The organism is Nesterenkonia sp. E16_10 (genome assembly GCF_017347085.1).
GTDB lineage: Bacteria > Actinomycetota > Actinomycetes > Actinomycetales > Micrococcaceae > Nesterenkonia.
On the sequence record NZ_JADPSA010000038.1, the window covers coordinates 1 to 55148 of the forward strand.

The 55148-nt window shown below is 67.3% G+C and carries 59 protein-coding genes and 1 tRNA gene (1 of these 60 running past the window's edge); 23 read left to right on the forward strand and 37 right to left on the reverse strand.

The genetic code is table 11. The features are described from left to right. From I2487_RS11880 to I2487_RS11895, 4 genes are all read right to left on the reverse strand, one after another. Positions 1 to 194, reverse strand: a 194-nt coding sequence (locus tag I2487_RS11880) for a hypothetical protein (RefSeq protein ID WP_207173056.1), incomplete at its 3' end; no start/stop codon positions are given. After that, positions 191 to 685 (reverse strand): RusA family crossover junction endodeoxyribonuclease, encoded by a 495-nt coding sequence (locus I2487_RS11885; protein ID WP_207169676.1) that lies wholly within the window; start codon positions 683 to 685, stop codon positions 191 to 193. The genes I2487_RS11880 and I2487_RS11885, both read right to left, overlap by 4 nt. Continuing rightward, complete coding sequence (locus tag I2487_RS11890; RefSeq protein WP_207169675.1) at positions 666 to 1172, reverse strand: hypothetical protein; 507 nt, start codon at positions 1170 to 1172, stop codon at positions 666 to 668. Before I2487_RS11890 ends, I2487_RS11885 begins: the two co-directional genes overlap by 20 nt. Positions 1173 to 1425: 253 nt before the next feature. Next, positions 1426 to 1620 (reverse strand): hypothetical protein, encoded by a 195-nt coding sequence (locus I2487_RS11895; RefSeq protein WP_207169674.1) that lies wholly within the window; start codon positions 1618 to 1620, stop codon positions 1426 to 1428. Positions 1621 to 1647: 27 nt separating this feature from the next. Here I2487_RS11895 and I2487_RS11900 point away from each other — a divergent pair, with 27 nt between their 5' ends. After that, positions 1648 to 2139, forward strand: coding sequence for a hypothetical protein (locus I2487_RS11900; protein WP_207169673.1), 492 nt, complete (start codon positions 1648 to 1650; stop codon positions 2137 to 2139). On the opposite strand, the gene I2487_RS11905 is transcribed toward I2487_RS11900, so the two are convergent. The 11 genes from I2487_RS11905 to I2487_RS15885 form a co-directional block, all read right to left on the reverse strand. Further along, on the reverse strand, positions 2116 to 2424 hold the full coding sequence (locus tag I2487_RS11905; protein ID WP_207169672.1) for a hypothetical protein: 309 nt from the start codon (positions 2422 to 2424) through the stop codon (positions 2116 to 2118). The two genes, I2487_RS11900 and I2487_RS11905, sit on opposite strands and share 24 nt — an antisense overlap. Further along, positions 2421 to 2723 (reverse strand): hypothetical protein, encoded by a 303-nt coding sequence (locus I2487_RS11910; protein WP_207169671.1) that lies wholly within the window; start codon positions 2721 to 2723, stop codon positions 2421 to 2423. Before I2487_RS11910 ends, I2487_RS11905 begins: the two co-directional genes overlap by 4 nt. Positions 2724 to 2753: 30 nt before the next feature. Further along, positions 2754 to 5360: a phage/plasmid primase, P4 family gene (locus tag I2487_RS11915; protein ID WP_207169670.1), complete on the reverse strand. Its 2607-nt coding sequence runs from the start codon at positions 5358 to 5360 to the stop codon at positions 2754 to 2756. 49 nt (positions 5361 to 5409) lie between these two features. Further along, positions 5410 to 5727: a hypothetical protein gene (locus tag I2487_RS11920; protein ID WP_207169669.1), complete on the reverse strand. Its 318-nt coding sequence runs from the start codon at positions 5725 to 5727 to the stop codon at positions 5410 to 5412. A 95-nt stretch (positions 5728 to 5822) separates the two neighbouring features. Beyond that, positions 5823 to 6521 (reverse strand): hypothetical protein, encoded by a 699-nt coding sequence (locus I2487_RS11925; protein ID WP_207169668.1) that lies wholly within the window; start codon positions 6519 to 6521, stop codon positions 5823 to 5825. A gap of 70 nt (positions 6522 to 6591) precedes the next feature. Further along, the gene (locus I2487_RS11930; RefSeq protein ID WP_207169667.1) at positions 6592 to 7419 is read right to left on the reverse strand and encodes a hypothetical protein; all 828 of its coding nucleotides are present in this window, start codon (positions 7417 to 7419) and stop codon (positions 6592 to 6594) included. Continuing rightward, positions 7416 to 7880: a hypothetical protein gene (locus tag I2487_RS11935; protein ID WP_207169666.1), complete on the reverse strand. Its 465-nt coding sequence runs from the start codon at positions 7878 to 7880 to the stop codon at positions 7416 to 7418. Before I2487_RS11935 ends, I2487_RS11930 begins: the two co-directional genes overlap by 4 nt. Further along, the gene (locus I2487_RS11940) at positions 7877 to 8071 is read right to left on the reverse strand and encodes a hypothetical protein (RefSeq protein WP_207169665.1); all 195 of its coding nucleotides are present in this window, start codon (positions 8069 to 8071) and stop codon (positions 7877 to 7879) included. The genes I2487_RS11935 and I2487_RS11940 overlap by 4 nt, the downstream gene beginning before the upstream one ends. Continuing rightward, positions 8068 to 8388 carry a hypothetical protein gene (locus I2487_RS11945; RefSeq protein ID WP_207169664.1) on the reverse strand — a complete coding sequence of 107 codons (321 nt, stop codon included), beginning with the start codon at positions 8386 to 8388 and terminating at the stop codon, positions 8068 to 8070. The genes I2487_RS11940 and I2487_RS11945 overlap by 4 nt, the downstream gene beginning before the upstream one ends. Before the next feature lie 325 nt (positions 8389 to 8713). Next, entirely contained in the window at positions 8714 to 8950 is a 237-nt protein-coding gene (locus I2487_RS15880) for a helix-turn-helix domain-containing protein (protein ID WP_036476681.1), read from the reverse strand. Further along, on the reverse strand, positions 8947 to 9204 hold the full coding sequence (locus I2487_RS15885) for a helix-turn-helix domain-containing protein (RefSeq protein ID WP_207169663.1): 258 nt from the start codon (positions 9202 to 9204) through the stop codon (positions 8947 to 8949). Before I2487_RS15885 ends, I2487_RS15880 begins: the two co-directional genes overlap by 4 nt. A 142-nt stretch (positions 9205 to 9346) precedes the next feature. Here I2487_RS15885 and I2487_RS11960 point away from each other — a divergent pair, with 142 nt between their 5' ends. Together I2487_RS11960 and I2487_RS11965 are read left to right on the forward strand one after the other, a co-directional pair. After that, positions 9347 to 9634 carry a helix-turn-helix domain-containing protein gene (locus I2487_RS11960; RefSeq protein ID WP_036476684.1) on the forward strand — a complete coding sequence of 96 codons (288 nt, stop codon included), beginning with the start codon at positions 9347 to 9349 and terminating at the stop codon, positions 9632 to 9634. Between the two features lie 17 nt (positions 9635 to 9651). After that, positions 9652 to 10998 carry a tyrosine-type recombinase/integrase gene (locus I2487_RS11965; protein ID WP_207169662.1) on the forward strand — a complete coding sequence of 449 codons (1347 nt, stop codon included), beginning with the start codon at positions 9652 to 9654 and terminating at the stop codon, positions 10996 to 10998. Positions 10999 to 11017: 19 nt separating this feature from the next. On the opposite strand, the gene I2487_RS11970 is transcribed toward I2487_RS11965, so the two are convergent. From I2487_RS11970 to tmk, 6 genes are all read right to left on the reverse strand, one after another. Next, positions 11018 to 11863, reverse strand: a complete 846-nt coding sequence (locus I2487_RS11970; protein ID WP_207169661.1) for a hypothetical protein — start codon at positions 11861 to 11863, stop codon at positions 11018 to 11020. A 176-nt stretch (positions 11864 to 12039) separates the two neighbouring features. Further along, positions 12040 to 12115 (reverse strand) — tRNA-Thr (locus I2487_RS11975). A 66-nt stretch (positions 12116 to 12181) separates the two neighbouring features. After that, a complete protein-coding gene (locus I2487_RS11980) occupies positions 12182 to 13216 on the reverse strand; it encodes a universal stress protein (protein ID WP_207169660.1) in 1035 nt (344 codons plus the stop codon). Between the two features lie 119 nt (positions 13217 to 13335). Further along, entirely contained in the window at positions 13336 to 14919 is a 1584-nt protein-coding gene (locus tag I2487_RS11985) for an alpha/beta fold hydrolase (RefSeq protein WP_207169659.1), read from the reverse strand. Further along, the gene (locus I2487_RS11990) at positions 14912 to 16069 is read right to left on the reverse strand and encodes a DNA polymerase III subunit delta' (protein ID WP_207169658.1); all 1158 of its coding nucleotides are present in this window, start codon (positions 16067 to 16069) and stop codon (positions 14912 to 14914) included. Before I2487_RS11990 ends, I2487_RS11985 begins: the two co-directional genes overlap by 8 nt. Then, positions 16066 to 16719: a dTMP kinase gene (tmk, locus tag I2487_RS11995; protein WP_207169657.1), complete on the reverse strand. Its 654-nt coding sequence runs from the start codon at positions 16717 to 16719 to the stop codon at positions 16066 to 16068. The genes I2487_RS11990 and tmk overlap by 4 nt, the downstream gene beginning before the upstream one ends. Positions 16720 to 16820: 101 nt before the next feature. On the opposite strand from tmk, the gene I2487_RS12000 reads away from it, so the two are divergent. The 3 genes from I2487_RS12000 (at position 16821) to I2487_RS12010 (ending at position 19367) form a co-directional block, all read left to right on the forward strand. Continuing rightward, positions 16821 to 18200, forward strand: a complete 1380-nt coding sequence (locus I2487_RS12000; protein WP_345941419.1) for a trans-sulfuration enzyme family protein — start codon at positions 16821 to 16823, stop codon at positions 18198 to 18200. Between the two features lie 9 nt (positions 18201 to 18209). Then, complete coding sequence (locus I2487_RS12005) at positions 18210 to 18521, forward strand: DUF2516 family protein (protein WP_051501343.1); 312 nt, start codon at positions 18210 to 18212, stop codon at positions 18519 to 18521. Positions 18522 to 18620: 99 nt separating this feature from the next. After that, positions 18621 to 19367 (forward strand): phosphoglyceromutase, encoded by a 747-nt coding sequence (locus tag I2487_RS12010; RefSeq protein WP_207169694.1) that lies wholly within the window; start codon positions 18621 to 18623, stop codon positions 19365 to 19367. An 87-nt stretch (positions 19368 to 19454) separates the two neighbouring features. Here the strand turns inward: I2487_RS12010 and phoU are convergent, their stop codons facing one another. After that, positions 19455 to 20108: a phosphate signaling complex protein PhoU gene (gene phoU, locus I2487_RS12015; RefSeq protein ID WP_207169656.1), complete on the reverse strand. Its 654-nt coding sequence runs from the start codon at positions 20106 to 20108 to the stop codon at positions 19455 to 19457. Positions 20109 to 20278: 170 nt separating this feature from the next. Between phoU and I2487_RS12020 the strand changes: the two genes are divergently transcribed. The 12 genes from I2487_RS12020 to I2487_RS12075 all read left to right on the forward strand — a co-directional run bounded on the left by I2487_RS12020 (position 20279) and on the right by I2487_RS12075 (position 34558). Continuing rightward, the gene (locus I2487_RS12020; RefSeq protein ID WP_207169655.1) at positions 20279 to 21544 is read left to right on the forward strand and encodes an ATP-binding protein; all 1266 of its coding nucleotides are present in this window, start codon (positions 20279 to 20281) and stop codon (positions 21542 to 21544) included. After that, on the forward strand, positions 21541 to 22221 hold the full coding sequence (locus I2487_RS12025) for a response regulator (RefSeq protein ID WP_207169654.1): 681 nt from the start codon (positions 21541 to 21543) through the stop codon (positions 22219 to 22221). The genes I2487_RS12020 and I2487_RS12025 overlap by 4 nt, the downstream gene beginning before the upstream one ends. Before the next feature lie 56 nt (positions 22222 to 22277). Further along, positions 22278 to 23972, forward strand: a complete 1695-nt coding sequence (gene purH / locus I2487_RS12030) for a bifunctional phosphoribosylaminoimidazolecarboxamide formyltransferase/IMP cyclohydrolase (RefSeq protein ID WP_207169653.1) — start codon at positions 22278 to 22280, stop codon at positions 23970 to 23972. A gap of 182 nt (positions 23973 to 24154) precedes the next feature. Beyond that, positions 24155 to 25489 (forward strand): magnesium transporter, encoded by a 1335-nt coding sequence (gene mgtE, locus I2487_RS12035; protein WP_207169652.1) that lies wholly within the window; start codon positions 24155 to 24157, stop codon positions 25487 to 25489. A 75-nt stretch (positions 25490 to 25564) separates the two neighbouring features. After that, the gene (locus I2487_RS12040) at positions 25565 to 27790 is read left to right on the forward strand and encodes an NADP-dependent isocitrate dehydrogenase (RefSeq protein WP_207169651.1); all 2226 of its coding nucleotides are present in this window, start codon (positions 25565 to 25567) and stop codon (positions 27788 to 27790) included. A gap of 1 nt (position 27791) precedes the next feature. Further along, positions 27792 to 28706: an NAD(P)-dependent oxidoreductase gene (locus I2487_RS12045; protein WP_207169650.1), complete on the forward strand. Its 915-nt coding sequence runs from the start codon at positions 27792 to 27794 to the stop codon at positions 28704 to 28706. A gap of 66 nt (positions 28707 to 28772) precedes the next feature. Next, positions 28773 to 29306: a gamma carbonic anhydrase family protein gene (locus I2487_RS12050; RefSeq protein ID WP_207169649.1), complete on the forward strand. Its 534-nt coding sequence runs from the start codon at positions 28773 to 28775 to the stop codon at positions 29304 to 29306. 139 nt (positions 29307 to 29445) lie between these two features. Further along, the gene (locus I2487_RS12055) at positions 29446 to 30411 is read left to right on the forward strand and encodes a TIGR03885 family FMN-dependent LLM class oxidoreductase (protein ID WP_207169648.1); all 966 of its coding nucleotides are present in this window, start codon (positions 29446 to 29448) and stop codon (positions 30409 to 30411) included. Continuing rightward, the gene (locus I2487_RS12060; protein ID WP_207169647.1) at positions 30411 to 32102 is read left to right on the forward strand and encodes an alpha-amylase family protein; all 1692 of its coding nucleotides are present in this window, start codon (positions 30411 to 30413) and stop codon (positions 32100 to 32102) included. Before I2487_RS12055 ends, I2487_RS12060 begins: the two co-directional genes overlap by 1 nt. A gap of 109 nt (positions 32103 to 32211) precedes the next feature. Beyond that, complete coding sequence (locus I2487_RS12065) at positions 32212 to 33057, forward strand: hypothetical protein (RefSeq protein ID WP_207169646.1); 846 nt, start codon at positions 32212 to 32214, stop codon at positions 33055 to 33057. A 93-nt stretch (positions 33058 to 33150) separates the two neighbouring features. Further along, positions 33151 to 34083, forward strand: a complete 933-nt coding sequence (locus I2487_RS12070) for a hypothetical protein (RefSeq protein WP_207169645.1) — start codon at positions 33151 to 33153, stop codon at positions 34081 to 34083. A gap of 271 nt (positions 34084 to 34354) precedes the next feature. Then, positions 34355 to 34558, forward strand: coding sequence for a hypothetical protein (locus tag I2487_RS12075; RefSeq protein WP_207169644.1), 204 nt, complete (start codon positions 34355 to 34357; stop codon positions 34556 to 34558). Positions 34559 to 34748: 190 nt separating this feature from the next. Here I2487_RS12075 and I2487_RS12080 read toward each other — a convergent pair whose 3' ends face one another. Next, entirely contained in the window at positions 34749 to 35213 is a 465-nt protein-coding gene (locus I2487_RS12080; RefSeq protein WP_207169643.1) for a Fur family transcriptional regulator, read from the reverse strand. A 185-nt stretch (positions 35214 to 35398) separates the two neighbouring features. Here I2487_RS12080 and glyA point away from each other — a divergent pair, with 185 nt between their 5' ends. From glyA to I2487_RS12095, 3 genes are all read left to right on the forward strand, one after another. After that, the gene (gene glyA, locus I2487_RS12085; RefSeq protein ID WP_207169642.1) at positions 35399 to 36676 is read left to right on the forward strand and encodes a serine hydroxymethyltransferase; all 1278 of its coding nucleotides are present in this window, start codon (positions 35399 to 35401) and stop codon (positions 36674 to 36676) included. A gap of 8 nt (positions 36677 to 36684) precedes the next feature. After that, complete coding sequence (locus I2487_RS12090) at positions 36685 to 37614, forward strand: bifunctional methylenetetrahydrofolate dehydrogenase/methenyltetrahydrofolate cyclohydrolase (RefSeq protein ID WP_207169641.1); 930 nt, start codon at positions 36685 to 36687, stop codon at positions 37612 to 37614. A 64-nt stretch (positions 37615 to 37678) separates the two neighbouring features. After that, positions 37679 to 38701 (forward strand): LLM class flavin-dependent oxidoreductase, encoded by a 1023-nt coding sequence (locus tag I2487_RS12095; protein WP_207169640.1) that lies wholly within the window; start codon positions 37679 to 37681, stop codon positions 38699 to 38701. A gap of 114 nt (positions 38702 to 38815) precedes the next feature. Here I2487_RS12095 and I2487_RS12100 read toward each other — a convergent pair whose 3' ends face one another. Further along, positions 38816 to 39856: a PDR/VanB family oxidoreductase gene (locus tag I2487_RS12100; protein ID WP_345941420.1), complete on the reverse strand. Its 1041-nt coding sequence runs from the start codon at positions 39854 to 39856 to the stop codon at positions 38816 to 38818. Between the two features lie 6 nt (positions 39857 to 39862). Continuing rightward, complete coding sequence (locus tag I2487_RS12105; RefSeq protein WP_207169639.1) at positions 39863 to 40981, reverse strand: aromatic ring-hydroxylating dioxygenase subunit alpha; 1119 nt, start codon at positions 40979 to 40981, stop codon at positions 39863 to 39865. A 157-nt stretch (positions 40982 to 41138) separates the two neighbouring features. Between I2487_RS12105 and I2487_RS12110 the strand changes: the two genes are divergently transcribed. Beyond that, positions 41139 to 41747, forward strand: coding sequence for a helix-turn-helix transcriptional regulator (locus tag I2487_RS12110; RefSeq protein WP_207169638.1), 609 nt, complete (start codon positions 41139 to 41141; stop codon positions 41745 to 41747). On the opposite strand, the gene I2487_RS12115 is transcribed toward I2487_RS12110, so the two are convergent. From I2487_RS12115 to I2487_RS12145, 7 genes are all read right to left on the reverse strand, one after another. Continuing rightward, positions 41744 to 43300 (reverse strand): acyl-CoA synthetase, encoded by a 1557-nt coding sequence (locus I2487_RS12115; protein ID WP_207169637.1) that lies wholly within the window; start codon positions 43298 to 43300, stop codon positions 41744 to 41746. The two genes, I2487_RS12110 and I2487_RS12115, sit on opposite strands and share 4 nt — an antisense overlap. Further along, the gene (locus tag I2487_RS12120; RefSeq protein ID WP_207169636.1) at positions 43297 to 44301 is read right to left on the reverse strand and encodes an ABC transporter substrate-binding protein; all 1005 of its coding nucleotides are present in this window, start codon (positions 44299 to 44301) and stop codon (positions 43297 to 43299) included. Before I2487_RS12120 ends, I2487_RS12115 begins: the two co-directional genes overlap by 4 nt. 111 nt (positions 44302 to 44412) lie before the next feature. After that, positions 44413 to 45420 carry an ABC transporter substrate-binding protein gene (locus I2487_RS12125; protein ID WP_207169635.1) on the reverse strand — a complete coding sequence of 336 codons (1008 nt, stop codon included), beginning with the start codon at positions 45418 to 45420 and terminating at the stop codon, positions 44413 to 44415. Between the two features lie 97 nt (positions 45421 to 45517). Then, positions 45518 to 45991 (reverse strand): MaoC family dehydratase, encoded by a 474-nt coding sequence (locus tag I2487_RS12130; protein ID WP_207169634.1) that lies wholly within the window; start codon positions 45989 to 45991, stop codon positions 45518 to 45520. Between the two features lie 138 nt (positions 45992 to 46129). Then, the gene (locus tag I2487_RS12135) at positions 46130 to 47341 is read right to left on the reverse strand and encodes an acyl-CoA dehydrogenase family protein (protein ID WP_255546325.1); all 1212 of its coding nucleotides are present in this window, start codon (positions 47339 to 47341) and stop codon (positions 46130 to 46132) included. After that, positions 47334 to 48236, reverse strand: a complete 903-nt coding sequence (locus I2487_RS12140) for an amidohydrolase family protein (RefSeq protein ID WP_207169633.1) — start codon at positions 48234 to 48236, stop codon at positions 47334 to 47336. The genes I2487_RS12135 and I2487_RS12140 overlap by 8 nt, the downstream gene beginning before the upstream one ends. 83 nt (positions 48237 to 48319) lie before the next feature. Next, on the reverse strand, positions 48320 to 49243 hold the full coding sequence (locus I2487_RS12145; RefSeq protein ID WP_207169632.1) for an SDR family NAD(P)-dependent oxidoreductase: 924 nt from the start codon (positions 49241 to 49243) through the stop codon (positions 48320 to 48322). Between the two features lie 132 nt (positions 49244 to 49375). Between I2487_RS12145 and I2487_RS12150 the strand changes: the two genes are divergently transcribed. Beyond that, entirely contained in the window at positions 49376 to 49870 is a 495-nt protein-coding gene (locus I2487_RS12150) for a MarR family winged helix-turn-helix transcriptional regulator (RefSeq protein WP_207169631.1), read from the forward strand. Between the two features lie 39 nt (positions 49871 to 49909). Here the strand turns inward: I2487_RS12150 and I2487_RS12155 are convergent, their stop codons facing one another. From I2487_RS12155 to I2487_RS12175, 5 genes are all read right to left on the reverse strand, one after another. After that, positions 49910 to 50725 (reverse strand): ABC transporter ATP-binding protein, encoded by an 816-nt coding sequence (locus tag I2487_RS12155; RefSeq protein ID WP_518523724.1) that lies wholly within the window; start codon positions 50723 to 50725, stop codon positions 49910 to 49912. A gap of 193 nt (positions 50726 to 50918) precedes the next feature. After that, on the reverse strand, positions 50919 to 51692 hold the full coding sequence (locus I2487_RS12160) for an ABC transporter permease (protein WP_207169629.1): 774 nt from the start codon (positions 51690 to 51692) through the stop codon (positions 50919 to 50921). Continuing rightward, complete coding sequence (locus I2487_RS12165) at positions 51689 to 52738, reverse strand: ABC transporter permease (protein ID WP_518523723.1); 1050 nt, start codon at positions 52736 to 52738, stop codon at positions 51689 to 51691. The genes I2487_RS12160 and I2487_RS12165 overlap by 4 nt, the downstream gene beginning before the upstream one ends. Before the next feature lie 246 nt (positions 52739 to 52984). After that, on the reverse strand, positions 52985 to 54823 hold the full coding sequence (locus I2487_RS12170; protein WP_255546328.1) for an ABC transporter permease: 1839 nt from the start codon (positions 54821 to 54823) through the stop codon (positions 52985 to 52987). After that, on the reverse strand, positions 54813 to 55148 hold the end of the coding sequence (locus tag I2487_RS12175; protein ID WP_207169628.1) for an ABC transporter ATP-binding protein. The gene runs 690 nt beyond the window's last position; the window shows 336 of its 1026 coding nt (coding positions 691-1026); its start codon lies beyond the right edge, outside the window; the stop codon is at positions 54813 to 54815. The genes I2487_RS12170 and I2487_RS12175 overlap by 11 nt, the downstream gene beginning before the upstream one ends.

A 55148-nucleotide genomic window follows, 5' to 3' on the forward strand; every position in this document is an offset into this window, starting at 1 on the left:
GTGGCGGGGAAGGACGCGAGGTTCGGGTCGGCCCGCTCGGCGAGGACCTCGGCGTCGGCCTGTGCTCGCTGCTCGGCGGTGAGGTCTGTCTGCTTCCAGGGGCGGGGGGTGCCCTTGTGGCGAAGCTCGGCGAGCGGGTCGTGTGCGTCGAGTAGCCAGGTGGCGGTGGTGGTGATCTGGGCGGTGGTGCTCATGCTGTGTGCTCCTGCAGGTCTCGGATGATGATGTGCGCTCCGGGGGTGCGGGTGTCTGCAAACTGCTTCCAGGTGGATCCTCCGACGATGTTGGAGTCGTCGATGATGACCCCTGAGCTGGTGAGCGCGTCATTGGTGGCGCGCTCGAGCTTGTCCTTGTCGGGTTTCGTGGTGTGAAAGGTGGGGGCTGCGTCTCTGAGCAGGTCGGCGTATCGGCCGGTGCGGTAGTGGCCTTTCGGTCGGGTGAGGTAGCAGATGATGTCGACCGCGATGGGGCCTCGGGGTGCTTGCCAGCCGGTCTCCTCGGCGGCGGCGATAGCTGCGTCTCTTACGTCTTGCCGCCAGCTCTTGACCTTGTCGCCGGCGGACTCGATCAGCGCGACCTTGCCGGTGTGCTTGCCGCCTTTCTTGATCGCGATGCCTTTCTTGGATCCCTGGGGGGCGGGGATGCCGCGGACCGTGATGTGGAGTTCAGAAGGGGATGTGCTCATTTGCTGGGTCCTCTCTGCGGGGTGGGGTGATGAAGCCGGGGAATCGTGCGCCGCACTGGTGGGCGGGGACTACCGGGTGCCGGCGGTCCATGTGCATCCGGTCGCGCGGGTCCAGGTTCGCCCGGCTCGGTGCAACGTTGGCGTCATAGGTGCGTCGGCCGGCGAGGAGCACCGCGGTCTCCTCTGCGGGGCTGAGCGGGGTCGGGTCGACTGTGGCGGTCATGGCTGCTCGGTCATCGTCGAGGCCGGTGAGGACTATCGCTCGGCACCGCTGGCAGTAGTGGAATTCGGCTTTCCTTTTATGCCTTTTCGTCGTCCCGTTTTCGTTGAGCTGAACCGTGATCCAGTCGGGCAGTTTTCCGCCGTCGGGGTGGTCGAAGCCGGGCTTGGACCTGTCGGCGGCTGCGGCGGGGACCTGAACACCGAGGTCAAGTTCGAGCTGCTCGCCGTCGGTCCCGGACCAGGGGTCGAGTGGCACAAGTGGCACAACTTTCCCTTTGTGCTCGTCTACTGTGCTTTTACCCTTCATCGGCCCTCATTCACCTCTCACTCTTATATGTCTACCTTTTTGAAAGTTGTGCCACTTGTGCCACCTAGGAACGAAGATCGTTGTTATGGCGGGGATGCAGCCGGTGGCACAAGGGGTGGCACAACTAGTGGCACAACTTTCGGTGAAGGAGTTGTGCCACCCAGGCCTCCGGGGGCGGGTGGCACAACTTGTGGCACAACTCTGCGGCGCCTCATCGTTGTGCCACCGCCCGCTGGAGCCTGCTCGCGGTCACATGCATGGTCGTGTAGATGCTCTTCGGCCGACCGGTGCGCACGATCGCGATCGTCCCGTTGTCCCGCATTTCTTCTATCTCCCACGGCCGCTTTTCCTTGTCCGTTTTCAGGTTCACGATGGTCCCGGTGTCGAGTCCCGCGGGGCTGCTCATGTGGGGCGCCTCCAATAGGGTGAGGTGATGGATTGGATGAAGGTTTACGAATTGGCGATCCCGTTGATTGCAGCGCTATTGGGCGCGACGGTTGGCTCTGTCGTGACGTGGCTGGTGCATAGGTCAGATCGCAAGAGGCAGGAACAGCAGTTCGCGCGGCAGGAAGCGAGGGCGTTCCGAGCTGCGGTCGTCCACCTGCAGTCCGCAGTGCTTGATATCGGTGGCTCTCAGGTGGTGAGTGCACTCCCCGGGAAGGCGAAAACGATCCAGGCGAGGGCTTACGGCGTCATGGCTGCGCTGCCCGAGAACGCTCCGGAGGGTCTTCGGGAAAACCTCGATTGGGTGGCGGCTGTCGCGCGAGCGATGGAAGCCCCGTCCTACCCAACAGACTGGCGGAAGCGATTCGTCGCAGGAGTGGCGAAGGCGCTGACGAGCGGATCTCCGGAATCGGTCGACACTGATCTCCATGAAGTGGTGGCTGATTTCCGTGCGCGGTCAGAGGAATCCAGAAGTGGATGATTGATGCTCGATTCGCTCCTGGTGGCTGAAGGTGGGGCGGAGGTCGGTGCGGCCCTGCTCGGCCGCGGGGCTGATATGGACCTCGGGGTTGGAGAACAGGTGCCGGCTGCTGCTGCGGTGGCGGAGGGCGACGCTGCTGCGGTGCTGGTCGGCAGTGTGGTGGCGGCAGGTGTGGCGGGTGGTGCAGATCCCGTGTGGGGTCCAGCAGCAGTTCCGCTGGCAGGGAGTGTCGGTGATCTCGGTCATGGGGTCCTGGTCCTCTCCTGTGGTGTGTGGGGTGGTCATGATGCGGCGATGTCCTGGTCGGGGGTCACCTGGTGCATGCTGTGGCCGGGTCGGGGTCCGTGCTGTGGGCAGTAGTGGCGCTGCCCGCGGCCTGACCAGAGGGTCCAGCCGGCGGCGTGGAAGTGGGCCCGCATCCTGGTGCGGGCGTCGCGCTCGGCCCGCCGGTTAGTGCCGTCGAAGTCCTCGGCCTCGATCCGGCTGCCGGCCTGGACGACGTCGCCGCTGAAACCCTCGGTGCATCCTCTGGCGTCGCAGGTGTAGGTGATCTGCAACAGCTTGTGTGTCTCGAAGTGCGCCATGGGGGGGGGTGCCTTTCGGGGTGGGGGGGGTCAGTCTTTGAAACGGTCGAGGGTGTCCTGCTGGCCCTCGGTGCTGCGCAGCAGGACGCCGCCGTAGAGCCGAGCGCCGCCTGCGCCTTTCGGGGCGTCGCGGCCGGTCTGGATTCCGTGCCGGGCGAGGTGTGTGGTGAGCCGGCGTCCGCCGAGGGCGTGCTCGCCGTTCTCCTGGCACCACCGTTCGTATGCGGCGCGGAAGTCGGAGACCCGGGTGGCCTGGTCGGTGTAGCTCTCGCCGGTGAAGCACTCCTCCGCGAGGAACTGGCCGACGGTGTCTGCGCTGGCCGCATATTTCTCGGTCTCCTGCTGGACCGCTGCGGGCTCCTGGCCCAGGCCCTCGGCGGCGTAGCGGACCGCGCCGTCGATGATCCACTGGAGGATCGCGGGGGTGTGCTCGGTGCGCAGCCGGATCGGCAGCTCCTCGTCGACCTCCTCCGCGGGGACCGTGTGCGTGAAGGGGATCAGCCGCAGCCGGCGCCAGAATGCTTCGCCCCCGGACTCGACGGCCGGCTTATCGTTGCCCATCAGCCACAGGTGGTGTGTGGGCTCGAATTCGAAGAAGTCCTGGTGCATGTGGCGGGCGGTGACGGTGTCGCCGCCGGTCAGCTCTTTGACCTTCTGCTCGTCGAACTTGTCTTTTTGGTTGACCTCGGAGGTGATCACGAACCGTCGGCCGGCGAGGTCGGCGATGCTGGTGGTGTGCTCCGGGTAGGGGGTGGACATGAGGAAGTTCGCGGGGGCCTTCCCGGCGTAGGTGCCGAGCGCGTGCTTGATCGTTTCGAGGAACACGCCTTTACCGTTGCCGCCTCCGCCGTGGGCGAAGGGCAGTATGTGCTCGCGCACCTCGCCGACCGCGCTGTAGCCGACGAGCCGCTGGATATAGTCGCGGACCTCCTGCTCGGGGAAGGTCTGCGCGAGGAATGTCAGCCAGGGGCCCTGGTCGGCGTCGGGGTCGGGTGCGCAGGTGGCGCTGCGGGTGTGGAGCCGTTCGGGGTCGCAGGGCCCGATGGTGCCGGTGCGCAGGTTCACGATTCCACCGGGGGTGTTCAGCTCCCAGGCGTGCTGGTCGAGGTCGTCGGTGGCGACGCTGATCTTCGGGTCGGTGCGGGTGGTGTTGAGCATCGCGGAGAGGCCTCGGTCGGAGAGGCTGTATCGCTTGTGCCGCAGCACCTTGTCTTTGTCCTCATTGCCTACCCGCTCCGGCAGCCGGCGGGCGGTGTCTTTCGCCAGCTCGCGGGCCCTGCCGCCGTGGGTCGGCTGGGACTCCCACTGGTGGCCGTTCCACACCATCCACTTGCTGCGGTCGGTGTGATATCGAATTCCCTGCCCGTGGCGGTCCATGAGCGCGTTGGCGTTGGAGTCGTCGGTCAGCGCGAGCCCGTAGCCAGCGACCGGCTCCAGGTCGGGTTGGTCCTCGGTGTCTCGCTTGGCCTGGTGCTCTGCGAGGTCGACCACCTTGCCGTCGGTGCCGGTCGCCGCGGACCCCGGGGGGGCTGCCGGGGCTCCTGGTGTCGTGGGCGCTGCGGTGGTCGGTGTCTCCGGTGGTGTCAGCTGCGGCCGTGCGGGCTCGCCGTATCCGTCTTTGCGGAGCTGCGCGGCTGCTGCGCTATGGTCCCCGCCGTGGTGGAGGACCGCGTAGGCGCCGAACTTTGTGATCGGCTCCTCGGTGGGGAACTCGGTACTGGTGGTGAACACGAAGAGCCGATCGCGGTCCTCGGCGTGGCCGGTGGTGGCGGAGAACCCGATGCTCTTGCCCGGCCGGCGCCAGTAGCTGGTGGTGCCGCGGGTAAATACGTGTGTCCAGCCGGCGGGGCCGAGGAGGTCCTGCCAGCTGGTCTGTTTCTCGAAGTGATCGCCCGGCGTGGACCCGTCGGCAGGGTTGGCTGCCGGTGCGGTGGTGTGCCCATCGGCTGCGGCGAGGATGCCGGTGAGCCCGCTGCCGCCGGCGGTGCTGCTGGTGGCCTCGGTGCGGCGCATGTCCATGATCCCGAACAGGGCGTGGAGTGCTTCGCGCTCCTCGGCGTCGATGGTGGCCATGGTGTCGGGCCCGCCGGTGATCGTGACCCAGGGGCGCCCGGTGTCGTGGGCGTCGCCGCCGGTGGGGGCTGCGACGAAGTAGCCGCCGGTGCCGCGGGTCTCGGCAATGGTGGGGTAGGTGCGCCGGCCGTTGACGAAGTGCGCCTCATCCTGGGCGAGTTTCGTGTTGCCGGGCACCTCCTGGCCGCGGACCCGGTATATCCAGTGCAGCCCGCCGGAGGGTGACTGCTGCAGCCAGCCGGCCGATACGCGGGCCCATACGTCAGCGAGCCCGGTCTCTGCTGCGCTGTTGGCGAGGTCGGGGGCCAGCTCGGCGTAGTCGCCTTCAATCTCGAGGAGTTCGATGTTGCCGCTGCGGGTGCCGGCGACGATGCCGAGCGCAGTGTGGCGGGGCCGGCCCGCGCTGTCGGTGGTGCCGAACCAGTGGTCGAGGTCGTCGAGGGTGGGGGTGGCGTCGGGCCAGGCGCTGATCGCTGGTCGTTTGGTTCCGTCGGCGTGGACGGGGATCACGTTGATGCCGTGGCGGTGTAGCTCGGTGGCCGCGGCGTGGAGGCTAGTACTCATGGTGTCCTGTCAGGTGCTCCTCGGTGGTCTGTGGTCGCGGGGCCCGGGGTTAGCGCAGCGGGGCTACGTCGAACATGACCTGATTGACGCTGGTGATCGTTTCTCCGCAGGGCCCGCACCTGAATGCGCCGTTGGTCTCTAGGAACTGCATCCATCCGGAGCGGGTGTAGAAGAGGTGCTTGCCGCACCAGATCGCGGGGGTTGGTTCGCTGGTGTCGCAGGTGTGGACGCGGAGGCTGTACTCGGCCGGCCGGGGGCAGGCCGGCTGCGTTCCCTGCCAGGGGCCGGGGTGGCCGACTTCGCACTGGGGGTTGATGCTGTCGAGGAGCTGCTGGGCGGTGTCAGCGGCTCCGGTGGCGTTGGTCATGGTGCGGCTCTCCTGGTGGCGCGGTGGTCTGGTGCGGGCCCGGTGCGCGGCTTGCACGCGCAGCCCAGCGTGGGTACTGGTCCGGGCCGTGGGGGTCAGGGAAGGTTGCGCAGGCTGGCGACGACCGTGGCGTCGATGCCGGTGGCGTTGGCGATCGTCATGTCGTCGAGCCCGAGGCCGACCATCTGCTTCGCCTTATCGACCGCGGCCGGGTCGACCTGCGGCTGCGCTGCGGGCTGGGCCTGCTGCTGGACCGCGGGCTGCTGCGCGACCTGCTGTGCCTGCTGCGCGGGCTGCTGCTGGCCGGTCACCTCACCGGTGGCGGTGTTGACCTGCTGCCCGCCGCCAAGGGCGAGGCCCGCGTCGGCGCTCGGCTGCCGGTAGTCATACGAGAAGAGCTTTTCGTCGTTGAGCCGGGGGTTATCCGAGGGCCGGTCGTGGGTGTGGGCAGCCTTGAACCAGCCGCCTTCCCGCACATCGGTGTCTCCCGCGGCGCGGACCGCTCCGATGAGGGCCTGCTTCTGCTCTCCCCACCACTTGACGTAGATCGCCCGCTCGGTGGTGCCTTTCCACTCCGGGTCCTGGTGGGGCTGCCCGGTGTCTACGACGATGCGCACCTGCTGCTTCGGGTTGCCGTCGTCCCAGGTCTCGAGCTTGTTCGGGTCCTCATAGTTGCGGCGCTGCTGGATATCGGCTGATACCACTCGGCCTTCCACGCTGGTGCCTGCCGGGGTTTCCTTCGTGAACGCGGAAGGGGTGCCGCCGGTCTGTGCGATAGCGTCTGCGAGGCTCATTCTGGGTGTTTCCTTTCGGGGTACTTATTGGGACCCCCGGCCGATGCCCGGGCCGGGTCGGGTGGTGTGTCTACGCGGTGGCGAAAAGCTCCGCGGTGGTGGAGGCCGGCGCCTGTTTCTCGAACCGGGTGCCGGTGTTGCACCAGTCGCAGAACCGGTAGTCGCAAGGGCTGTACAGCGCCAGCGCCGCCTCGATGCCGAGGCTGCGGCGCAGCTGCTCCAGCTGCTCGGTGCGCTGCAGCGTTTCCCACGCGACCCGCGGGTTATAGGGCTCCGACCAGAGGTAGGTGTCGGTGAGTTCCCCTTCCCGCGGGAGGAAGGCGATCATGACCATGTCGACCTGCCAGCCGTCCTCCGCCCAGCCCTTTCCGTAGAGGTGAGCCTGTTTGCGGTACTGCTCCGAGGGGCCGTGGGCCCGGTATTTCTTCATCGACGACTTTCCGATGATCTTGTGGTCGATCACCGCCTTCCCCCAGGTGTCGTAGAGGTCGGTGCTGCCGTCGATCTCCTGGAACCCGATCGTGCCTACGGTGACCCGCTCCTCGGTGAGGTAGCGGCCGGGCTGGGACCCGTCCTCGGCCGATACCGTGTTGAAGGTGCGTTCCAGGTAGTCGTGGACCGCGGTGCCGATCGTGGGCTTCCACGGAACGTCTGCCCGCTGCGGGGGCCGGTCTCCGTTGAGCCGGTGCAGGATCGCCCGGCGGCAGTCCTGGCCCATCTCGGAAGGCCCGATCCGTGTCTGCTGCGACCGGGGCTGGTTGACGATGCTGCCGATGATCACGTCGAGGTACGTCTCGCCGACCGCGGTAGCCTCATCGGCCATGCGGTGTGCTCCGCTGTTGGAGGAGTACAGGATCGGGTGATCGACCCCGGTGCTTGTCCTGGCGGTAACCGTCATGGGGTGCTCCGGGCCTCGTCGAGCGCGTTCCCGAAGGCGTGCAGCGCCTCGATGCGGTAGCCGTCGCCGGCGGTGTAGTCGCCGGGGTGCGGCAGGTTCGCTGCGGCGAGGAGGTTCCCTACTTTATGGAGCAGGTCGAGCGGGCGGCTGTAGTCCTCATCCTCGCCAAGGAGGACCGCTATCTCGACCGCCGCGTTGGCGAGATTGTCGAGGGCCCTGGTGGCCTGCTCCGGCTGTGTGGGGGAGGGCAGCTGGTCGTCCCGGGCCTCGGCCTCGGCTACGTCCTCCCGATACCAGCCGCGCAGGGTACTGATCACGTCCATAGGCTCGGCGCCGAGGTCCACGCTGCGGCGCGGTGCTGAGCCGGTGGCAGCTGCGCGACCTGTGGCCCGGGTGATATCTGCGTATCCCTCAATGGCGAACTGTGTGGGGCCCAGGATGGGGGTGGGGCGGTTGCTCATGCGTGCTGCTCCGTTCCTAGTGGGGTTTCGCGGGCGAGAGTGACGGTCGCGTAGATCGCTAGCCCTGCTGCGGCGAGCTGGGCGCCATTGATCGTGGGGGTGGCGAACCCGGCGACAATGAAGGCCGTGCTGGCCGCGAGGGCGAGGACCGCGAGCGCGGTGCGGCGCCGGTGCCTTACTGCCGGACTCACTTGATGCTCACTTTCTTGTCACCCTCGGTGGACAGGGCCTCGACCTCTTTGGGGGAGAGGTGGCGGCGAATCTCTTTGGTGTCGGGGGCGGTCTTGTAGAACTCCGGCCGCTGCGTCACCGGGTACTGCTCCGCGAAGCGCTTGGAGTCCAGCCGGCCGTTACGGCTGATCTGGACCTGCAGGCCGGCGAGGTCGTGTGTGCCGTAGTCCAGATCGCGCAGGACCTTCTTGATGTCGTCCATGCGGGCGAGGTCGGGCTCGACGTTGGCCTGGAGCGCGGCGTACTCGCGGACAAGCTCCTCATGTGTGCTGGTCATCGTGTGAGTCCTTTCCTGATGGGGTGTCGTGCTCCGGTGGTGGGCAGGAGGGGCTCGGCCTTCAACTCGGTGGCGAGCGTCTCCCAGACGCTCATGTCGTGCAGGACCGGCATCTGAACCAAACCGCCTGCCTGGTGAGCTGTATTTAGCTCACCTTGGTCAGGCGAAAGCCGCCGGGGGGTGCCGGTGCTTTCCTCCTGGACGGGTGCGGGTGTTTCTGGGAGCGCTGCGCTGGCGTTGCGCATGTACAGGCTGGCCATTCGCGGCTGCCCGGTGCGGAGGCAGTGCTGCGCTCGGTCGATCAGTTCCGCTGGCGTGCTGGGGATCATGCGGCAACCCTGCGGCTGCGGATGTAGGTGCTGAGGTCCTCTGGGAGGACTCTTGTCTTCGGTCGAAGGTTGCTGCCGATGTGAATGGCGGGGATGCTGCCGTCGGCGATCCGGGCGTACACAAAATCTTTGCCCGTGCCCAGCTGCTCGGCTACGTCTCGAACGGTGAGCAGTAGGCGGGGGGTGGGTGGGGTGGTGTCCCTGCTGAGTGGTGTTGCTGGTGCGGGGATCATGCGGGGGCTCCTTCCGGGGGTGCGTATAGGGCCTGCGGACTAAGTTCCAGGTACTCGCTGATGCGCTGAATTTCTGCGAGGGTGAAGTCGTGTTTTCCCGCAAGCCACCGATGCGCGGTCCGGGTGCTGATCTGTTGGCTACGCGCAAATTGGTAATGGTGGACGTTCTGCTCTGCCAGTGTTGCTCTAAGAAGCCCTGCTAGCCGTCGTGAACTTTCGGGGACCGTCTGGGGGGTTCGGTGTCTATCTGGCATATCTTTACGCTAAACCATATTTAGCTCAGCTCTCAACTTTATAGTTACACCCGTGTGTTTATAGCTCACAAGCTCGCCAAGCGGTCCTGTTTAGGACGCTATAAGGTTCACTGAGCTAAAAACTGGTGTTAGGATCACGCTCATGGTTAACGACAAAGAAATAGGGTCATTGGCCCGCGCCGCTGTGCGCGAGATCCGTGCCCACATGGCACGCCAGCAGCCCCCCATGACAGGACGTGACCTCGCCGACCGCACCGGTCTCAGCCAGAACTACGTCGCGCGCCGACTCCGCGAGGACATCAGTCTCACATTGAACGATATGGAAGTGATCTCGTCTGCCCTTGGCTTGGACCCTGGCCGACTGTTCGCCAACGCTGTCGAATCCGCTAAGGCCGACGAAGCCGACCGCATCAGGCGCACCGCCGAATAGATTGGGGGGAGCCCCGCATGGCTACTCGCAGGAATAACCGCGAGGGTACGAAGCCGTACAAGACCAAGGATGGCCGGTGGCGCGCGGACTTCACTATCGGCTACGACCCCACCACCGGGGCCCGGCAGCGGAAATCCGTATATGGCAAGACCCAGGCCCTCTGCTCCGCTCGGCTGCGCGAGGCGCTCCGGTTGGTAGAGGACGGTGTCGTCATCCCCGGTAAAGCACCGACCCTCTGGGAATGGCTGGAATTCTGGCTCTACAACATCGCAGAGGACAAAGTCCGGCACACCACGTTCCGCAGCTATGAGTCCATGCTGCGCAAATGGGTGCGCGATCGCCGCCTGGCTAGTATTCGCCTCGACAAGCTTCAGCCGGAGGACTTCGAGGTCCTCTATCGGCACATGCGCGATTGCGGGCTAAAGTCTGGTTCTATCGTGCGGCTGCACCGGGTCCTCGCCCGTGCATTGAAGGTCGCCGTGCAGCGTAAACGCCTCGGCCGGTCCCCGCTCGAGATGGTGGAATCCCCGAAGGGCAACGAGGACAAGCCCTTCGCCGCCGAGGTCCTCACTCCTGCCGAAGCGCGCGACCTCATTACCGCCGCAGGTGAGTTCGCCCTGGCCGACGGCGTGCGGTGGATGTACGGGCTGACCCATGGCCCTCGGCAGGGTGAAGCGCTGGCCCTCGGCTGGGACAAGGTCGACCTCGAAACAGGCCGCATCGAGACCGACCGCTCGCTCTACCGGCGCCGCTGGCAGCATGGCTGCTCCGACCCCGAGAACTGCCCAGGCCCGGGCGGCAAGGCCCGCTACTGCCCACAAGCCCACGGGGGTGGTCTGTACTTCGGCGTAGTGAAGTCCAGCGCCTCGACCCGGACGAACTATCTGCCGGCCCCGCTGTTGGAGAAGTTCCGTGCTCTGCATGCGCAGCATGTCGAGGCGGGCCGGCCCAGCTACACCGACCCCGCCGGGGCCTCCGTGGAGCTTGTGTTCCACCAGGGCGATGGTCGGCCGTGGACCTCCGAAGCCGACCTGGACCGGTGGCGTGCCTTCCTCGCCTCCGTAGGTGTCTCGCCTATGCGGGTCCACGATCAGCGGCATACGGCCGCGACGATGCTGCTGCTGCAGGGCGTGGACAAGCGGGTGGTCATGGAGATGATGGGCTGGTCGCAGATGTCAATGCTCAATCGCTACCAGCACGTCATGGAGGAGCTGCTGCGCGAGGCCAGCGGCAAGATGGGCGACGCGCTGTTCGGAGGCTCCTCGGCGCCCGAACCAGAGCCCACGCCGCCCCCTGAGCCCGAGCCCGAGACCGATTCCACGGTGGTCAGCTTCGCGGACTTCGCGGCCCGCCGTGCAGGCTAGCCCACTCCGCCATTGCCGCTTAGTCGGCCGAGGTGAGAGTCACGGTCTCGAGGCCGATGTCGTCCCCATACACTTCCAGAAATAGCTCTCCGCCTGGATCTGCGTTGGGGATGGACACCACGTAGTGGCTCATCGAATCTGGGGCGAGCGAGAAGCTGCCGATGTGACCGTCGGAGGACGACTGCCGCCCCTCGGCCCCCCTGTAGCTCGCCAGTGGCATCTCTAGCTCTCGGTCGCCACTGCGCATTTCGTATCCGACCAGGAGGTGGCTGTCGTTCGCGTTTCTGTATGCGGCCACGAGTTTGAATGTCGAACCCCCTGGTCCCTCCACTTCCTCGCCAGTTCCCATCTTCAAGCGGTCCGCTAGATTTCTGTCCTGAATCTGGAAGTTGGTGATTCGGCCCTCGTCACCCTCGAAGTCCGTGTACGTCGAGCATCGCTCCTCGCCGTCGGCCGTTGCGCACATCTCGAAGCCTCCATCGATGTCGTCGACTCTGTTGACATCGGCTGCGGGGAGTCCGCCGTCAATTGCAGCTTCTTCGGAGTGACGGAAGTAGGTCAGATAGTTGGCCGCAGGGGAGTCCTCGACGACTAGGTCGCGCGCATTCTCCAAGTCGGAAATTGTGGAGCTTGCTATGGCGCTGACGAACGACTCGATGTCGTCGTCGGAGGGGAGGTCTGGATCCGTAGGGGGCTCTGACTGCTCCGGGGTATCGCTGGCGGCGTCCTCGGTGGGAGGCTCTGTCTGAGTGTCGGGCGAGCCGCTCGCAGTCTCCTCCGGTGCGGGAGAGGCGAGTTGGTCGTCAGAACACGAAACCGCGAGAAGGGCTACGCCAATGAGGATTGCGGGCGCGGAACGTTTCATGGGCCTCTCCGAACTGTCGAGTGATTGCTCCCAATCTACTTGACCAGCGGGTTTGTGGATCTAGAACTTTTGGGTGCGAAACCAATAAAGGCCGTCAGAAAGGCCGTCAGGACGAAAAGGGCCCCTCTGGGAATCTTCCCGGAGGGGCCTACTTCGTTGATTTGGCGGGGTTTTTGTGGAGCCGCCTGCCGGAATCGAACCGGCGACCTATTCATTACGAGTGAATCGCTCTACCGACTGAGCTAAGGCGGCGTGGCGCCGCGGTGGGGCGCACGAGGATCTACTGTACTGTGGCACCCCACCGCGGTCAAAGCTCGCTCAGTCGTGGGCGGGGACCACCATCACGGGGGCCGTCGCGTGGTGCAGCAGCTCTCGGGAGACCGAGCCCAGCAGCGCGCTGCGCATGCCTCCGTAGCCGCGGGTGCCGACCACGGTCAGCTGTGCCCGGCCGCTCATCTCCTGGAGCACGTTGACCGGGAAGCCCTCCTCCACGGTCCCGATGACCGAGAGCTCAGGGAACTGTGCCTGGACCCAGCCGACCTCCACGTCGAGCTCCTTGTTCAGATCATCCACCCGGGTCTGGACCATCGCCCGCTCGCGTCCTGCAAGCTCCGGGTACCACATCGCGGCCGTGGTCAGTGGCGGCAAGGCCATCACCAGGTGCAGCCGGGTGCCGTGGCCGATGGCGGTCCGGGCGCCCTCCACCGCGGCTCGCCGGGAGTGCGGTGAGGCGTCGATGCCGACCACCACAGGCCGGGTGTCGGCGGTGCTGATCGCCTCGGCACCCTCGCCCACGCTGGCCTCATCGGTGTGCGGGACCACCACCGTGGGGGAGTGGGCATGGCCTGGCAGGGCCGCGGCCACCGATCCCAGGATCCGCCCGGTGAACCCGCCGCGGCCGCGGCTTCCGACCACGCACAGCTCCGCAGAGCCTGAGAGGTGGACCATCACACCGGCTGCGTCGCCGTGCTCCAGCCGGTAGGTGACCTGTCCGGGATGCCCGGCCAGTCGTTCCTTCGCCACGTTCAGGGTCTTCTCGGTCGCCTGCCGCGCCAGAGTCTGGCCTCCGGCATCCGGGAAGCTCTCAAGGTACCCGCTCACCGCCGGGGGGATGGTGAAGGAGCTCACCACGGTCAGAGGGAGGCCGCGGAAGTGTGCCTCTCGTGCCGCCCAGCGCAGTGCCGAGGTGGCGTTGGGTGAACCGTCGAACCCGACCAGGACCCCGAGCGGGCGTGGGGCTCGAGTCTGTTCATCGGCCGCCGTCGGCTCCGGCGCGAGGGTGGTGCGAGCATCGTGCGTTGGGGTGGAGTCGGGTGAGGTCGCTTCGGGAGTGACTGGAGCTTCTGAGTTCATGGCAGCGTCCTAACGCAGATCAGCTGAATAGGGCCGATGATTCAGAACTGCCGTATGGACGTCATCGTCACCGGTACTGAAGAGTCTACAAGGCCATTTCTACAAGCGGTAGAAAAAGTTCAGCAGTCGGTCCGGCCTTCGTCCAGCTCCCCGCCGATCAGGTAGCCGTCCACTGCCTCATCCACACAGCCGTTGCCCGCACGGTAGGCGAGGTGTCCCTCGCCCTCGCGGATGATCAACGAGGACTGCGGCACCTGCTCATGCATGTTCTCCGCCCATTCCACCGGGGTGGCCGGGTCACCGGTGGTGCCGATCATCAGCAGTTCGTCCACCTCGCCGAGCTCAGGGTCCCAGGGCTCGGACACGTTCTCCGAGGGCCATTCTCCGCAGATCACCGCGCGGTGCCCGAGGTAAGGCCCGAAGGTGGGCGCCTGCTCGGAGACCTCCTCGAACTCGGCGTCGATCTGGTCCTGGTCCTGCGGCATCGGGTAGTCCAGGCACATCACGGCATTGAAGGCGAAGCTGTTGATCCACTCGTAGCTGCCGTCGGGGCTGCGCCCGGCCTGCAGGTCCGCGAAGTACTGGAACATGGTGAAGTCCTCCTGGCCCAGGGCCGCGGACATCGCCTCAGAGAGCACCGGCCAGGCCTCGCGGCTGTACATCGGGGTGATGAATCCGCTCACCAGGGTGGAGACATTGATGGTGCGCCCGTCCGCTCCCTGCTCCGGGGTCTCGGCGACTCCAGCGAAGAGCTCCTGCACACCCTCGATGACCTCCTCCACGGTCTCACCCGCGGGACAGGTCTCCTGCTCGATGCACCACTGCGCGTAGTTCTCCAGCGCCACCTCGAAACCGAGGGCCTGGCCCCTGTTCAGCTCGTGGGCATCGATCGAGACATCGAGCATCCCATCCAGCACGAAGCGTCCGACCCGGTCGCCGTAGTGCTCGGCGTAGGTCATCCCCAGCTTGGTGCCGTAGGAGAAGCCCAGATAGTTCATCTCATCCTGATCCAGCACGGCCCGGATCACGTCCATGTCCCGGACCGCCGAGAGCGTGTCCACGTGCCCGAGCAGGGCGCCGCTCTCGGACTCGCACTGGGCGGCCAGCTCGGCGGCCGCCTCGCGGGCCTCGGAATAGGAGGAGGCGTCGTCGAGCTGCTCCTCGGTGACCTGCTCGCGGTATTCATCCATCTCGGCGTCGTCCAGGCAGGTCACCGGGGCTGACCGGTGCACCCCGCGCGGGTCGAAGCCGATGATGTTGTAGTGCTCGATGAGCTCCTCGCTGAAGGCCACCGAGAGTGAGTCTGCCACCGCGTCATAGCCGGAGGAGCCGGGTCCGCCGGGATTGGTGAGCAGATGCTCGGCGTCGTCCCCGCCGGTCTGGGAGCTGATGATCCGGATCTCGAGATCCTCCTGCGCCCCCGGCTCGTCCCAGTCCATCGGCACCGTGACATCTGCGCACATCATGGTCTCCTCGCAGGAGGTCCACTCGATGTCCTGGTCGTAGTACGCGGTGTAGTCCTCGGCCGCGCCGGGGGGCTCATCTGCGGGCACCGAGGTGGCGGTGACCGGCTGGTCCTGCTCCTGCGCCGCACCGGAGTCAGACTCCTCGCCGGAGTTCACGCAGCCCGAGAGCAGCAGCGCGGCGGCCGCGGTGAGGCCGACCAGCCGCAGCCTGCGGGGAAAGAGCACATTTTCAGGCACGGGACCTCCCGGGTAGGAACTGCATCATCAGGGCCTCCATGGCCAGGAGCGGGGGGACATTCTGGGTGATCCGGACCCGGGCGGCGTTGATCGCGTCGAGTCCGGCGAGGGTCTGCTCGGCGCTGAGCGACTCCGCATAGCGTTGCAGCTCCTCACGCAGGTGTTCATTGATCAGCTCCGCGCCGGTGCCCAGCTTCAGGCTCAGCACATCCCGGAAGACCGCGGTGAGATCGATCAGCGCGCGATCCAGGGAGTCCGCGACGGCGCGCTTGGCCCGCCGGGTGTTCTCCTCCTCCAGCTTCTTGAACTGGCTGCGCAGCTTGGGCGGGATCTTCTCCTCGGCGTCGAGCCCCAGCGACCGGCGCAGCGAGGCCTGCTCGGCCTCCAGCCGCGCCGCCGCGGTGCTGGCGGCATCCGCCTGGGTCATCTCCACCAGCGAACCCGCAGCCTTGATCGCAGCCGAGGACGAGGTCAGCCGCAGCGGCAGCGTGACCACCTGCTCACGACGACGACGCGCCTCCGGGTCCCGTGCCAGCCGGCGCGCCACCCCGATGTGGTTCTGCGAAACCCGGGCGGCGAAATGCGCCTGCTCCTCGTTCAGGCCGTCCCGGGTGGTCAGCAGCTGGGCCACCGCAGCGGTGGGCGGGATCCTCAGGCTCACCAGCCGGCAGCGCGAACGGATGGTCACCAGCACATCGGCCGGGCTCGGCGCGCAGAGCACCCAGAGGGTATGCGGCGGCGGCTCCTCGATGGCCTTGAGCAGCACATTGGTGGCGCGTTCGGTCATCCGGTCCGCGTCCTCGACCACGATCACCCGCCAGCGCGCGCCCTGCGGCTTCTCCTGCGCAGTGGTGATCAGCGCACGCACATCCTCGATCTTGTAGGTCACGTTCTCGGTGGAGACCAGCTTGACCGAGGGGTGGCTCTCCGCGGCGACCAGCCGGCAGGACCGGCACTCGCCGCAGCCCCGGGCCGCCGGTTCTTCCTGCTCACAGTTCAGCGCCGCCGCGAAGGCGCGCGCGGCGTTGGAGCGCCCCGAGCCCGGGGGACCGGTGAACAGCCAGGCGTGGGCCGGGGTGCCGGATCCGGCCGCGCGACGCAGCTGTTCGACGACGGCGTCCTGCCCGACCAGCTCGGTGTAGACGCTCATGAGTTCAGCAGCTCCTGACTCAGCAGCTCCTGGACCCGAGTGCGGATCGTGGCCTGCAACTGCTGCGCGGGTCCGGAGGCATCGAGCACCAGATAGCGGCCGGGGGCGTCCTCGGCGCGGGTGAGGAAGGCGTGGCGGAGCCGGTCATGAAAGGCGTCCTCGGCGGATTCGATCCGATCCGAGCGCCCCGCGCGGCCCTCACGGCGGGCCCGGGCGGCGGCCGGGTCCAGGTCCAGCAGCACGGTCAGGTCTGGCTGCAGCCCGCCGGTGGCGAAGCTGTTGATCGCCGCCACCGCCTCGGTTCCGAGCTCGCGGCCCTCACCTTGGTAGGCGACCGAGGAGTCCACGTAGCGGTCGCAGAGCACGAAGCGCCCGGCCTGCAGCGCGGGCTCGATCCGCTGGACCACGTGGGCGGCGCGTGAGGCGGCGAAGAGCAGCGCCTCGGTGCGTGGATCGATCTCGCCCTGATCGTGCTCCAGCACCAGCGAGCGGATGCGCTCGCCGATCGCGGTGCCGCCGGGCTCGCGGGTCCGCTCATAGGGCACCGCCTGCTCCTGGAACCAGGACTCGAGCAGGTCCAGTTGGGTGGTCTTGCCGGCGCCGTCGCCGCCTTCGAAGGCGACGAAGGCTCCGCGTCTGAGATGGGTCACGCGTCCAGCCTACCCAGCCCCAGGGACACAGAGAGGACACGCAGTTCTCTCGCGCAGTCCGCACACCCGGACCGTCACCGGCGCTGGGGTACCGTAACGGTGTGAACCAGCATGAACGCACCTTCGTGGTCAACGCGGGCCGCGGCCCTCATGGACCGAACCAGCCCGTCAACGTTCCCGTGGACTTCACCTCCACGTACTCCTACCGGCCCGGTGTGCATGCCGCGAAGGACTACGCCCGGGAGGGGATGCCCTCCTGGGAGCCGCTGGAGGAGCTGCTGGCCCAGCTCGAGGCCGGCACCCGCACGACCTCGCAGTCCCAGGGTCTGATCACCACCGCCGAGGAGCACCCGGTCCAGGTGCTGCCCGGCCTGCTGTTCTCCTCCGGGATGGCCGCCATCTCCGCCGTGGTGCACCTGCTTCCCCTCGGAAGCCACCTGATCATGCCGCGACACAGCTATATGGGCTTCTCCGCGCTGGCCCAGCAGATGGCGGACCAGGGTCTGCTCACGCTGCACCGGGTGGACATCGCCGACACCGAGCAGGTCACCAGCACGCTGCACGACGTCTCCACCCTGGCCAGCGCCCAGGACGCGTCGGTGATGCTCTGGGTCGAATCCCCGACCAACCCGATGCTGGAGATCGCGGATCTCCCCGCGGTGCTCTCAGCCGCGAAGAAGCGCGGGGTGCTCACCGCGGTGGACAACACCTTCGCGACTCCGCTGCGCCAGCGCCCACTCCTGCATGGAGCCGATGTGGTGGTCCACTCGGTCACCAAGTTCCTCTCCGGACACTCGGACCTGATCATGGGCGTCGCGATCACCGGCGACCCGGAGATCCACGCCCGGCTGCACCAGCACCGCACCCTGCATGGCGCGATCCCCGGCCCCATGGAGGTCTTCCTCGCGCTGCGCGGCGTGCGCACCCTCGCGGTGCGCCTCGACGCCTCAGAGTCCAGCGCCGGCGAGCTGGCCCGCCGGCTGGATGAGCTCAGCCAGGACGCCGGACTGCCGCTGCGCAAGGTCAACTACCCGGGGCTCGCGGCACACCCGCAGCACCAGCGCGCCGCCGAGCAGCTCGGCGGTTTCGGCGCGATCCTGACCATCGAGCTCGACGCCGACCAGCCAGATCCCGCCAATCCCGCCGGTCCCGCCGAGGCCTCCAGGCCCGCCGAGCAGCCCGATCCCGCCGGAGACCTCCGCGCTGCCGGCGCACCGGAGACCGGGCGGCGGATCTCCAACCAGCGCAGCGAGGCCGAGGTTGCCGACGCCGTGCTCAGCGCGCTCACGCTCTGGACCCCGGCCACCAGCCTGGGCGGCGTGGAGTCCCTGGCCGAGCGCCGTCGTCGTCATCCCGGTGAACCCGCCTCGGTCCCCGACGGGCTGATCCGCCTCTCGGTGGGCATCGAAGATGTGGAGGATCTCTTCGCCGATCTGCTCAACGCGTTGCGCACCGCCGCAACCGGGGAGCCCATCCGATAACATCGGGGTATGCAGTCTCCCCTCTCTGATATCTGGATCTTCGTCCTGCAGACCGAAGCCTGGATGCATCTGGCCTTCGCCCTGGTCTGCCTCGGGCTTGCCATCGTCGCGCTGGTCAAGTGCATCCCGAAGAACGCGCAGCGCTTCGACATCGCCTTCAAGCGGACCAAGGGGTTCTGGCTGGGCATGACCGGCGGTGCCGTGGTCCTCGCGCTGCTCGGCGCGGCCGGAGCCGGTCCCTTCGGTCTGATCTTCCCGGTGGCCGCGGCCTGCATGGCGATGGTCTACCTGACCGACGTCAACCCCGAAGTCTCCGACTGAGCTTTTCCGTGCGGCCTGTTCCGATCGTCCTGAACCGGGGCCGCTGACCGCACCCCTGTGCCGATTTCCATGTTCGACTCCGAAAGGGAGACCACTCCTATGGCCTATGACCTGATCCTGCTCCGCCACGGGCAGAGCGACTGGAACGAGAAGAACCTGTTCACCGGTTGGGTGGATGTGCCGCTGACCGCGCTGGGCCGTGAAGAGGCCGCGCGCGGCGGAGAGCTGCTCAAGGAGCACCAGCTGCTGCCCGACGTGGTGCACACCTCGCTGCTGCAGCGCGCCATCACCACCTCGCACCTGGCGCTGGAGACCGCGGACCGGCTCTGGATCCCGGTCAAGCGCGACTGGCGGCTCAACGAGCGCCACTACGGCGCGCTCCAGGGCAAGGACAAGGCCGAGACGCTGGCGCAGTACGGCGAGGAGCAGTTCATGATGTGGCGCCGCTCCTACGACACCCCGCCGCCGGAGATCGCGGCCGACGACGAGTTCTCCCAGCTGGGGGATCCGCGCTACGCCGATCTGGGTGACGCCGCGCCGCGCACCGAGTGCCTCAAGGACGTCGTGGACCGGATGCTGCCCTACTGGGAGTCCGCCGTGATCCCCGATCTGCGCGAGAACAAGACCGTGCTGCTCGCAGCCCACGGCAACTCGCTGCGCGCGCTGGTGAAGTACCTCGACGGCATCTCCGACGAAGACATCGCCGGGCTGAACATCCCCACCGGGATCCCGCTGCACTACCGGCTGGACGAGGACCTGAAGCCGCTGAACCCCGGCGGCACCTACCTCGACCCGGAGGCCGCCAAGGACGCGATCCAGGCCGTGGCCAACCAGGGCAAGAAGTAAGGGCAAGAATCAGCGGGCATAGAAGCAGCCTGTAGAGCAGAAAATCCCCTCAGACATCGGATGATGTCTGAGGGGATTTTTCGTGGGTCACCGCTCGCGGGAGTCCCAGGCGCCGGTGACCAGGTAGTCCACCTTGTTCGCCACCGAGACCCCGTGGTCTCCGAAGCGTTCGAAGAACCGGCTCACCAGGGTGGAGTCCACGCTGGTGGCCGCGCTTTCCTGCCAGTCCTGGGCGGCCACGGTGGTGAACACCGAGGCGTGGAGGTCATTGAGCTGTTCGTTGAGTGCATGGATCTCCGCGACCAGGTGCAGGTCGCGGGTCTCCAGCAGCGTGATCAGCCGCGAGGAGATCTGCGTGGTGAGCTTTGCCATCTTCTCGAAGACCGGGTGCAGCGCGTCCGGGGCCACCCGGTCGGGATAGCGCATCCGGGCGAGCTGGGCGATGTGCCGCGCGAGATCGCCCATGCGCTCCAGCGAGGTGCTCATCCGCAGCGCACCGACGATCATCCGCAGGTCCGAGGCCACCGGGCCCTGCAGCGCAAGCAGCTCGATGGCCTTCTCGTCGAGCTCCACCTGCAGCCGGTCGATCTGCGCGTCGGCGGCGATGACCTCCTCCGCCAGCTGGAGATCGGTGGTGTCGAAGGCGGTATAGGCCTTCTCCATCGCGGTGTGGACCAATGTTGTGATCTGGATCAGCTGCTCACCAAGGTTGATGAGGTCTGCCTGAAAGAGCTTTCGCACGTGTTTGCGTTCCTTTCCCGCCGTGGAGTATCCCGACATTGAATCCTTGCCGGTGCAGATGAACACCAACGAAGTCAGCAGTCGACGCGCAGGTGAACGCTGGTTGAACCCTGGGAGCCGTTGTCGCCATTTGGCTCCGCCCACCCGGCGTCGGGCCTAAGCTGTAGGACGTGGATCCCCTGCTCATCGCCGCACTGTCCGGCGTCGTCGGCCTGGCACTGGGCGTCGTCGGCATGTATGCCTTCCGTGTCAGCGAGAAGCAGCGCGGCGCGGGCATCGACGTGGACGAACCCTTGATGCCCGCCGGCGCCACCGAGGTGCTCGCCTCGCTGGGCCTGGCCTACATCGTCGTGGACACCGTGGACGGGGTGGTGCGCGCGAATCCCGCCGCCTACGCCTTCGGGCTGGTGCGCGGGCATACCGTGGTCCACCAGCAGCTGCTCAACCTCACCGCCCGGGTCCGCGGCGACGGGGTGATCATCGACCAGGAGCATGAGCTGGCGCGCGGACTGCAGGGGGAGACCTCCCTGGTGGTGCACCTGCGCGTGGCCCCGCTGGGCGATGAGTACATCCTGGTCCTCGCCGATGACCGCACCGAGTTCTCCCGGATCGAGGCGGTGCGCAACGACTTCGTCGCCAACGTCTCCCACGAGCTGAAGACCCCGGTCGGGGCGATCTCGCTGCTGGCCGAGACCATCGAGGACGCCGCCGACGACGACGTCGCGGTCCGTCGATTCACCCAGCGGCTGCACAAGGAGTCCCGCAGGCTCGCGGCGCTGGTCCAGGACATCATCGAGCTCTCCCGGGTCCAGGGCAAGAACGTGGTCCACGCCGGACGGCCGGTGGACCTCGAAGACGTCATCGCCGACGCCGCGGACCGTTCCCGGCTGCCGGCGGAGTCCAAGAACATCGAGCTCAAGATCGGCGGCACGCTGCCGCACCGGGTCCACGGCGACGCCGATCAGCTCGCGATGGCCTTCCGGAACCTGATCGACAACGCGGTGCGCTATTCCCCGGAGTCCACCCGGGTCGGCATCGGGCTCTCCAGCCGCGACGGGATCGCCCAGGTCACCGTCACCGATCAGGGGATCGGCATCGCGAAGGAGGACCAGGAGCGGATCTTCGAGCGCTTCTACCGGGTCGACGCCGCCCGTTCCCGGCAGACCGGGGGCACCGGGCTGGGCCTGAGCATCGTCAAGCACGTGATCACCAACCACGGCGGCGAGGTGGCACTGTGGTCCCAGCAGGGGAAGGGCTCCACGTTCACCGTGCGCCTGCCCGAGCTGGACGAAAGCCTCGACACCTTAGAAGGGCTCGTCCGCGGCGCGTCCGGGCTCGCCGAGACATCCGATCGCACCGCCCCACATGGTCCTGCATCGCGTCACAGTGCAGCGAATCCGGCCCCCACACGGGCCGGCGAAGGAGGAAACGCGTGACCAGAATTCTGCTCGTCGAGGATGAGCCCTCATTCTCGGAAGCCCTGTCCTACACCCTGGAGAAGGAGGGCTACGACGTCGTCGTCGCCGAGAACGGCCTCGACGCGGTCGAGATCTTCACCCGCGAGGGGGCAGACCTGGTCCTGCTGGACCTGATGCTGCCCGGCCAGTCCGGCACCGAGGTGTGCCGTCAGATCCGGCTGCAGTCCAATGTTCCGGTGATCATGCTCACCGCGAAGGACTCCGAGATCGACAAGGTCGTGGGCCTGGAGCTCGGAGCCGACGACTACGTCACCAAGCCCTATTCCTCCCGCGAGCTGCTCGCCCGGGTCCGTGCGGTGCTGCGCCGGAGGGTCGAGACCGAGATCGACGACGGCTCGATGGTCACCGCAGGACCGGTCAGCATGGACATCGAACGCCACACCGTGGAGGTCGCGGGCGCCCCGCTGAGCCTGCCGCTGAAGGAGTTCGAGCTGCTCGAGATGCTGCTGCGCAACGCCGGACGGGTGCTCACCCGCGGCCAGCTCATCGACCGGGTCTGGGGCTCGGACTACGTCGGAGACACCAAGACCCTCGACGTCCACGTCAAGCGGCTCCGGGCCAAGATCGAACCCGACCCGTCCCGCCCTGAGTTCCTGATCACAGTGCGCGGGCTGGGCTACAAGTTTGAGTCCTGAACCGGGTCGGTAGACTGGCCCAGGTCCCCAAGCGTCGTCCCCTCACAGGAGTGTGCATGAGCATCGTCAGCGATCCCGCAGCGCAGAACACCACCGCGGCTGCACCCTCTGCCACCTCCGGAGGCCCGTCGCGCCAGCCGATCCGACGCGCCCTGATCTCGGTCTATGACAAGACCGGGCTCGAGGACCTCGCCGCGGGACTGCATGCCGCCGGCGTCGAGATCGTCTCCACCGGCTCCACCGCCAAGCGCATCGCCGCCTCCGGCGTCCCGGTCATCGAGGTCTCCGAGGTCACCGGCTTCGCCGAATGCCTCGACGGCCGGGTCAAGACCCTGCACCCGAGGGTGCACGCCGGAATCCTGGCCGACCGCCGCCGCGAAGACCACCGCGCGCAGCTTCAGGAGCTTCAGATCGAGCCCTTCGACCTGGTCGTGGTGAACCTCTACCCCTTCGCCGACACCGTCGCCTCCGGCGCCGCCGAGGACCAGATCGTCGAGCAGATCGACATCGGCGGCCCCTCCATGGTCCGCGCCGCCGCCAAGAACCACGCCTCCGTCGCGGTGGTGGTGGACCCGCTGCGCTACCACGACGTCGTCACCGCAGCCGGCGCCGGCGGCTTCAGCCTCGCCGCCCGGCAGCGTCTGGCGGCCCTGGCCTTCGCGCACACCGCCGCCTACGACACCGCCGTGGCGCGCTGGACCTCCCAGCAGTTCGACGACGACTTCGACGCCGCCTCGGTGCCCGCCTCGCCGCTGAGCCGCACCGAGAAGAAGAAGCTGAACTTCCCGCCCTACGCCGGGCTCGCGCTGCAGCGCCTGGACACGCTGCGATACGGCGAGAACGCCCACCAGCCCGCGGCGCTCTATGCCGACTCCAGCGCCGGACCGGGCCTGGCGCAGGCCCAGACCCTGCACGGGAAGGCGATGAGCTACAACAACTATGTCGACGCCGACGCGGCGGTGCGCACGGCCTTCGACTTCGCCCAGCCGGCCGTGGCGATCATCAAGCACGCCAACCCCTGCGGGGTGGCCGTGGGCGCCACCGTGGCCGAGGCCCACCGGAGCGCGCATGCCTGCGACCCGCTCTCGGCCTTCGGCGGCGTGATCGCCGCCAACCGCACCATCACCGCGGAGATGGCCAAGACCGTCTCGGAGATCTTCACCGAGGTCGTCGTCGCCCCGGCCTTCGAGGAGGAGGCGCTGGCGATCCTGACCAAGAAGAAGAACATCCGGCTGCTGCGCCTGCCCGAGGGGCACCGGCGCGACCGGGTGGAATATAAGCAGATCTCCGGAGGCATGCTGCTGCAGGCCTCGGACGCCGTCGACGCCGAGGGTGACACCACCTCCGGCTGGAAGCTGGTCTCGGGCGAGGCCGCCGAGCCGGAGATGCTCGCCGACCTCGACTTCGCCTGGCGTGCGATCCGCTCGGTGAAGTCCAATGCGATCCTGCTGGCGAAGAACCAGGCCACCGTCGGGATCGGCATGGGCCAGGTCAACCGGCTGGACTCCTGCCGGCTGGCCGTGCAGCGGGCGAACACGCTCGCCGGTGACGGTGTGGAGCGCGCCCGCGGATCCGTCGCGGCCTCCGACGCGTTCTTCCCGTTCGCCGACGGGCTGCAGAGCCTGATCACCGCGGGCGTGCGCGCCGTCGTGCAGCCCGGCGGGTCCCAGCGTGACGAGGAGGTCATCTCGGCAGCCCGCGACGCCGGCCTGACCATGTACCTCACCGGGACCCGACACTTCTTCCACTGACCCTCTGATCCGCTGATCCTCTGACCTGCGGATCCACTGACCCGCGGATCCACTGATCCACGGGTCGACCACCATTGATCCACCACCACCGCTGATCTGATCCGCGGCCGCGGAGCACCCCGCCCTCGGCACCGGACCTGATCGCCCTATGCCTGCTCGGCACCCTCGAAAGGGTGGAACCTGTGAACGAAACGCTCGACGAGCTGGAAGACATGATTCGCGACGAGCGCCTCACGGAGCTGCGTCGCGCCCTGGACGAGCTCAACGTCGGCGACGTCGTCGACTTCCTGGAACGCCTGGGCGTGAAGGACCGTGCGGTGGTCTTCCGGCTGCTCTCCAAGGGTGTCGCGGTGGAGGCCTTCGACCTGCTGGACCAGTCGCTGCAGGGCGAGATCATCGAAGGCCTCAAGGACGCCGAGGTCGCGCACTACTTCGAGTCGCTGGACCCCGATGACCGGGTCCGGCTGATGGATGAGATGCCGGCCTCGGTGGCCCGCCGAATGATGCGGCATCTGGATCCGCGAGAGCGCAGCCTGACCAACATCGTGCTCGGCTACCCCAGCGGCACGATCGGGCGCCAGATGAGCCCGGAGTTCGTCGCAATCCCGGAGCACTGGACCGTCGCAGAGGCGATGGAGAAGGTCAGCAAGGCCGGGGAGGACGCCGAGACGCTCTATACCCTGCCCGTGGTGGACGCAGGACGGCTGCTCAAGGGCGTGGTCTCGCTGCGGGACCTGGTCAGCAGCAGCAGCGAGGTGCTCGTGGTGGACCTGATGCGCGAGGCGGATTCGGTGGACGCCGACCACGACGCCGAGGACGCCGCCCGCATGTGCGCCGACCGCAAACACCTGGCCGTGCCGGTCACCGACTCCGAGCACCGGGTGGTCGGGATCTTCACGGTCGACGACGCGCTGGACATCCTCGAGCGCGCGGAATCCGAGGACGCCGCCCGCCACGGCGGTGCCGAGCCGCTGAACCGGCCCTATCTCTCGACGCCGGTGCTGCAGATCATGCGCTCACGCGTGGTGTGGCTGCTGGTGCTGGCCCTGGGTGCCGCGCTGACCGTGCAGGTGCTCGACGTCTTCGAGGGGACCATCGAGGCGATGGTGGTGCTCAGCCTGTTCGTGCCGCTGCTGATCGGCACCGGAGGCAATACCGGAAACCAGGCCGCGACCACGGTCGTGCGCGCGCTGGCGCTGGGCGACGTGGGCACCCGCGACGTGTTCAAGGTGCTCTGGCGCGAGGTCCGCGTGGGCATGACGCTCGGCGCCACCATCGGCGTGCTGGGCTTTCTGGTCGCCGGCCTGTTCTACGGCTGGGACATCGGCACCGTGATCGGACTGACCCTGTTCGCGATCTGCACCCTCGCCGCATCGGCGGGCGGACTGATGCCGCTGCTGGGCAAGAAGCTCGGCGCAGACCCGGCGGTCTTCGCCAATCCGTTCATCTCCACCTTCGTGGACGCCACCGGGCTCATCGTGTACTTCATGATCGCCCGAGCCGTGCTGGGAATCTGAGCGCCCAGGCCGGAAGGGCCATCTGGGGTAGATTTGTGACCAGGGAAACACATAAAACCGAACTTGAGGAGATCCATGCCGCAGGCAAAGATCATCTATACCAACACTGACGAAGCGCCGATGCTGGCCACCTTCTCGCTGAAGCCCATCGTGGAGGGCTTCGCGGCCCCCGCCGGGGTGGAGGTCGAGACCCGCGACATCTCCCTCGCCGGACGCATCATCTCAGCCTTCCCGGAGTACCTGCGCGAGGACCAGCGCGAGAGCGACGCCCTCGCCGAGCTCGGCGCCCTGGCGAAGACGCCCGAGGCCAACATCGTGAAGCTGCCGAACATCTCCGCCTCCGGTCCGCAGCTGAAGGCCGCCATCGCCGAGCTGCAGTCCGCCGGCTACGCGCTGCCCGACTACCCCGAGTCGCCCTCCACCGAGGAGGAGCGCGAGGTGCGTGCCCGCTACGGCAAGGTCCAGGGCTCCGCCGTGAACCCGGTGCTGCGCGAGGGCAACTCGGACCGCCGCGCCCCCGCCTCGGTGAAGAACTACGTGCGCGCCAACCCGCACTCCATGGGTGACTGGAGCGCCGAGTCCAAGACCAACGTGGCCACCATGGACTCCGGCGACTTCGCCGCGAACGAGCAGTCGGTGGTGCTGGACTCCGAAGACACGCTGACCATCACCCATGTCTCCAGCGACGGCTCCACCACCGTGCTGAAGGAATCCCTGCCCGTCAAGGCCGGAGAGGTCGTCGACGCCACCGTGATGCGCGCCGCAGAGCTCGACGCGTTCCTCGCCGCCCAGGTGACCCGCGCCAAGCAGGAGAACGTGCTCTTCTCGGCCCACCTGAAGGCCACCATGATGAAGGTCTCGGACCCGATCATCTTCGGACACATCGTGCGCGCCTTCTTCCCGAACCTCTTCGAGAAGCACGGCACGACCCTCGCCGAGGCGGGGCTCTCCGCCAACGACGGACTGGCCTCCATCCTGGCCGGCGCCGAAAAGCTCGGCGAGGCCGGTGAGGCCATCAAGGCCGAGATCACCCAGGGCCTGGCCGACGGTCCGCGGATGTCGATGGTCGATGACTCCAAGGGCATCACCAACCTGCACGTGCCCTCCGACGTGATCGTGGACGCCTCCATGCCCGCGATGATCCGCAACGGCGGCAAGGCCTGGGGCCCCACCGGAGAGACCGACGACACCCTCGCGGTCATCCCCGACTCCTCCTACGCCGGGGTCTACCAGGCGGTCATCGAGGACTGCCGCGCCCACGGCGCCTACGACCCCACCACCATCGGCACCGTGCCCAACATCGGGCTGATGGCGCAGAAGGCCGAGGAGTACGGCTCCCACGACAAGACCTTCGAGATCGAGGCCGCCGGCACGGTGCAGGTCACCAACGCCGCCGGTGACGTGCTCCTGGAGCATGAGGTCTCCGCCGGGGACATCTGGCGCGCCTGCCAGACCAAGGACGCCCCCATCCAGGACTGGGTGAAGCTGGCCGTGACCCGCGCCCGCGAGTTCGACACCCCCGCGGTGTTCTGGCTCGACGAGAAGCGCTCCCACGACCGCACCATGATCGAGAAGGTCGACCACGCCCTGGCCGAGCTGGACACCGACGGGCTCGAGATCAAGATCCTCGACCCGGTGGCAGCCACGAAGTACACCGTGGAGCGTCTGCGCCGCGGCGAGGACACCATCTCGGTGACCGGCAACGTGCTGCGCGACTACCTCACCGACCTGTTCCCGATCCTGGAGCTGGGCACCTCGGCGAAGATGCTCTCCATCGTGCCGCTGATGGCCGGCGGCGGACTCTTCGAGACCGGAGCCGGAGGCTCCGCACCCAAGCACGTCCAGCAGCTGGCCGAGCAGAACTACCTGCGTTGGGACTCCCTCGGTGAGTTCTTCGCCCTGGTTCCCTCGCTGGAGAAGTACGCCGAGCAGGCACAGGCCCCCAAGGCCAAGGTGCTGGCCTCCGCGCTGGACCGCGCCACCGCCACCTTCCTGATGGAGAACCGCTCCCCAGGACGCAAGATCGGCACCATCGACAACCGCGGCTCGCACTTCTACCTGGCGATGTACTGGGCCCAGGAGCTGGCTGCGCAGACCGAGGACGCCGAGCTGGGGCAGCGCTTCGCCTCGGTGGCCGAGGCCCTGACCTCGAACGAGGAGCAGATCCTGAGCGAGCTCAACGGGGTCCAGGGTGAACCGGTGGATCTGGGCGGCTACTACCGTCCCGACGAGGCCAAGGCCTTCGCCGCGATGCGCCCCTCGGCGACGCTGAACTCCATCATCGACGGCCTCAAGGCCTGAGATGACCCGGCTCCACGTCAGGCCCGAGGCCGATGCCGCGCTCCGCGAGGGACTGCGAGAGCAGGGCGCCGAGCTGGTCGGGGAGGATGAACAGCCCGAGGGCATCATCGTCACCGGCATGTTCAAGACGCTGAACCTGGCCGAGGTGCTCGAGGCCAACCCACAGGTGCGCTGGGTGCAGCTGCCCAGCGCCGGCATCGAGCTCTACGCGGAGGTCCTCGCCCAGTTCCCCGAACTGACCTGGACCTCCGCGAAGGGCTCCTACGCCAAGCCGGTGGGGGAGCACGCGCTGGCGCTGACCCTTGCGGCGCTGCGCGGGCTCAAGGCCCGGGCCCTGGCCAGCAGCTGGGGCACCGAGGGCGGCATCTCGCTGAACGGGCTGCGCTGCGTCGTCGTCGGCGGCGGCGGGGTCGCGGCCGAGATCGTCCGGCTCTACAAGGCCTTCGACACCCACGTCACCGTGGTCCGGCGCACCGCCGAGCCGGTGGAGCATGCCGATGTCACCGTGGCCTTCGAGGGTCTCGATGAGGCGCTGAAGGGCGCAGAGGTGGTGGCGCTTGCCGCTGCCGCCACCCCGAGCACCCGGCACCTGCTCAACGCCGAGCGGCTGGCGCTGCTGGCCGAGGGTGCGGTGGTCGCCAATGTGGGCCGCGGCAGCCTGCTGGACCAGTCGGCGCTCGTCGAGGCGCTGAGCACCGGCACGCTGCGCGGCGCCGGTCTGGATGTCACCGATCCGGAGCCGCTTCCCGAGACCGATCCGCTCTGGTCCCTGCAGAACTGCCTGATCACCCCGCACACGGCGGATACCACCGAGATGGTGGTGCCGCTGCTGCGCGAGCGGATCCTGGCGAACCACCGACGCTTCCATGCCGGGGAGCCGATGCTGGGCCTGGTGGACCCCGCGCAGGGATACTGACCTCAGCACCAGCAGGACCAGAATCACCGCACGCCCCGACCCGGACCGGATCGAAGGAGTCAGCCCATGGCACATGTGCTCACCGTCAACGGACACGCGCCCCAGATCGGTGAGCGCGTGTTCCTGGCCCCGACCGCGGCGATCACCGGGCAGGTCACCATGGCCCGAGACTCCTCCGCCTTCTACGGCGTCTCGGTCCGCGGCGACTCCGCGCCGATCAGCGTGGGGGAGGGCGCCAACCTGCAGGACAATGCGGTGCTCCACGCCGACCCCGGTCACCCCTGCACGCTGGGTGCCGGGATCTCGGTGGGACACTCGGCCGTGGTGCATGGCTGCACGGTGGGCGACGGCTCGCTCGTCGGGATGAGCGCGACCATCATGAACGGCGCGGTGATCGGCGAGCAGAGTCTCATCGCCGCCGGGGCCGTGGTGCTGGAGGGCATGCAGGTTCCGCCGCGATCGCTGGTGGCCGGGGTGCCCGCGAAGGTCCGGCGCGAGCTGACCGAGGAGGAGATCCTCGGGCTGCGCAGCAACGCCGAGGTCTACCTGGGGCATAAGGACGCGCACATCGCCGCCCAGGAGACCGACGCCGCCTCCTAGCAGCGCCGCAGGCCAGCCCCGCCGGGTCAGCCCCGCCGGTCTGCCCCGCCCCGAGGTAACACTTCGCCCGCGTCCAGGTGAGCACCAGGGCACTCTCAGTAGCCTTTGGTCAGGGACACGAGACGAGAGGCAGTCACACATGACCATCTATGGCTTCCATGCATCACAGGAACAGATCGCCCCCTCCCAGCTGCTGCGCGATGTCCAGCACGCCGAGACGGTCGGCTTCCAGGCTGCGATGAGCTCGGACCACTTCATGCCCTGGTCGCACCGGCAGGGCCATTCAGGGTTCACCCTCTCCTGGCTCGGCGCCGCGCTCGCCACCACCTCCTTCCCCATCGGCTCGGTGATCGCGCCCGGCCAGCGCTACCACCCCGCCATCGTCGCCCAGGCCACCGCCACGCTCGGGGAGATGTTCCCCGGCCGCTACTGGGCCGCTCTGGGCGCGGGTCAGGCGATGAACGAACATGTCACCGGCGAGCTCTGGATGGACAAGGAGACCCGACGACGGCGGCTTCTCGAGTGCGCCGACATCATCTCCCGGCTGCACCGTGGGGAACGGATCATCAGCCACCGCGGATTCGTCAGCGTGGACGACGCCTACCTCTATGACCGTCCCGAGCAGCCGATACCGCTCTACGCGACCTGCATCACCCCCGAGGCCGCGCGGCTCGCGGCCACCTGGGCGCAGGGGATGATCACCCTGAACCAGCCCGAGGACGCACAGAACGAGGTGCTCACCGCCTACCGCGAGGCAGGAGGTGAAGGACCCGCCATGCTCCAGGTCCACCTCAGCTGGGCCCAGACCCGGGAAGAGGCCGAGGCGATCGCCCACGACCAATGGCGGACCAACGTCTTCGGCGCACCGCTGGACCAGGACCTGCCCACCCCGGAGCACTTCGACTCTGCCGCCGCCGAGGTCAGCCTCGAGACCGTGGCGAAGGCCGTCTGGATCTCCGAGGAGCCCGGCCAGCTCACCGAATGGCTGGGCGCAGCCGCCGAGCCAGGATTCGACCAGATCTACCTGCACCACGTGGGCCAGGAACAGCGACCCTGGCTCGACCTCGCCGGTGAGGCGATCCTTCCCGACCTGAAAGGTGCCTGATGCGCATCGCCGACACCGCCGACCTCTGGTACAAGAACGCCGTCATCTATTGCGTGGACCTCGAGACCTACCTGGACTCCAACGGCGACGGGATCGGTGACCTGCCGGGGCTCACCCAGCGCATCGACTACCTGGCCGACGTCGGCGTCAGCTGCCTGTGGCTGATGCCCTTCTACCCCTCGCCCCGCCGGGACAACGGCTACGACATCTCGGACATGTTCGGCGTCGATCCGCGCTATGGGGACCACGGGGACTTCGTCGAGCTGGTCCGGGTGGCCCATGACCGCGGGATCCGGGTCATCGTGGACCTGGTGATCAACCACACCTCGGATCAGCACCCCTGGTTCCGCAAGGCTCGCGCGTCCAAGGACAGCCCCTACCGGGACTTCTACGTCTGGCGCAGCGACACTCCGCCCGACACCTCCGAGGAGGCGATGTTCCCCGGCGCGGAGAACGGGATCTGGACCTACGAGGAGAAGACCGAGGAGTGGTACCTGCATCACTTCCTGCACACCCAGCCGGACCTGAACACCGGCAACCCACAGGTCCGCGATGCGATCGCGAAGACCATGGGCTTCTGGCTCCAGCTCGGCGTGGACGGATTCCGGGTGGACGCGGTTCCCTTCGCGATCAACCAGACCACGCTGCGCGGCACCTCAGAGGACGACTTCATGGCGCCGCATGACTACCTGCGCACGCTGCGGGCCTTCCTGCAGCGCCGCTCCAGCGGCACCAGCTCAGCGATGGTGCTGGGAGAGGTGAACCTGCCGCATCAGGAGCAGCTGGCGTTCTTCGGCGGCGCGGACGGCGATCAGCTCACCATGCAGTTCGACTTCACGGTGAACCAGAAGACCTTTCTCTCCTTCGCCCGTGAGGACGCCCGACCGCTCGCCGAGGCCCTCGCCGGGCGCCCGAAGAACCTCTCCGCCGAGACCCAGTACGCGAACTTCCTGCGCAACCACGACGAGCTCACCCTGGATCTGCTCTCCGCCCAGGAGCGTGAGGAGGTGCTCGACACCTTCGCCCCGGATGAGGACATGCGCTTCGCCGGACGGGGGCTGCGCCGCCGACTGCCCTCGATGTTCGACGGTGACCCGCGCCGGATCAAGATGGCCTACTCGCTGCTGTTCTCGCTGCCCGGCACCCCGGTGCTCTTCTACGGCGAGGAGATCGGCATGGGGGAGAACCTCGAGGTGCCAGGACGCGAGGCCGTGCGCACGCCCATGCAGTGGAGCCAGGACAAGAACGGCGGATTCTCCTCCGCCCGCCCCTCGAAGCTCGCCCGCAAGGTCGTGGAGGGACCGTTCGGCCCGGAGCACGTCAACGCGGCGCAGGCGCGCCGGGATGACGATTCGCTGTTGCACCACGTCAGCCGCCTCGCCCGGCGTTATCGTGACTGTCCTGAGCTGGGCTGGGGGGAGCTGGAGATCCTGGACCAGCCGCATCATGAGGTGCTGGCCCATCGAATGTCCAGCGGCGCAGAATCCATGATCCTGGTGCACAACCTCTCGCCGAAGTCCCTGGTGGTGCCGCTGACGCTGGAGGACGAGGATCGCGAGACGGAGCTGATCGACCTGCTCCAGGACGGAGTCTGCGCCATCGACGCGCAGCATCGCACAGAAGTGATGCTGGAGGGATACGGCTACCGATGGCTGCGAGTGAAGCGCCCCGGTGACCCGCGCCTGCTCTGACCATGAGGGTGCCGGTGGGCCGCGAGGCGCTACGCTGAGGAGTCTCACCAGCACCGCGGTCCCCGCGGTGCCTCTGCCCTGCACTCTGCCCGTCCTTCGAGGAGGCCCTATGAAGCGTCCGGCTCTGGCCGGCAGCGGTCTTGCCGCCGTCGTCCTGCTCACCGGCTGTGGCGGAAATCCCTTCCAGGGCGATGCCCAGGACGCGGAGCCGCAGGTCCCGAGCTTCGGGCAGATCCAGGACCGGATGTGGGACGCGATGTTGACTGCCGACACCGTGAGCATCGACGGTGAGATCGAAGCCGCCGAGGCCGACGTCGATCAGATGTTCGAAGACATCGACGAAGAGGACACCGGAGACCTGCTGATCACCGGCGCCGTGGACGGCGACGCCTCCGAGATGACCTTCACCGCCGGGGATGTCAGCTTCACCCAGCGCGCGATCGACGGGGTGGAGTACTTCCGCGGCGAGGACTTCGCCGCGCTGCTGATGAGCGAGATGGATCAGGAGATGACCGACCTGATCGAGGAGGACTTCATCGTCTCGGTGGTCGCCGAGCAGTGGGTCCAGTTCAGCACCGACGGCGCCGGCGCGGTCTTCTCCGCCCAGGACTTCATCAGCACCTGGCAGCGCGAGCTCGATGACGAGGAGCTCGCCGCCCTGGAGGGTGCGGCGGAGACCCGCGACGGCGCGGAGGTCTACGTCTACGCCACCGAGGACGGATCCACCGAGCTCGTGGTCGCCGCGACCGGGGCGCCCTACCTGCTCCAGATGCGCGATGAGGACTCCCGCTACGACTTCAGCGACTGGAACCAGACCCAGCGCCCCGAGGCTCCGGAGAACGTGATGACCCTGGACGAGATCTTCGAGGCCATCGCCGTCGAGCACGGCTGGTCCACCGGCGACGACGAGCAGGCGTCGGACGACGAGGCGGGGGAGCCCGAGGACGAGGCCTGAGCAGCACCAAGACCAGCACAACGGGGGGTTGTGGGGAACGGGACGCCTGGAGCTGAGTTCAGGGTCTCTGGAACAGATCTGAAGGGAAACACCATGAACAACGCAACGAAGAGGTCTCCGAGGGCGGTCACCCGGGCAGTACGCATGACGGGGGTGCTGGGCATCGCGGCACTGACGCTGGCGAGCTGCGGCGACGCGGACGAGGACCCGCGGGTGGACGAGAACCCCCAGGAGGAGATCGATCCCTCGGGCGCAGAGGACCAGGGCGTGACCTCGGATGAGATCGCCGAGAGCGAGGATGACCAGCAGGCCGCGGACCTCGCAGAGATCGAAGACGACGTCTGGGAGTCTTCCCTCGACCAGGAGAGCGCCACCATCACCATGACGGCCGGGCTCGCACGCGGCCAGGCGCTCTTCGGATATGCACCCGAGTTCTTCGAAGGCGAGGGTGAGAGCTTCGAGCTCTCGGTCACGGGCGAACTCGAGGGGGACTCCGCCACCGAGTTGAACTACACCCCCGATTTCCAGGTGCTGACCTTCGGCGAGGACACCTATCAGTCGGTGGAGGCATTCGCCTTCGACTACCAGGCACAGGTCCCGCCCGAGGTGGAACCCGAGGTCGACGGCGAAGAGCTGGGCGCGGCGCTGAGCGCCGAGGGCGAGTGGGTCGATGTCAGCGACGCTGAACCTTCTGTGCCGCGCACCCCTGCGGCCGTGCTGGAGATGCTCCGCGCGGAGGTCACAGAGACCCTGGACGTGGACTCGTTGGCCGAGCTTGAACTGGATTCTGCAGTGGACACTCGAGACGGACAGAACGTCTGGGTCTATTCCAACGAGGAGGTCGAGCTCGCGGTGCTCGCCGATGGCGGCTCCCCGCAGCTGATGGGTCTGCGCCTGCCCGGGGAGGAGGCAGACCTCGAGGTCACGGTCTCGGGATGGGACGAGGCAGATACACCTGAAGAGCCCGAGGACGAGACGATCATCGAGGACGAGCAGCTCCAGGGGATCCTCAACGAGCTGGTCTGATGCCTCCGTCGATGCCGATTCAGGACTATGGCCCCCGGGTTTCTCCCAGCTGACATGCAGGAAACGGACGTCAGAGCAACACCGGCTCCATATCTGGTGGGAGCTCTCCCTGAATCGGCTGAGAACGGCCGAATCGGCTTCCGCTGATGCTCTTCGTCGGTGCAGAATGAATGCAGGTCGTCACGGTGATCTCACACGGTCGCTCAATGATGACGGACCGCGGAAAGACCGCGCAGCATCCAAAGATGCAAATGACGGAGGTAAACGAATTATGGCTACCACCGAAACAAGCAAGCTTCGCACTCTGGCCGGCGTCGTCGGCATCGGCTCACTGGCACTCTTCGGTGCCACCGCCTGCGACGATGGCGGGGCCGAGACCGAAGATCCGGCAGTCGAGGATCCGGCGACCGAGGAAGAGCCCATGGAGGAAGACACCATGGAGGAAGACACCATGGAGGAAGACGAAGACATGTGATCAGTGTCTTTCTCTCAAAGATCCCCTGCGGGGAGCTCCGGCTCCCTGTGGGGGATCTTTGCGTCTGCAGGCTTCCGCCGGAGATGGGACGTCACCAGACTGCCCGGTGAACTCACCGGCGCAGTCGCCGTGAGAGTCACCGCCGAGTCGCCGGCCGAGTCACCGACCGAGTCGCCGCCGAGGAGGGCGGTCAGGCTTCGGTGGAGCCGGAACCGACCAGCTCATCGGAGCCTTCCTCGGTGTCCGCACAGGTGCGGCAGATGCCGCGGAAGACGACGTCGGCGATCTGGATCTGCATCTGCAGGCTGGGTGGCGCCTGCAGGCAGGGTGCCTCTCCGTGGACGCATTCCACATCTTCGATCCGACCGCAGCGGGTGCAGATCGCATGATGATGGTTGTCATGGGTGCGGGTCTCATAGCAGGCGGGCGACCCCGGAGGGTCGAACCTGCGCAGCAGCTCGCGTGCCGTGAGGTCATGCAACACCGTGTAGACCGACTGCACCGTGATCTCTGGCAGCTGCGCGCGGACCGCGGCATGCACCGCCTCGGCTGGCCTGTGCGGCGCGGCGGAGACCGCCTCCAGCACCGCCAGGCGCTGGCGCGTCACGCGGAGTCCGCGTTCGCGCAGCCGGGCAGGCCAATCGGTGGAGGTCATCCCCCCAGTGTGCCGTACATATGAGTCATTCACAATAAAGCCTGGCGTGTGTCACAGCCCGGCGTGACCGGCCCCGGCCCGCCCCGTGGTGCGCGAAGCCACGGACACGCGGCGTGGGAAGACAGGGCTGAGCGATAGACTGGCTCACGCTGCCCCGTATTCATCCGCAAGGAGAGCTTCAGAGCATGAGCACATCGGATATCAACAACGCCCCACTGGCCGAGGTCGATCCAGAGATCGCTCAGGCGATCTCGGACGAGCTTGGACGCCAGCGCGACACCCTCGAGATGATCGCCAGCGAGAACTTCGTCCCGCGCGCCGTCCTCGAGGCCCAGGGATCGGTGCTGACCAACAAGTATGCCGAGGGATACCCGGGGCGGCGCTACTACGGCGGCTGCGAATTCGTCGACGTCGCGGAGAACCTCGCCATCGAGCGCGCCAAGGCGCTCTTCGGCGCCGATCACGCCAATGTCCAGCCGCATGCCGGCGCGCAGGCCAACGTCGCGGTGATGACCGCCTTCCTGAAGCCCGGGGACAAGCTGATGGGGCTCTCGCTGGCCCACGGCGGGCACCTCACTCACGGCATGAAGCTGAACTTCTCCGGCAAGTTCTATGAGATCGCCGCCTATGAGGTCGACACCGAGACCGGCATCATCGACATGGACAAGGTCCGCGAGCAGGCCATCGCCGAACAGCCCGACATGATCGTCGCCGGCTGGTCCGCCTACCCGCGCCAGCTCGACTTCGCCCGGTTCCGCGAGATCGCCGACGAGGTCGGCGCGATCCTCTGGGTGGATATGGCCCACTTCGCCGGCCTGGTGGCCGCCGGGCTGCACCCGAACCCGGTGCCCTACGCCGACGTCGTGACCACCACGGTGCACAAGACCCTCGCCGGACCGCGCTCGGGCATCATCCTGACCAAGGAAGAGCACAAGAAGAAGATCAACTCCGCGGTCTTCCCCGGCCAGCAGGGCGGCCCGCTGATGCACGCGATCGCGGCCAAGGCCATCGCGTTCAAGATCGCCGGCTCCGAGGAGTTCGCCGAACGCCAGAAGCGCACCATCGAAGGCGCCCAGATCCTGGCCAAGCGGCTGATCGCACCAGATGTGACCGAACACGGCGTCTCGGTGCTCACCGGCGGCACCGATGTGCACATGGTCCTGGTGGACCTGCGCGGCTCCGAGCTCGACGGCAAACAGGCCGAGGACCGGCTCCACGAGGTCGGCATCACGGTCAACCGCAACGCCGTGCCCAATGACCCGCGTCCCCCGATGACCACCTCAGGACTGCGCATCGGCACCCCGGCCCTGGCCACCCGCGGATTCGCCGCCAAGGAGTTCAGCGAGGTGGCCGACATCATCGCCGAGGCGCTGAAGCCCGACTCAGACCTGCACGGGCTGAAGTCCCGGGTCGCCGCGCTGACCAAGGACTTCCCGCTGTATGAAGGCCTCGAGGACTGGTGAATCCGGCGATGACCGAGACCTCTCAGCAAGACGCCCAGCAGGCCCAGACTGCTGTGCAGGCGCAGATCCTCGACGGCAGGGCCACCGCCAAGGCGCTGAAGGCCGACCTGGCCGAACGCGTCGCGAAGCTGAAGGCCCGCGGGGTCACCCCGGGCCTGGGCACGGTGCTGGTCGGCGCCGATCCGGGCAGCCAGTCCTATGTGGCGGGCAAGCACCGCGACTGCGCCGAGGTCGGCATCAACTCCATCCAGGTGGAGCTCGGCGCCGACACCACCCAGGATGAGCTGCTCGCGGAGCTGGAGCGGCTCAACAACGACCCGGCCTGCACCGGCTACATCGTGCAGCTGCCGCTGCCCAAGCAGCTGAACACCCAACAGGTGCTCGAAGCGATCTCTCCCGAGAAGGACGCCGACGGGCTGCATCCGATGAACCTCGGCCGGCTGGTGGCCAACGTCAACGAGGAGATCAGCACTCCGCTGCCGTGCACGCCCAAGGGCTGCGTGGACCTTCTGGACCACTACGGCCTGGACCTGCGCGGCAAGCACGTCGTCGTCGTCGGACGCGGGGTCACCATCGGCCGCCCGATCGGGCTGCTGCTGACCCGGCGCGACGTCAACGCCACCGTGACCCTCTGCCACACCGGCACCAAGGATCTCCCGGCGCACCTGCGTAGCGCCGACGTCGTGGTCGCCGCCGCAGGGGTCAAGCACATGATCGACCCGGCAGACCTGAAGCCGGGCGTGATCGCGCTGGACGTGGGGGTCACCCGCGAGGTGAACCCGGAGACCGGCAAGGCCAAGATCTACGGCGACCTCGCTCCGGGCATCGAGTCGGTGGCCTCCTGGTATTCACCCAACCCCGGCGGGGTCGGACCGATGACCCGCGCCGAGCTGCTGGCCAACGTGGTGCTCACCGCGGAGCGGCAGCTCACGCAGTAGCGGCGCACGGAGCACCCCTGGATGGTCGAGGAATACCCTCACCGCCAGGGGTGTTCTTTCAAATGTGAAAAACCTTGGATTCCTCTCCTTCGGACATTGGACGCCCTCACCGCATTCGCAGACCCGCTCTGCCTCTGAGGTGCTGCTGCAGTCCATCGACCTCGCCGTGGCGGCCGAGGAGCTCGGTGTCGACGGCGCCTACTACCGGGTGCACCACTTCGCCCGGCAGCTCGCCTCGCCGTTCCCGCTGCTCGCCGCCGTCGGCGCCAAGACCTCGCGGATCGAGATCGGCACCGGCGTGATCGACATGCGCTACGAGAACCCGCTCTACTTCGCCGAGGACGCCGGCGCCGCGGACCTCATCGCCGAGGGCAGGCTGCAGCTCGGCATCTCCCGCGGCTCACCAGAACAGGCCGTGGAAGGCTGGCGGCACTTCGGCTACCAGCCCGCCGAGGGGGAGTCCGACGCTGACATGGGACGCCGGCACACCGAGGTGGCGCTGCAGGTGCTCTCCGGGCAGGGCTTCGCCGAGCCGAGCCCGCGCCCGATGTTCCCCAACCCGCCGGGGCTGCTGCGCCTGGAGCCGCACTCCGAGAGTCTGCGTCAGCGGATCTGGTGGGGCGCCGGATCCGACGCCACCGCGCGCTGGGCGGCCTCGCGCGGGATGAACCTGATGAGCTCCACACTGAAGGATGACGAGACCGGCGAGCCGTTCCACATCCAGCAGGCCAAGCAGATCCAGGCCTTCCGCGAGGAGTGGACCAAGCATGATCACGGCTTCGAGCCACGAGTCTCGGTCTCGCGCTCGATCCTGCCCATCGTCTCGGACCAGGACCGGGCCTACTTCCTGGGCCAGCGCGACTCCAAGGACCAGATCGGCATGATCGACGAGAAGACCCGGGCGATCTTCGGCCGCAGCTTCACCGCCGAGCCCGATGTGCTGGTCGAGGAGCTGGCCAAGGACGAGGCCGTGCAGGCCGCAGACACGGTGCTGGTCACCGTGCCCAACCAGCTGGGGGTGGACTACAACGCCCACATCCTCGAATCCCTGGTCGAGCACGTGGCCAAGCCCCTGGGCTGGAAATAGCCCACCCCCCTTTCGTTGAGGGGCGGATTCTCCGAGTATTTTGGGCCTTCTCGCCCATGAAATACCCGCAGAAACCGCCCCTCAACGTGGGGGCTGTTGGCTGGGGGAGGGGGATCAGGGGAAGTCGAGGGTCAGCGAGGGCCGTGAGTTCGCTGGCGGACGTGTGGCACCCGCCTGAGCATGGTCTGTCTGGGCTGAACCGGCGCAGGAGGCCACTCGGGAGACGCAGACGCAGAGCTTGGTATCGGCACTCTTCTCGGCCTCGTTGAAGAAGACGTCCCGGTGATCGATGACCCCGTTCAGCTGCTCGGCCTTGACCACGCAGAGCCCGCATTCGCCCTTGCGGCAGTCATACATCGGCTCCACGCCGACGCGCTCCAGCGCCTCCAGGATGGACTCGTCCGGGGAGACCACGGTGTGGCGCTCGGAGCCGCGGATGTGCAGCTCGAACTCCTCGGGATCGAACCAGCCGCTGTTGCCGAAGGTCTCATAGCGCAGGTTCGGCAGCGGCAGCTCGCGGTCGATCCAGGCCCGGCGCACCGCGTCCATCAGCCGGATGGGCCCGCACATGTAGAACTCGGTGGAGGCGTCCACCTGCCCGAGCAGCTCCTGGACGTCGAGCACGTCGCCCTCGTCATCCACCGAGAGTCGCAGCCGGGGGCCGTGCTCCTCGCGCAGCTCATCCAGGAAGGCCATGGCCGGGCGGGAGCGTCCGACGAAGATCAGCTGATAGTCCGCGCCGAGCCGCTTGAGCACCCGGGCCATCGAGTGGATCGCCGTGATGCCCACCCCTCCGGCGAGCAGCACGTAACGCGGCGCGCCCACGCGCAGCGGGAAGTTCTGCACCGGGGAGGTGACCTCCAGGGAATCTCCGGGTTCAAGAGCATGCATGAACCGGGAACCGCCGCGCGAGGTGGGGGAGCGGCGCACCCCGATCTTCACCCAGCTGCCGTCGGCTGCGCCTTCGACCACCGAGTAGGAGCGGACCGACTCAGAGTCGCGGCGACCCGGGGCGGTGCGCACGTCGATGTGCGCGCCGGGCTCGGTGAACAGCGGCCGTTCCCCGGCCAGGACGATCTCAGCGATCTCCGCGGCGGCGGCGCGGCGCGAGGTCACCTCGGCGCGCTGCCAGTGCAGCTGGGTTCCCTGTGACACGCGGGATCAGCCCTTGGCGTCGGTGAGGTCGGCGTCGGAGGCCATCATCGTGCGCTCGGCCTCCACGGCGCGCTGGATCAGCCGGCGCACCCACATGCCGCCGGCGTCGATGTTGAGGTTGTAGAACTCGTGGTCCGGGTTGTCCACGATGGCCTGCTGCTGCGCGGTGAGCATCTCCTCGTCCTCCGCGAAGACCCCGTGCACGCCGTCGCGCAGCTCGGTGGTGATCCGCTGGCTCTCCAGCCGGTAGTTGCGCATGAAGGCCCAGTAGTACATGGCATTGGCCTGATCCACCGGAGAGATCGTGTTCATCACGTACCCGTTGACGCCCTGGCTGCGATCCCCGGTGAGTCCACCGGTGCCCGCCTTGGCCACGCCCACATCGATGCAGATGGTCGAGGGCATCTGGAACTCGATGATCTGCCAGCGGTCCACCTTGCCCTCGAAGTCCGGGAACTTGTCCCGCATGTTCTTCAGCCAGAACGGCGGGGCGTCGATGTTCTCCATGAATCGGGAGACGGTCACCGTGCTGTCATCGTGGGTGACCTCGATGTCGGACTCGCTGAGCTCCTTCTGCCCGATCGAGGAGGAATGCAGGAACTCCTCATGGGTGAGATCCATCAGGTTGTCCAGCACCAGCTGGTAGTTCGCACGCACCTCGATGGTCTTGCCATCGCCGGCCCACTCGTCGGAGCCCATCTGGTGCATGTCCGGGATCAGCGCCGCGTCGGCGAGCATCGGATCTCCCGGCCAGACCCAGATGAAGCGGTGCCGCTCCACCACCGGGAAGGAGTTCACCATCGCCGAGGGGTTGATGGTCTTCTGCGCGGGCATGAAGGTGCAGCGACCGGCTGAGTTGTACTGCAGGCCGTGATACGGGCACTGGACCCCGTCCGGACCCACCAGGGACCCCATGGACAGCGGAGCGAGCCGGTGCCAGCAGGCGTCGGTCAACGCGACCGGGCGGCCCTCTTCGGTCCGGTACAGCGCCATCGGGCGGTCCGCGATCTTCCGGGAGAGGATCCTCTTGCGATTGACCTCGTGATCCCATCCGGCCACGTACCAGGCGTTGAGCGGGTAGGCCATGTTCTTCGCGGTGGCGCCGCTTGGGCTGAGATCGGTCATGTCCGCCTCCTGGGACTCAAGGACGCCGCGGAACCGATCGCGGTCCACTCAGCAACGCCACTAGCTATCTACATAGTTATTTGTGTTCTGGGTCACAGAATAGCTCTGGATATAGTGGAGGGCAAGCACCCGCCCCTTCTCGAGAGGTCCCGACACCGTGAGTCTGCGCTACGCCATTCTGGCGATCCTCACCGCGGCTCCGCTGACCGGATATGAGACCGCGAAGCGCTTCGAGGGTTCGGTCGGGCACGTCTGGCACGCCCCGGACTCCCAGATCTACCCCGAGCTGCGCCGGATGGAGGCCGAGGCCCTGGTCGAGGGCAGGGAGGAGCGCTGGGGCCCCAAGGGGACCAAGACGCGCTACTACATCACGGAGTCCGGGGAGGCGGCGTTCCGCAGCTGGATGGCGACCCCGCTGAAGTACGCTCCCTGGCGCGACGTGGCCCATATGCAGGCGGCATACTTCGAATGGGCAGAGCCCGCGAGCGTGCGCATGCACTTGGAACAGCACGCGGCGCACTACACCGAGCAGATCGAGCAGTGGAGCAGCCAGATCGAAGCGATCCGATCCCATGAACACCCGATGATCGCCGCCCGGCTCGAGCGCTATCCGGCTGAGCAGCACGAGCGCATCGTCGCGTTCAAAGCCTTCGCCTATGAGGGCCTGATCCGAACCGCCCAGGCCGAGGTGGACTGGGCGCACAGCGGCCTGGAGCTGCTGGAACAGCTCGACGGCGACGTGCCGGTCGCCGAGGCTGAAAACTAGGCGTACTGCCGGCGCAGGTCCGGCTTGCGGATCTTGCCCGAGGCGGTGCGCGGCATGGACTCCACGAAGACCACCGACTTCGGGATCTTATAGCGGGCCAGCTTCCCGTCCAGATGATGCAGCACCTGTTCCTCGGTGAGCTCGTGACCCTCGCGCACCACGATCACCGCCCGTGGGACCTCGCCCCAGCGGGCATCTTCGACCCCGATGACGGCCACGGCGGCCACCGCCTCCAGGGCGGCGATCTGCTGCTCCACCTGGGCGGGGTAGATGTTCTCTCCGCCGGAGATGATCATGTCCTTGAGCCGATCGGAGATGAACAGGAAACCATCCTCGTCGAGGTGGCCCATGTCCCCGGTCTTGAGCCAGAGGCCGTCTTCCTCCCGCACGAAGGAGGAGGCGGTGGCCTCGGGTCGGTTCCAGTACTCGGCGATCACATTGGGACCCTGCACCTGGATCTCACCGACCTCGCCCACGGCGCAGGGCTGATCCATCGGGTCCACCACCCGGACATCGGTGTGGAAATGGGCCAGCCCGCCGGAGCCCTGCTTCGGTCGGGAGTACGCCGGAGGCAGGGTGGTGGCACCCGGGGAGGTCTCGGTCATCCCGTAGCCCATGGTGAACGCGAGCCCGCGACTCTCGTAGGCGTCGAGCACCCGCAGCGGCACCGCGGAGCCGCCGCAGGTGAGGTTGCGCAGCGAGGTGATGTCGGTGTGCTCCCACTGCGGGTGCTCACAGATCAGCTGGAACGTGGTGGGTACCCCGGAGATATTGGTGACCCGGTGCTCCTCGATCAGCGCCAGCACCCGGCCCGGTTCGAAGCGCTGCTCCAGGATGATGCTGCCGCCCTTGAGCAGCACCGGCAGCGCCCCCTGACCCAGCGCCGCCACGTGGAACAGCGGCGCGATCATCAGCGCCACGTCCTTGCTGGAGAGATCGAAGTCGGTGAGCACATTGATCGCGTTCCAGGTCAGGTTCCCGTGGGTGAGCATCGCCCCCTTGGGGTTCCCGGTGGTCCCGGAGGTGTAGAGGATCACCGCGAGGTCTTCCAGGCCGACGGCGACGTCGGGGCGCTGCTCGTCCCCTGAGGTCAGCACCGCCTCGAACTCCTCCGTGGTCACCGGGAACACTGTGGTCGTCTCGGGTGGACGCGCTGCCTCGGCCACGGTGAGCACCAGTTCCACGGAGGTGTCCTGGCAGGCCGGTGCGGCCAGCGCCGCCAGCGGGGTCGAGGTGACCAATATCCGGGCGCCTGAGTCCTGCAGTGCGAACTGCACCTCCGGCGGGGCCAGGCGGGTGTTCAGCGGCACGAAGACCGCACCGAGGCTTCCGGTGGCGAAGAGCGTCTCGAGAAACGCCGCGGAGTTCTCGCCCAGATAGGCCACTCGGTCCCCGGGCCTGATCCCGCGGTCGGTGAGGGCGTTGGCGAGCTTGTCGATGCGCCGCGCCAGCTGATCGTAGGTCTGCTCTCCGGCCGCACTGATCAGCGCCGTCGCTCCGCGAGAGCGCACCCTGCGCCGATGGATCCAATCGCCGAGTCCGTGGTTCTTCATCGTGCGCCCTCCCAGACCAGGTCATCGACGTTCGGGACCTCGCCGATAAGCCCGTGGCGTTCCGAGATCTCCGCGACCTCACCGAGGGAATCAAGATTGACGTCCTCCGGGAACGCGGGAATGCTGATCTCTTCCAGCATGGACTCGTCGATGCTCGTGTACTCCAGCAGGACATCGCGCACCGCCTCCGGGTTCTCCCCGGCGTAGACCTGAGACTCCCCCACCGCGGTATGGAAGCTCTCGACCAGCTCGGGGTCCTCGTCGATCAGCTGCTGGGAGGTGAAGTAGGTGGCGACGCCCAGCTCGTCGACGACGTCGGCGTAGGGAGCGAAGATTCGATCCCAACCCTCGTCGTCGGCCATGCTCGCGAACGGGTCGACGGCGAAGATCGCGTCCACATTGTCAGCCTCGAGCTGGGCGAGCATGTCCGGGAAGCCCACTTCGACGAAGTCGACGGCGGCGGGGTCCCCTCCTGCCTCCAGGACGCCCTGGGAGATCATCGAGTCGGAGATGTTGTTGAGCGTGTTCACCGCCACCCGCTGGCCCTCGAGGTCCTCCGCGGATTCGATGCCCGAGTCCGGCTTGACCAGCACGGCGCCGAAGTCGTTCTCGGAATCGCCCGTGGTCTGCGGTCCTGCGGCCACGGTCTGCAGCGGCAGCCCGTTGTCGGCGGCGATGAGCAGGGAGGTCACGTTGGAGAACCCGAAGTCCATATCCCCGGAGGAGACCGCGGGGATGATCGCGGCGCCGCCCTGCGCGAGGGTCAGCGTCAGGTCGATGCCGTGCTCTTCAAAAATGCCTTCCTGCTGACCGAGGTAGATCGGGGCGACATCGACGATCGGGATGACCCCCACCTCCACCTCGGTGAGCTCGCCGTCTGCTGGGGCGGAGTCGTCCTCGGCCGGTTCCCCGTCGGCGTCGCCGGAGGGGGAGCCGCTGCCGCAGGCGGAAAGGGCAAGGACGGCGCAGAGAGCGAAGGCCCCGCGAGAGAGATGTTTCATGACGGTTCTCCGATGTGAGCAGTGGTGCGGTGTGAGAAGTGGTGGGATGAGAGCAGGTGGTGCTGGGTGGGTGGTGAGAGAGTTTCCCACCACCCACCCGGCAGGCGGCGTCTACTCGCCTTCGAAGTACAGCGTGGAGGTGTCCGGCTCGTCACTGATGAAGTCGAACTTCACCATGAGCGCCCCGGCCTCCTCGATCTGCTCTCTGCGGATCTCGCCGTCGAGCTCCTCCATGCGCAGATTCTCGGCTGCCTCCTCGGGCAGGTCGATGAACTCCGGAAGCATGGCGCGCACGCCCTCCTCGTCGGCCTCCGCGGCCTCCAGCGATTCGGTCATCGCATCGCTGAAGGCCTGGGCGACCTCAGGGTTCTCTTCGATGTACTCCCCGGAGCTGAAGCTCACCATGGTGGGCATGCCCGGGATCGAATCCTGGAAGGAGTAGCCGACCAGCTGATTGGCATCGTCGGCCAACGCGTTGCTCAAGAAGGGCTCGGGCACCCAGATCGCATCAGTATTGCCCTGTTCCAGCTGGGCCTGCATATCCGGGAACGGCATCTCGGAGAACTCCACGGCCGACGGGTCGCCGCCGGCCTGCTCCACGGATTCCATGATGGTCAGATCCCCCTGGGTCTGCAGCGCGTTGACCGAAACCGTGTTGCCCTCGAGATCGTCCCAGTCCTCGATCCCGCTCTCGGTGGTGGCGACCACGCCGGCGATGTCATCGCCCTCGGCCAAGGAGTTCGAGTAACCCGTGACGATCTTCATATCCAGTCCACGGCTGTTGGCGTTGAGCACCGAGTTGGGGTTGCCCACGCCAAACTGCAGCTGCTGGTTGCTCACGGCGGGCAGCATCGCGGCACCGGCGTTGGAGTCGGAGAGCTCGACGTCGAGCCCGTGCTCCTCGAAGATGCCGTTCTCGATGCCGTAATAGATCCCCACCGAGGGGGCGATGGGCAGCACGCCCACGGTGATCTCGGTCATCTCGCCGTTCTCGCTCGCGGTCTCGGCGCCATTGCCGTCCTCCTCTTCGTCCCCGGCCGGGGACCCCGAGCCGCAGGCGCTCAATGCCAGGATGCTGACCGCGGCGAGTCCGGTGATGGATGCGATGTTCTTCTTCATGACTGCTCCTTGAGGTGCGGGTCGCAGAACGGCGGCCCTCGATGGGTGTGACGTGTCGTTGAGCGGAGTGGGTGCAACAAAGATGCGCAGGTGCGGATCAGGGGTAGAAGCGCGCCAGGAAGGTCGCCACGACGGCGGGGCGCTCCTGGCCTTCGACCTCGAAGGTCGCGTCCACGACCAGGTGGAGGCCTCCGCCCTTGACCTCTTCGACGGCGCTGATGGTGCCGCGCATCCGCACCTTGGAGCCGACCTTCACCGGCGCGGTGAAGCGGACCTTGTCCAGTCCGTAGTTGAGCTTGGTGCTGACGTCGGCGACGTCGAAGAGCTCGCCCCAGAAGGGGATGATCAGGGACAGGGTGAGGAAGCCGTGGGCGATGGGCGCGCCGAACGGGCCGTCCTTGGCGCGCTCGGGATCCACGTGGATCCACTGGTGATCATCGGTGGCGTCGGCGAAGGTGTTGACCATCTCCTGGGTGATCTCGCGCCAGGCGGTCTCTCCCAGATCGGTGCCGGCCATCGTGCGGGCGTCCTCGAACGAGACGACGGTGCGGGCGGTGGGGGTGTCGGTCATGCTGCTCCTTGAGGTGGCGGGTGGTGGATTCACTGTGGGTACGGATGCGACTGTGAGAGTGCGTGTATGGGTGTGCTCTGGGTCACAATGGGTTGTGGATAGGCTTCGGCCCGGGCGAGAAGCCCCGGGCGGTCCCGGTCAGGTGAAGGCGCCCACCCCGGTCACGGCGCGCCCCACGATCAGCGCATTGATCTCGTGGGTGCCCTCGTAGGAGTAGATCGCCTCGGCGTCGGCGTGGAAGCGGGCGACGTCGGTGTCGAGCGTGATCCCGTTGCCGCCGCAGACCTCGCGGGCCAGTGCCACGGTCTCGCGCAGCCGCAGCGAGGTGTACATCTTGGCCAGCGCGGAGTTCTCGTCGCGGTAGATCCCGGCCGCCTGCTGCTCGGTGAGCTGGACGACCATGCCCAGCGCGGAGGTCAGGTTGCCCAGCATCACCGCGAGCTTCTCCTGGATCAGCTGGAATCCAGCGATGGGCCGGCCGAACTGCTCCCGGTGCGTGACATAGGCCAGGGCGGCCTCGTAGGCGCCGGCCATGGCCCCGGTGGCCATCCAGGCGACATCGGAGCGCATTCGGCGCAGGCATCCGGCGACGTCGGTGAAGCTGTTGATCTGCTGCAGCCGAGCGCTGTCCGGGACCCGGACCTGCCGGTAGCTGATGTCGGCGTTCTGCATGATCCGCAGCGAGGCCTTGCGCGGGATGACCTCCATGGAGACACCCGGTGCCGAGGTGGGCACCAGGAAGCACTTCACCTGCCCGTCCGCGGCGTCGCGGGCGAAGGTGGCGACGACGTCGGCGGCGATCGCTCCGCCGATCCAGCGTTTGGCGCCGTCGATGATCCAGTCCCCGGTCTCCGGGTCCTGGGTGGCGCTGGTGGCGAGACCGCCTGCGACATCGGAGCCGTGGTCGGGTTCGGTGAGCCCGAAGACCCCGGTCAGTTCATGGGAGACGATCTTGGCATCGAGCTCCCGCGCCTGCTGCGCGGAGCCGCCCATGGTGCAGACCGTCCGGAACAGACTGGCCTGCGCGTTGTAGTAGGTGGCGACATTGATGTCGCATCGGGTGAGCTCGAAGTTCCGGAAGCCCAGGAAGATGTCGCGGATTCCTTCTCCGGCCTCGCGCAGGGCGGGCGGGTCCATCAGCTCCAGGCCGCGCAGCGGGGCGATGATCTCGTCGGGGAAGCGCGCCTCGTCCCAGGCCGCGTTGAGGTGTGGATGGACCTGTTCGGCGAGCACCTCGCGCAGATCGGTGATCACGCGGCGCTCGGCGGTGCTGAGCCGTTCGGCGAAGCCATAGAGGTCCGACGGGATCACCGTGCCGGTGGCTCGGTCACGCATGGCTGGTTCACGCATCGCTGGCTCCCGCAGCATCGAGGCCGAGCAGCTTCACCGCATTGTCCTTCAGGATCTTGGGCCGGACCCCGTCCTTGATCGGCAGATCGGCGAAGGCGGCGAGCCACTTCTCCGGGGTGATCAACGGATAGTCGGTGCCGAAGAGCAGCTTCGCGGAGAGGATGTTGTTCGCGCTGCGGACCAGAGCCTCAGGGAAGTACTTCGGGGACCAGCCGGAGAGATCGATGTAGACATTGGACTTATGCGTCGCGATCGAGATCGCCTCGTCCTGCCAGGGCACCGAGGGGTGCGCCATGATGATCGGCAGCGCGGGGAAGTCCGCGGCGACGTCGTCGAGCAGCAGCGGGTTGGAGTACTTCAGCTTCAGCCCCGCCCCGCCGGGGGTGCCGGCGCCCATGCCGTTCTGTCCGGTGTGGAAGATCAGCGGCAGCCCGATCTCCTGCAGCGTCTCCCACAGCGGGTAGAACTGGCGGTCCGAGGGGTCGAATCCCTGCACCGTGGGATGGAATTTGAACCCGCGCACGCCCAGCTCCGCGGCCTGCCGCCGCGCCTCCTCGAGGGCCGCGGGGCCCGTGCGCGGGTCCACCGAGCCGAAGGGCAGCAGCACGTCGTTGTTGCGCAGGCACCCCGCCACCAGATCGTCGATGGAGTTCGGCGCGTGCTGCATCTGGGTGCGGGCGTCCACGGTGAAGACCACCGCCGCCATCCGGTGGGCCCGGTACACCTCCGCGATGCGATCGATCGACGGGGTCCGCTCGGCGGTCTTGAAGTACTTCGCCGAGGCCTCGAAGAACAGCTCGGGGAGGGCGCGATGCCCCTCGGCGTCCATCTCCAGGTGGACATGGGTGTCCACCGCCTCGATGGCCTGCACGTCGATGGCAGATCGGTAGCGCATCGGGGGGTTCCTCTCCTGTTCGGGCTGGGGCTGCGGTGCGGGCTGTTCCGGGTGTGTGTCCGGGGTGTGTGCCCCGGTGCGGACTAGCTGGTGGGCTGCAGCTCAGCGGGAAGCTCGGGCATGGACTCGCCCACGGACTGCAGGTGAGCGCCGAGGATCTCGCGGCCCTGGGCCTGCAGCGTCGCGTAGTCCCAGCCGCCGTCGTGGAACTCCTCGAGAACGGGCTCCGGGTGGCTCCAGACCTGCAGGCGGTCGCCGCCGGCGCCGATGACCTGTCCGGTGATGCCCTCCACGGCGTCGGAGGCCAGGAAGGCGACGACGCCGGCCGCGTCTTGGGCCGTGCCGAAGCCGAGACCCTTGCGGAAGAAGTCGGGCATGGGCTGGCCCTGCTCATCGGCCTCCACGGCCTTCTGGAAGTACGGCACGGTCTTGGTCATCGCGGTGGCGGCCACCGGGATCACGGCATTGACGCTGACTCCGGCGCGCTTGAACTCCAGCGCCCAGGTGCGCACCATGCCCACGATGCCGGCCTTGGCGGCGGCGTAGTTGGTCTGTCCGAAGTTTCCACGCTGACCGGTGGGGGAGCCGATGCACACGACCCTCCCGGCCACCCCCTCGGTCTTGAAGTGCTTGAACGCGGCCCGGACACAGGTGAAGGTGCCCTTAAGGTGAACGTTGATCACGGCGTCGAAGTCCTCATCGGACATCTTCAGCAACGACTTGTCGCGCAGGATCCCGGCGTTGGTGACCAGGATGTCGAGGCCGCCGAAGCTGGTCACCGCGGCGTCGACCAGCTCTTCGGCGGTCTCGGTGGAGCCCACCGGGGCCACCACGGCGACGGCGCGACCGCCGGCGGATTCGATTCCCGCCACGGCGGCGTCGGCAGTGGCCTGATCCACGTCGTTGATCACGACGGCGGCGCCCTGGGCGGCGAGTTCCTGGGCGTATGCGAGCCCCAGTCCGGCTCCGGACCCGGTCACGATGGCTACCTTGCCTTGTAACGACATAGTCTCTCCTTCTGTAAGGCCTCGCGGCCGCTGCTTACTGTGATCCATCTCACTTGCTAATATTGAGAAAGTCAATGATTTGTCTTCTCACCCGTTCAATCCCGCCCCCGGGAACCGCTGCTAGGAGAAACCATGCCCCCCTCGACCCCTGCCGACGCGGTGCGCGCATCGTCTCCGACCAAGCCGACGGCCGGAGGCGAGGAGCGTTTCCAGCGCTCCGACCTGGCCCAGGAGGTCGCCTTCCTCACCGCGCGTGCCCGGGGCCGGGGCAACGCCCTGGCCAATCGGCTGCTGGCCGACCTGGATCTGAAGGTGCGGCCGTTCTCCGTGTTGGCCATGGCGTGTTCTGGGACGAACCCCTCGCAGCGCGAGCTGGGCAGCTTCTTGGACCTCGACCCCAGCCAGGTGGTCGCGCTGGTCGACATGCTCGAGACGCGCGGCGCGATCCGCCGGGAGGCCGATCCGCGAGACCGGCGCTCCAAGATCCTGGTCGCCACCGAGGCCGGCCACGAGCTCTACGCCCAGGCGGTGCAGCGCACCCGCGAGGCCGAGGAGCAGACCCTGCACGCGCTGAGCCCGGCCGAGCGGGATCAGCTGCGCGAGCTGCTCTCACGAATCGTGTTCTGAGCCGCGCGGCTCGAGGGCGGCAGCTCCACGCCGTCGGGCCTATCGCATCGCGGCCGCCTCCTCGGGCCGGAAGCCCTTCTTCGCGAGCTGGATCTGCTCGTAGACGTGGTGGCGCAGCTCGGCGAAGCGCTGCGAGGATCTGGTCTCGAGCTGATCGCGCTCGGCCGGAAGGTCCACCAGCACGTCCTCCTGGATGATGGTGGGCGAGGAGGACAGGATGATGACCCGTTCGCCCAGGTAGACCGACTCGTCGATGTCGTGGGTCACGAAGAGCACCGAGACGCCGAGCTTCTTCCAGATGCCGCGGACCAGGTCCTCAAGGTCCGCGCGGGTCTGCGCATCCACTGCCGCGAAGGGCTCATCCATCAGCAGCACCTCCGGCTGATACGCCACCGCGCGGGCGATCGCCACGCGCTGCTGCATGCCGCCGGAGAGCTGCCAGGGGTAGGACTTCGGGACATGGGCCAGACCCACGGCCTCCAGGGCCTGTTCCACCGCCTCCTTCCGGGCGGCCTTCTCCATCCCCTGGTTCTTCAGCGGCAGCTCCACGTTCTCGGCCACCCGCAGCCACGGGAACAGGGATCGGCCGTATTCCTGGAAGACCACGGCCATCGACTTCGGCGGGCCGGTGACCTTCTGTCCGTGCAGGGTGACCTCGCCCGCGCTGGGGGCCATCAGCCCCGAGATGCACTTGAGCAGCGTGGTCTTGCCGGAGCCGGAGGGGCCCACCAGGCAGGCCAGCTGGCCCTTGGGCAGATCGAAGGTCAGGTTCCGCACCGCCTCGATGTCGCCGCCGTCGGTGTGGTAGACCTTCTTCAGGTTCTGCACCGAGAGCATCGGCTGCTCATCCGGCATGGTCCTGCCCACCGGGATCCTGCCGTCCGGGGTGTCTTGGATGCTGGACTGGCTGACCACGGGGTTCGTGGGCTGTGAGTGTTCGGAGGTCATCTCCGGGTCCCTTCTCTGGAAGTGCAGCGTGTGCATGGGTGCATCGTCTTTAGGAGTGCGTCGTCATGGGCGGCGTCGGCGCAGCCCGGGCGTGGCCGGCTCAGGCAGACTGCTCGATCTCGCGCAGCCCGTGGTACCAGCCCAGGATCCAGCGCTCGGCGAGCTGGAAGATGAACGAGAGCACCACCCCGATCAGTCCCAGCAGCACGATTCCGGACCACATCTCCGGGATGGCGAAGGAGCGCTGGAACTGCACGATGGCGAAGCCGAGCCCCTCGGTGGAGGCAAACATCTCCGAGATCACCATCAGGATCAGTGCGATCGAGAGCGACTGTCGGATGCCTGCCATGATCTGTGGCATGGCCGAGGGCAGGATCAGGTAGCGGACGGTGTTGACCCGGTTCATGCCATAGGTGCGGCTGGTATCTGCGAGCACCTCGTCCATGGACCGCACACCTTCGATCGTGTTGAGCAGGATCGGCCAGACCGCACCCAGCACGATCACCGAGACCTTCATCTCGTCGCCGATGCCGATCAGCAGCATGATTACCGGGATCAGCACCGGTGGTGGGATGGCTCGGAAGAACTCCAGCGTGGGTTCCAGCAGGGCGCGCAGCCAGCGGAAGGAGCCGATCAGCAGTCCGCCCACGATGCCGATCAGGATCGAGAGCGCGATGCCGATCATCAGTCTCCCCAGCGAGGGGAAGACGTCGCTGAGGAAGCGCTCGCTGGTCCAGGTCTCGAAAAAGGTCTCGATCAGCAGCTGCGGGGTAGGGACGAAGAAGCTGGCCTCGCCCAGCGTGGCGAGGAACCAGATGAAGATCAGGATCAGCGGAAGCGCCACGATGTGCAGCGAAGTACGGATATATGTCATGCCGCCACCTCCGTGCGGACCGAGGAATGCCAGGACAGGATCTTGCGCTCGATCATGCGCATGACCAGGTTGACCAGGACCCCGAGCAGGCCGGTTGCCAGCACGAGGGCGTACATGGAGACGTAGTTGCCTCCGGACTGGGCCCGGCTGATCTCAGCTCCCAGGCCTGGAGTGCCGATGATCAGTCCGGCGGTGATGGCCAGGATCAGCGCCACCGCGGCCGCGAGGCGAACACCGGTCATCACGTAGGGCAGTGCCGTCGGGAAGATCACGTAGCGTATCCGGGCGAGGGGCCCGAGGCCGTAGGAGCGGGCGGTGTTCATCGCGACCGAGTCGACATCGGCGACCCCGTAGAGCACCTGGATCAGCACCTGCCAGAAGCAGGCGTAGACGATCAGCATCAGGGCGGACTCGATGTCGGTGCCCAGGAGCAGCACCGCCAGCGGGATCAGCGCCACCGAGGGAACGGGGCGCAGGAACTCGATCGTGGAGTTCGTGAAGCGCCGCAGGAACGTCGGGGATCCGATGATGAAGCCCAGCACGGTGGCCAGCACCACCGCGATGATCATGCCCAGCGCCCAGGCCCGCATCGTGTCATACACCGAGACCCAGAAATCGGTCAGCCCGAAGTTGCTGATCAGTCCACCGATCGCCTCGGAGGCCGGGGGCATGAAGCGCGCATTGACCAATCCGGTCACCGGCAGGAGCTCCCAGGTCAGGAGCATGCCGACCACACCGGCAGCCCCGAGTGCCTTGGTGCTCCAGCCGCGTCGGCGTCGTCGTCGGGCGCGCCCTGGCCCGGAGGTCGTGGCGCGACCTGTGGCGCCGCTCTGCGCCACCGAGGTCAGTGGAGCGGCCGGGTCCGGACGCGTGGCGATGTCCAGCGCCGCCGAGGTCGAGACGTCGGTGTGCCGGCGGATGTCACCGCCTCGGCGGTCCGCGGCGGCAGAGGACTCCCAGCGGTGCAGCCGGTGGACCTCCTCCTCGCGGTTGCGTGGGGCGTCGCCACGAGGATCCAGCCCCGGGCTCGAGCTCTCATCAGTCATCTATGACTCCTTGTGCAAGGTTGCTCGGATCATCACAGTAAGGTCACCCAAACTGTGATGCAGAACACATCACCGCCAGAATAGGCCCCTGCGGCCAATAGTTCAAGAAGTCAATGATTGAGATTTTCAAGGACACGACCCCCCCCACCCACGCATTGAGGGGCGGATTCTCCGAGCATCTGAAGGGCCAGACGGCCTGAAACGCTCGTAGAATCCGCCCCTCAATGGGATGGGGTGGGGTGGGGCTCAGCGCAGGAAGAGCTTCTTCATCCGGTAGGTGGTCAGTGCGAGTCCGGCGACGATCATCACCAGGTAGTAGCCGATGTGCACCAGAGTCAGGCTGCTGAAGTCCCAGAACGCGATATCGCGCATGAGCTCCACGGCATGCCAGAGCGGCAGCGCCTGGATGAAGGCCTGGACTCCGGCGGGATAGACGCTGATCGGGAACAGCGTGGCCGAGAACAGGAACATCGGCATCAGCACCATCATCATCCAGTCCATCTGCTGGAACCGGGTCATGAACGAGGTCACCGCCATCCCGACCGAGGCGAAGCCCAGGGCGACGAAGAGCGCCGTGCACCACATCAGCACCGCTGCCAGCGGGTCGATCAGGCCGCCGACCAGCAGCACGCCGATGAAGCCCAGCGCATAGATCCCGCCGCGGAAGAGCGCCAGGCAGATCTCGCCGACCGCCACGTCTACAGGGCCCAGCGAGGTGGACATCATGGTCCGGTAGAGCTTGGTGATCTTGAGCTTGAAGAACACGTTCCAGGTGGAGTCGAAGATCGCGCCGTTCATCGCCGAGACCGCAAGCAGCGCCGGAGCGATGAATGCCGCGTAGCTGATCGTCCCGCCGCCGCCCAGGCCCACCTGTTCGGCGTCGACCCCGGCGATCATCGGGGAGATGCCCAGCCCGAAGGAGGTCAGGAACAGCACCGGCTCGAGCAGGCCGGAGAGGAAGATGACCCCGCGGTTGTTCCGGATCGCGGTCAGGCCGCGGCCGAACACCGCTCGGATGTTGCCGGAGTAGTAGTTCGCGCCGAACCCGCGGCGGAAGGCGATCCGGGGCAGCGCGGTGCTGGCCGGCGTGGTGCTGTCCGGCGTAGTGGCTGTCCCGGCGCCGGCCGATCGGTCGACGTCGGCCGCATCCTTCACCGCGAGCCGGTCCTGACGCTTGGCGTCGGCCTTGGCGCCCGGGGTGCGGCCCCGCCACTCTTCGAGTCCGAGCCGGCGGGTGAAGATCCGGACGGTGGCCAGCCAGGCCGCGACCGTGATCCCCAGCAGGTAGAGCACGTGGAGCAGGATCAGCCAGGCGGGGCTGGGCTGGCCGAAGGCGAGCACCCGGCCCAGCTCGTTGGCATGCCAGATGGGGGAGAACCAGCCCAGCACCTGCAGGAACCCGGGAAGGTTGGTGAGCGGGTAGAAGGTTCCGGAGAACAGGAACAGCGGCATGATGACGAAGCGCTGGATCAGCGACATCTGCCCCTTCTCATCGCGCAGCGTGGACACATACGCCATGATCGGCAGTCCGATCGCCAGCCCGCCCAGCATGGCGCTGGCGATCATCAGCACACCCAGCGGGGAGCTGATGGCGCCGAAGAGGTAGAGCACCACGGTGAAGATGGCCGCATGGATGCCGAAGCGCACGCTGACCGCGAGGATGTGCCCGGAGGCGATCTGGCCCGGACTCAGCGGCGAGGCCTGGGCGCCGTAGTAGAGTCGGCGCCACTTGAAGCCCTCCATCACCGGGAAGGTGAACTCGATGCCCGCGGCCATGGCCACGGTGGAGGCGAGGATCGCCGGAGCGATGTACATCAGGTAGCTGCTCGCGCCGTACTCGGCGAAGTCGCCGCCCTCGCCCACCAGCACGCCCAGCCCCAGGCCCATGGCCAGGATGTACATGATCGGCTGGCTCACCGAGGAGAACAGGATCACGGTGCCATAGGCCCGCATGCTGCGCAGCGTGCGCTCGGCCTGGTGCAGCGCGCCGAAGCGTCGGGCCCGGCCGGCCATGGTCTGCTTGTCCGCGGCAGGGCTCACCGGCTGCTGCAGCTCAGGCTCCGCGGTGAGTCGATCAGTCGACAAGGGTTCTCCCGGTCAGTCGCAGGAAGACGTCCTCCAGGGAGGAACGACGTACCAGGGAGGTCATCGGGCGCAGTCCGGCGGCGTGGATCTGCTCCAGCGCTGACTCTGCGGAGCCGGCGTAGACCAGCAGCCGGTCCGGCAGCACCTCGACGTGGCTGAACCCGACGCCGCCACCGCCGCCGACCCCGACGCCTCCGTCGCCTGTGGCGCGACCCTCGGCCGCAGCGCCGTCGGCGCTCGCTGCGCCGGAGGAGAGCAGCGCGGTCAGCTGCTGGGCCTGCTCCTGGTTGCGGTCCATCCCGAAGCGCAGCTCCAGCACCTCCCG

Coding starts and splice junctions, on each gene's coding strand:
- I2487_RS11885 (WP_207169676.1), bottom strand. CDS start 685: ATGAGCACATCCCCTTCTGAACTCCACATCACGGTCCGCGGCATCCCC.
- I2487_RS11895 (WP_207169674.1), bottom strand. CDS start 1,620: ATGAGCAGCCCCGCGGGACTCGACACCGGGACCATCGTGAACCTGAAA.
- I2487_RS11900 (WP_207169673.1), top strand. CDS start 1,648: ATGGATTGGATGAAGGTTTACGAATTGGCGATCCCGTTGATTGCAGCG.
- I2487_RS11905 (WP_207169672.1), bottom strand. CDS start 2,424: ATGACCACCCCACACACCACAGGAGAGGACCAGGACCCCATGACCGAG.
- I2487_RS11910 (WP_207169671.1), bottom strand. CDS start 2,723: ATGGCGCACTTCGAGACACACAAGCTGTTGCAGATCACCTACACCTGC.
- I2487_RS11915 (WP_207169670.1), bottom strand. CDS start 5,360: ATGAGTACTAGCCTCCACGCCGCGGCCACCGAGCTACACCGCCACGGC.
- I2487_RS11920 (WP_207169669.1), bottom strand. CDS start 5,727: ATGACCAACGCCACCGGAGCCGCTGACACCGCCCAGCAGCTCCTCGAC.
- I2487_RS11925 (WP_207169668.1), bottom strand. CDS start 6,521: ATGAGCCTCGCAGACGCTATCGCACAGACCGGCGGCACCCCTTCCGCG.
- I2487_RS11930 (WP_207169667.1), bottom strand. CDS start 7,419: ATGACGGTTACCGCCAGGACAAGCACCGGGGTCGATCACCCGATCCTG.
- I2487_RS11935 (WP_207169666.1), bottom strand. CDS start 7,880: ATGAGCAACCGCCCCACCCCCATCCTGGGCCCCACACAGTTCGCCATT.
- I2487_RS11945 (WP_207169664.1), bottom strand. CDS start 8,388: ATGACCAGCACACATGAGGAGCTTGTCCGCGAGTACGCCGCGCTCCAG.
- I2487_RS15880 (WP_036476681.1), bottom strand. CDS start 8,950: ATGATCCCCGCACCAGCAACACCACTCAGCAGGGACACCACCCCACCC.
- I2487_RS15885 (WP_207169663.1), bottom strand. CDS start 9,204: ATGCCAGATAGACACCGAACCCCCCAGACGGTCCCCGAAAGTTCACGA.
- I2487_RS11960 (WP_036476684.1), top strand. CDS start 9,347: ATGGTTAACGACAAAGAAATAGGGTCATTGGCCCGCGCCGCTGTGCGC.
- I2487_RS11965 (WP_207169662.1), top strand. CDS start 9,652: ATGGCTACTCGCAGGAATAACCGCGAGGGTACGAAGCCGTACAAGACC.
- I2487_RS11970 (WP_207169661.1), bottom strand. CDS start 11,863: ATGAAACGTTCCGCGCCCGCAATCCTCATTGGCGTAGCCCTTCTCGCG.
- I2487_RS11980 (WP_207169660.1), bottom strand. CDS start 13,216: ATGAACTCAGAAGCTCCAGTCACTCCCGAAGCGACCTCACCCGACTCC.
- I2487_RS11990 (WP_207169658.1), bottom strand. CDS start 16,069: ATGAGCGTCTACACCGAGCTGGTCGGGCAGGACGCCGTCGTCGAACAG.
- I2487_RS12005 (WP_051501343.1), top strand. CDS start 18,210: ATGCAGTCTCCCCTCTCTGATATCTGGATCTTCGTCCTGCAGACCGAA.
- I2487_RS12010 (WP_207169694.1), top strand. CDS start 18,621: ATGGCCTATGACCTGATCCTGCTCCGCCACGGGCAGAGCGACTGGAAC.
- purH (WP_207169653.1), top strand. CDS start 22,278: ATGAGCATCGTCAGCGATCCCGCAGCGCAGAACACCACCGCGGCTGCA.
- I2487_RS12040 (WP_207169651.1), top strand. CDS start 25,565: ATGCCGCAGGCAAAGATCATCTATACCAACACTGACGAAGCGCCGATG.
- I2487_RS12045 (WP_207169650.1), top strand. CDS start 27,792: ATGACCCGGCTCCACGTCAGGCCCGAGGCCGATGCCGCGCTCCGCGAG.
- I2487_RS12050 (WP_207169649.1), top strand. CDS start 28,773: ATGGCACATGTGCTCACCGTCAACGGACACGCGCCCCAGATCGGTGAG.
- I2487_RS12055 (WP_207169648.1), top strand. CDS start 29,446: ATGACCATCTATGGCTTCCATGCATCACAGGAACAGATCGCCCCCTCC.
- I2487_RS12060 (WP_207169647.1), top strand. CDS start 30,411: ATGCGCATCGCCGACACCGCCGACCTCTGGTACAAGAACGCCGTCATC.
- I2487_RS12065 (WP_207169646.1), top strand. CDS start 32,212: ATGAAGCGTCCGGCTCTGGCCGGCAGCGGTCTTGCCGCCGTCGTCCTG.
- I2487_RS12070 (WP_207169645.1), top strand. CDS start 33,151: ATGAACAACGCAACGAAGAGGTCTCCGAGGGCGGTCACCCGGGCAGTA.
- I2487_RS12075 (WP_207169644.1), top strand. CDS start 34,355: ATGGCTACCACCGAAACAAGCAAGCTTCGCACTCTGGCCGGCGTCGTC.
- I2487_RS12080 (WP_207169643.1), bottom strand. CDS start 35,213: ATGACCTCCACCGATTGGCCTGCCCGGCTGCGCGAACGCGGACTCCGC.
- glyA (WP_207169642.1), top strand. CDS start 35,399: ATGAGCACATCGGATATCAACAACGCCCCACTGGCCGAGGTCGATCCA.
- I2487_RS12090 (WP_207169641.1), top strand. CDS start 36,685: ATGACCGAGACCTCTCAGCAAGACGCCCAGCAGGCCCAGACTGCTGTG.
- I2487_RS12105 (WP_207169639.1), bottom strand. CDS start 40,981: ATGACCGATCTCAGCCCAAGCGGCGCCACCGCGAAGAACATGGCCTAC.
- I2487_RS12115 (WP_207169637.1), bottom strand. CDS start 43,300: ATGAAGAACCACGGACTCGGCGATTGGATCCATCGGCGCAGGGTGCGC.
- I2487_RS12120 (WP_207169636.1), bottom strand. CDS start 44,301: ATGAAACATCTCTCTCGCGGGGCCTTCGCTCTCTGCGCCGTCCTTGCC.
- I2487_RS12125 (WP_207169635.1), bottom strand. CDS start 45,420: ATGAAGAAGAACATCGCATCCATCACCGGACTCGCCGCGGTCAGCATC.
- I2487_RS12130 (WP_207169634.1), bottom strand. CDS start 45,991: ATGACCGACACCCCCACCGCCCGCACCGTCGTCTCGTTCGAGGACGCC.
- I2487_RS12135 (WP_255546325.1), bottom strand. CDS start 47,341: ATGCGTGAACCAGCCATGCGTGACCGAGCCACCGGCACGGTGATCCCG.
- I2487_RS12140 (WP_207169633.1), bottom strand. CDS start 48,236: ATGCGCTACCGATCTGCCATCGACGTGCAGGCCATCGAGGCGGTGGAC.
- I2487_RS12145 (WP_207169632.1), bottom strand. CDS start 49,243: ATGTCGTTACAAGGCAAGGTAGCCATCGTGACCGGGTCCGGAGCCGGA.
- I2487_RS12150 (WP_207169631.1), top strand. CDS start 49,376: ATGCCCCCCTCGACCCCTGCCGACGCGGTGCGCGCATCGTCTCCGACC.
- I2487_RS12155 (WP_518523724.1), bottom strand. CDS start 50,725: ATGCCGGATGAGCAGCCGATGCTCTCGGTGCAGAACCTGAAGAAGGTC.
- I2487_RS12160 (WP_207169629.1), bottom strand. CDS start 51,692: ATGACATATATCCGTACTTCGCTGCACATCGTGGCGCTTCCGCTGATC.
- I2487_RS12165 (WP_518523723.1), bottom strand. CDS start 52,738: ATGACTGATGAGAGCTCGAGCCCGGGGCTGGATCCTCGTGGCGACGCC.